Here is a 54171-nt window from a genome sequence, read left to right as displayed (position 1 = left end):
TGATGAACGTGGCGAAATCGCCCGCGCATTCGACGGGCGAGACGTAGCCACCCGCTTCGCGCTTGTCGATCACCATGATGCCCGGTGCTTCGCGCAGGATGTCGCGGGCTTCGTCTTCGTCCAGGAATTCCTCGAACTCGATGTTCACAGCCTCGGAATGGCCGACGAAAACCGGCACGCGGACACAGGTCGCGGTGACCTTGATCGACGGATCGACGATCTTCTTGGTCTCGACAACCATCTTCCATTCTTCCTTGGTCGAGCCGTCTTCCATGAAGACGTCGATCTGCGGGATGACGTTGAAGGCGATCTGCTTCTGGAATTTCTTCGGCGGCACGTCTGTGGTGGGGTTATAAACCGCCTTGGTCTGATCCCAAAGTTCATCCATGCCTTCCTTGCCCGCGCCCGACACCGATTGATAGGTCGACACCACGACGCGCTTGATCCTGGCGCGATCATGCAGCGGCTTGAGTGCCACCACCATCTGCGCGGTCGAACAGTTCGGGTTGGCGATGATGTTCTTGTTCTTGTAGTCGTGGATCGCCTGCGGATTACATTCCGGCACGATCAGAGGGATCTCGGGGTCATAGCGATACAGCGACGAGTTGTCGATCACCACACAGCCAGCCGCAGCCGCCTTGGGGGCATAGGTCTTGGTTGCGTCCGAGCCGATGGCGAACAGGGCCATGTCCCAGCCGGTGAAATCGAAGGTGTCGATGTCCTGGGTGGTCAGTGTCTTGCCGCCAAAGCTTACTTCCGTACCCAGCGAACGACGGCTTGCCAGCACGGCAAGTTCATCGACCGGGAACTGGCGTTCTGCCAGAATGTTCAGCATTTCGCGGCCCACGTTACCCGTGGCGCCGGCGACAACGACGCGATAGCCCATTTCATGTCTCCAAAGTTAAGGACGCGCGTTCATAGCCGCGTTGCAGCAAAGAAAAAAGGGTTTTCGGGTCAGATTTCGTCTGATGACACCGATTTGACGCGGCGCATCGCCTCAGGTGTCGGTCAAAAGCCGTTCGTAGAGGGCGACAAGGGTCTTTGCTTCGCGATGGATGTCGAAATTCTGCTCGACATGGGTGCGGGCGGCGAGGCCGGATTGCGCTAGGGAATCGCGGTTTTCCAGCATCCGGGCGGCGGCATCGGCCAATGCCGGGACATCGCCGGGCTCCACTACATGGCCCAATGACGGGTCGGTGACGATCTCAGAGAACGCACCGACATCGGTGGCCACGACGGGTACGCCGCAGGCCATCGCCTCCAACGGGGTCAGGCCGAAGCCTTCCCACCGCTGGGGTGCGATGAAGAGGTCCAGAACCTGATACCATTCGGCGATCTGGTCGACTGTAACCTCGGGCATGAAGAGGATACGGTCGGACAGGCCCGCCACCGCGACCTTGTCTTTCAATTCGGACAGAAAGGTGGTGTGTTGTTCCGTGGCGCGGCCCATGACGATGCCATGCACATCGTCAAAGCGGCCACATAGGTCGATCATTGCATCCACAAAGGCGTCAGTACCCTTCTGGTGGCGGATGCGGCCATAGCAACCCAGCAGCAGGCCATCAGGCAGGCCCAACCGGGTGCGAACGGCCATTTTATCCTCGGGCGAGGTAAAGTCCTGTAGGTTGATGCCATGCATGATCACCTGTGCATCCCGATCCAGATACCCGGCGGTTTTGCGCGAGGTTGCGACCACGGCATCCATCTTGTCGATCAGCCATTTGGTATAGCCCGTATGCGCCCGTTGCGACGCGCTGGTGAACACCAGTTTCAGCCGCAGCCGCAGGATGTTGCGCAGGAACAGACCCAACAGCATCTCGGTATTGCGGCGGGCGTGCCAGACGCGCAGGGTTTTGCGCGACAGAAAGGGTAGGCGGCCAAGCGGGATATGCGGGATATCGGCAGGCAGGCCCGGACCAGTGGCTGCAATGTCGATCCATTGCACCTGCAACGGCACCAGCCGCGCAATCGTTGCCGTCACGCCCGAAAGCCTGCGTTTGAGATTGGGGGCAATGACGCGCGGGTCAGACATGGGCTCTCCTGACGGGGTTAGCGTCAGTCGACGCTGTCCCGGCTGAATAGATAGATCACGCAACCAATGGCAAGCGAGATGGCAAAAAAGCCGAATATCGCTGTGTAGGGTGCAGAGGGGCTGATGTCTACCGTGGCCGCGTGGACGCGGCCGGTGACGAATTGGGCAAGGCCGACGCCTCCGATCCCGAACAGGTTCAACAGGGTCACGCCTCGGCCCACCAGATGGGGGGGAACGAAGGCCCGACCATGGGCCATGATGACCGGAAAGCTGGCCCCGGTGAACCCAATGATGGCCAACAGCAGAACGGACAGCCATGTGGCATGGTCGATCCAAACGCAAAGCAGGGTCAGTGCCACGACACCCAGCGCGTTGCCCGTGAAGATAACCCATTTCCGAGTGCCGAAGACGCGATCCAGCGGTCCGTAGACAAAGGTACCGACGATCATCGCAGACCCCATGACCAGAGTCGCGGTGCCGATCTGGGTGGTGCTGAGCCCGAAGACATCGTTCAGATACGGCCCGGCCCATAGCCCGCGCAGCGCGGCAGAGGGCGCATAGGCCACCAGCATCAAAGGCATGATCAGCCACAGTGCAGGCTCTTTCAGCAGGTCCAGAAGTGAACCCTTGTGTTCCGTATCAACCTTTGCTGGGTCACGCAGGCTCAGCCAAATACCCAAAGCAATCGCAGCAGATATCACGGCCAGCCCAACCATGGTGGCGCGCCATCCCATCCATTCGACAGCCAGCGCAGTCGGATAAGAGGCCACGAGATTGCCCACCGAGCCAACACCCAGCATGACGGCGGCCAGTGTCGCGAATTTCGCGGGCGGGTATTCGCGGGCAAAGATGAAGTAAGAAGCCATCAGAACCGGAGAGCACCCAACCCCGATCAGGCCCATGGCAACACTGACATGCAACGGTGAGGTCGCGACCGCAAAAATTGCGGATCCTCCTGCACCGCCAACCAGAAGAAGCGCGGCTGCGGTCAGCCTGGGCCCAACCTTGTCCAGCGCCCAGCCGACCGGGATTTGCATTGCAGCGAACACCAGAAACCAAAGGCCGGATGCAAAGGCCAGATCTTCGGGTGTAGCGCCGATATCGCGTTCAAGATCCAGGCTGAGCACAGCCAGAAATGCACGGAAAAACTGGCTGAGCACATAGCCCAGGCACAAAACCACCAAACCCGCCTGCATATCCCGCCTCTTTTTCGCTCATCCGAAAGGAATGCTTGGCACGCAATGATGCAACGCACAAGCATGTGTACTATGTTTCAAAACGAGGACTCGGGCCGCATTCCGGCTATCATTGCCAGAAGTTTGATTTCGAGGGGGAAAATGAAAGACCTCCATTCCGCATTTTACGAAAACCTGCCCCTGCTGAGGGATTTCACCCGTCTGGCGGACCCGGCGCAGTTTTCGCCGGTGCCCGACGACTGGTTTCTGGGGGTTGCTGACATAGTCGATTCAACCGGCGAGATCGCGCGGGGACGATACAAAACCGTCAACACCGTGGGGGCTGCTGTTATCTCGGCGATGATAAACGCGATGGGCGGCAAGTTGTTTCCCTATGTCTTTGGCGGCGACGGGGCGGCGTTTGCGATCCCCCCCAGCGAAATTGAAGCAGCGCGGGATACTCTGTCAGCCATGCGGCGCTGGGCGGAAGAAGAGTTTTCCATGCCGTTGCGTGCGGCGCTGGTGTCGGTGGCGGATATCCGAAAAGCAGGCAGGGACTTGCGCGTCGCTCGTTTTGCGCCCTCTTCCGGGGTGGATTATGCCATGTTCTCTGGCGGAGGCTTGGCCTGGGCCGAAGCAGAGATGAAAGCGGGTCATCATATGATCGCGCCTGCCGAACCGGGTGCGCAGCCGGACCTGACAGGCCTGTCATGCAGATGGTCCAACAGCCCGGCGCGGCACGGTCAGATCGTGTCACTGGTTGTTGAACCCACTGCGTCGGCAACTGAACGCGACTTTGCCGACCTTGCGCAATCGGTTCTGTCCGCGTCAGAAGAGCTGGAGCGCGCAGGTCATCCGGTGCCGACGAATGGTCCGCCCATGACGTGGCCGCCCCCCGGCCTCGACATTGACGCGCATGTTTCGCGCAACGGGCGGAATTTGTTTCTGCACAAGCTCGTTCTTCTGTTTCAGAACCTGCTGATCGCGATATTGTTCAAAACAGGCAAGAAGCTGGGACAGTTTGAACCCGAACATTACAGGATGATGGTCAGCAGCAATGCCGATTTCCGCAAGTTCGATGATGGCCTGAAGATGACGTTGGATTGTGACCCGGCCACTTTGCGACAGATCGAACACTTGCTGAAAGAAGCGCGCGGGCGCGGCAAAATCCGATACGGTCTGCACGTGCAGGACGAGGCGATGATGACCTGTTTCGTCCCGTCGGCCACACGGGACGATCATGTGCATTTCGTCGACGGTGCCTCGGGCGGATACGCCCAAGCCGCAGCGGCCATGGTCCGTTGAGCGGTTAGTCGGCTTTCCATCGTGCGGCGAGATCACGTGCCGTTTGCGTCAGCAGCATCACATCAATGCCAACCGCCAAAAACTGTGCGCCCATATCCAGATATGCCTGACGGGCCTCGTCATTTGTGGCCAGAATGCCCGGCGCTTTGCCTGCGGCCTTGATCCGCGTCAGTGCATCCCGGATAACCGCGCGCACCTCGGGTGCCGCGCTGTTGCCCTGATGGCCCATATCGGTCGACAGATCAGCAGGGCCTATGAATACGCCATCCACGCCTTCAACATCCAGGATGTCGTCCAGAGCAGCAATTCCGGCGCGGGTTTCCACCTGCAACAACAAACAAATCTCCTGATCTGCGGTCTGAATATAATCTCCGACCGATCCGTACATCGTCGCCCGCGATGCCATCGCGCCCACGCCACGGACACCGGCAGGGGGATAACGGCAGGCCCGAACCAGATCTTGCGCCTGCTCGGCACTTTCCACGATCGGAACCAGAATGGTCTGAGCACCCGCATCCAGAACCATCTTGATTAGCCAGGTCTCACCCACGGGAACCCGCACAACCACATGAGAGTCGCTTGCCGCAAGTGCCAGAAGCTGGTCCCGGATCGACCGGATATCGTTAGGGGCATGCTCTCCATCGATTACCAGCCAATCAAAACCCGCGGTTCCCATCATCTCGGCCGCTGCGGGCTCGGCAAAGCTCATCCAGCACCCGATCTGCGTTTTTCCCTTTTTCAGAGCCTGTTTGAACGCGTTTTGCTGCGCAGCCATACTGTTTCCTTTGTTGCAAAATCTTCGGCGCGACGTGGTCGCGAAAGTGGCCGTTTCCACATCTTCTTCCGTGGCGCGAAATTGTCCAGTTTTAATGCAATTTGGCGTCATCGGATTGACGGCGGCAAAGGCGCGCCACGCAAGGGTGGCGGCGACCCTGCGGTTCTTGTGCTTAAAACCGAAAGCCGAGGGTTCCCTTGCGTAAATCACGGATTTCGGCGATAATTTTGGCATGACCGACGACCTCCCACTGACGTCGCGATCTTTGCCCATTGCGCTTTTGCGGGCGCGGGAAAAGGTTATGGGACCCATCCGAGCAATGCTGGCCGACGCCGGTGTCACCGAACAGCAGTGGCGCGTGTTGCGCGTATTGAACGAAGAAGGCCCGCAGGAACCGACGCATATTGCCGAACGCGCCTGTCTGTTGTTGCCAAGCCTGACACGGATATTGCAGAAACTGGAGCATCGCGGCCTGATCTCCCGACGATGCCATCCGGCGGACCGGCGTCGCCAGATTGTCGAGATCGGTGAGCGTGGCGTTCAGATCATTCATGCCAATCAGCCCGCCAGCATGGCACAGGCGAAACGCATTCGTTCCCTTCTGGGGCCGGAAAAACACGAATTGTTGCTGGATCTTCTGAACGAGTTGAACGACCTGGATACCTGATGCCGGTCGCAGAACATGGGTGTCATCTGCAAGGACCCCGCCGGAGATTTTAGGGGCGATCTCCGACGGGGTGGCCAGACTTGGATTTGGGTTAGGCCTGGCCTGAGGCCGGTTGCGTCACGCCTTGCCTGACGGTCCGGCCTGCGCATCGGAGTATTGAAGAGCCGGAAATGTGGCTCTGACTAGGGTCTTTCGGCCCTTGGGGGAAGGGCCATGCACCTATGCTCTCCGAAACAGACTTAGGCAATTGCCGATCGTTACGTGGGTCCGCAAGTGGTTTCCTCGCGTCACTTTGGTCGCTTATGGTGCCAAGGGCGCGGTGTTGCTGTCTTCGCATCTCATAAGATGGATGCGTCAAACCAGTCTTCCTCAGTACCTAGCCCGACTTTCGTCTGAGCCAAGTGTTAACCCGATTTGTTTGTACCTTGATGCGTCCATAAAGACGGATATGCACTTGTTTTGATACGGCGGTTTTCTTTCAGGTCAGAATTGAGCAGGTTCGCGCTGAAACAACTCTTGGATAGCGGCGAAATCCAGCGCGCTTTCCCGGCTTGCTGACTGTTCTGGCAGGCGTAAGATGACGGCAAAGCAATATTCAGGAACCAACATGTCGAACAGTGTGTTTTCCCTTCCCGATCCAATCATCATCCCCATTGTTGGCGAGACCGCAGGGTATCCTGTTGGGCGCATTTTCTGCGTCGGTCGAAACTACGCGGCCCATGCTGCCGAGATGGGGAATGAAGTGGATCGCGAAGCACCTTTCTATTTCACCAAATCTGCGCCAAACGCGATTCTGACTGGTTCGACCGTCCCGTATCCAGCCGGGACCGAGAATTACCATCATGAAATGGAATTGGCATTGGCGATTGGAAAGCCTGTGTTTCGGACCACCCGTGCGCAGGCATGGGATGCTGTCTACGCCTATGGCTGTGCGCTTGATATGACCCGCCGCGACCTGCAAATCCGCGAGCGAAACAAGCAGCGACCCTGGGATCTGGGCAAAGACGTCGAAAACGGAGCGGTATTCGCACCGCTGACGCCCACCGCTGCCTGGTCACCGGACGAAAACAAACACATCCGCCTCAGTGTAAACGGCGAACTGCGCCAGAACGCGACACTGGAAGAGCTGATTTGGAAGATAGACGAAATCGTTGTGCACTTGTCCGGTTTTTACCATCTGCGCCCCGGCGATCTGATCCTGACCGGCACGCCCGCTGGCGTGGGCCCGGTTGTAGCAGGAGATGTTCTGACTGGTGAAATCGATGGGCTGGAGCCGATTCAGCTCACGCTGTCTGACGTCGAATAGACCCTATTTAGGGTCTTTCAGCCAGTCAATTGCGAACTCTACATGCGTGACGCCTGCCAGCCTACGCACCCTGTCCAGCTCAGCGTTCAGGCGGCGGGTGCGGGCGTCAGACCAGCGCACTCCGCGTTCGGGCCAGAGCGCTTTGACATGCAGCAGGTCGCGATCGCGATGCGCCTTCATGTCGATCCGGCCGATCAATCGATCGCCTTCAAGCAAGGGGAAGACGTAATACCCATATGTGCGCCTGTCTTCGGGCACGAAAATTTCGATGCGATAGTGAAAGCCAAACAGCCGCTCGGCCCGGTTTCTGTCCCGAAGCATGGGGTCAAACGGGCTGAGCACTCGGATCCGACCGGGCGGTCGCGGCAAGTCGGTTGCCCGATCCATCAATTCAGAGCGGGCAAAAGTTTTGCGCAGGCGTCCATCGGCGCAAGTGACCTCGATCTCTTCGATATTGCCTTGAGCCAACGCCGTGGCACACCAGTCTTTGGCTTCGGCGGTGGTAACCGTGCCCCAGAACGCGGCCAGCTCGCCGGACGTGGCAAAGCCCAACCGGTCCAGCGCTGCGTTGCACAGCCAATCCACGGTCGCCGTCGCATCACAGGCCATGTTCCCGGGGCACAGGCGGGTTTCGATCACACGTTCAGTCAGATCATACCGTTTCTGAAACCCGTCGCGGCCCACAACGGTCAGGGCCCCGGAACGCCACAGAAACTCCAATGCGGTTTTTGACGGGTGCCAGTCCCACCAACCGCCCGAGCCTTTCTTTTCATCCTTGCCAACGTCTGACGAACACACGGGCCCGTGGTCGCGGATGTGTTGCAAGACAGTCTCGAACTGTTGCTCGAACCCATCCCGCCGCCAGTTCTTCCAGCGGGCCTTCAACAGATCCGCATCACGCTGAAAGCGCAGATGCCAGTGCCGATAGAACGACATCGGGATCACGGCCGCATCATGTGTCCAGTGTTCGAACAGCGCTTTTTCCCTTTCATAGAGCCTTTTCAGGTTGGCGCTGCGATACGCAGGCCGTCGGGAAAACAGGATCATGTCATGAGCGCGGGCAACCGTGTTGATGCTGTCAAGCTGCACGAATCCCAACCGCTGGACAAGGTCCAGAAGCCCGGCGCCCTTGGCCGCGCCCGCGGGCCGTTCGGCCAAAGCATGGCGATCCAGAAAAATGGCGCGGGCCGTCCGGTTGTCGAGCCGCTTCAGGGGCGTATTCATCGTCGTTTCAGGGTATCGCCATAGCTGATCTTGGGGGTCAGCGTGACCCGTGTCTCGATTTCGGAATCCGGGTCCTTCAGGCGTTCAGCGATGATCTGCGCGGCCTGACGTCCTATATCCAGACGACAGGCATCCATCGTCGCCAATTTGCGCGGAAGACCCTGCAAAAGTTCCACGTTGTTGAACCCGGCCAGACCGATCTGCCCCGGAATATCCACGCCTTGCTCCAGCAGGTACAACAGACCACCGGCGCCGATCATGTCGTTGGAATAGTAAAGAAAATCCAGATCGGGCGACCGATCAAGCATGGCCTGTGTCATCTCGCGCCCCTTGGCCAGGGCAGAGCCACCGGAATAGAACTCGCGATCTTCAATCTCGATCCCGTGTTTGCCCAGCACTTCGGTAAACCCTTCAAAGCGTTTTCGGGCACGGTGATCCAATGGCATCTTGGTGCCCATGAAGCCGATATGTTGATACCCGGCCTTCAGAATCGCCTGCGCCATCTCGCGCCCGGCGCGGCGATGCGAGATGCCCACCATCGCGTCGACAGGTTTGCCGTCGGTGTCCATGATCTCGACCACCGGAATGCCCGCCGAATCCAGCATGGCGCGGGCCGCGTCAGTGTGTTCCAGCCCGGCAATGATCACGCCCGAGGGTCGCCACGAGAGCATCTCGTACAGCACTTTTTCTTCTTTTTCGGGCAGATAATCCGTCACTCCAACCACGGGTTGCAACTCGGTATCTTCGAGCACCTGATTGATGCCGGTCATCACCTCGGGAAATACCATGTTCGAAAGCGAGGGGATGATTACCGCGACCAGGTTGACCCGGCTGGATGCCAGCGCGCCCGCGATCTTGTTGGGGACATATCCCAGCTCTTTTGCGGCGGCCAGAACGCGGGTGCGGGTGGCGTCGGAAACATCCCCCCTGTTACGCAGAACCCGGCTCACCGTCATCTCTGAGACACCGGAAGCCTCGGACACATCACGAAGGGTAAGCGGGCGTTTGGTTTCACTGTTCACGGGAGGCACCTGCGTAGTTGTTTTGTCCGATGCTAGCGTGAACAGGTCGGTGTGTACAACAATTGTGCAAAGGCGATGACAACCCGGAAAATCCCGGTTACAGAAGGCAGGGCGCGGCCCCGTGGCTCAACTGGATAGAGCAGCCCCCTCCTAAGGGGCAGGTTGCAGGTTCGAATCCTGCCGGGGTCGCCAGTTTTTGTAAGTCTTTATTTTAGTGATCATTTGGCGTGCGTGGTGTCACGGGGGGTGGTGGACTTACACGACGAATTTTAAACACGAAAAGCAGGCCATGAGTAATGATAGGAACCTTGAGCAACCAAGCGGACCCGGTACGGCTTGGCGGGTTAGGATGTCTACGCCCAAATTTTTAATGGGCACCACTGATCCAGAGATGGGCAAACTTTTTGGTCGAAACATCACCAGAAGCCTTGGAGGTGTTTAGCACAAAGCAACGGCACGTAAGTTGCGCGAGGTGGAACTTAGCAAGGTTCGAGAGTTGGAATTACAAGCGCTGGCCTCAGGGCTCATAAGCAGTATATGACGATAGCCGCGAGTGCGATTGCTTACGGGAAAGCCTTCGGGCAGCGGGCGTATCGTGTTGCAACTCACCGCCAATCTTTCAACCTGCCGAACATGATCTCAATACGGTTGCGACGTTTGTAGCGTCGCTTGTCGTATCGGATGGGCTTCTTTCGCTGTCTTCGACCAGGTGTGCAGGCCTTTATCCCTTTGTCTTGTAACGCTTCTCTGAACCAATCGGCATCATATCCACGATCTCCAGGCAGCCAATCCACGTCCGGCAGACCGTTTAGCAGGGCCTTTGCACCGGTATCATCACTGACCTGACCGGCGGTCATAAAGAAGTTCAACGGGCGCCCCTGGCTGTCACAGATGGCGCTTAGCTTCGTGTTCATGCCGCCTTTGGTGCGTCCCCTCTCGGCAGCATCCTGTAGATGCGCCTGCCAGGCAGTGTATCAGTCGTCCTCGCCCCCTTTTTTGACCCCGAGGCTGGATGCCATGCGGTGCGCCTTCAGATAGGTCGCATCAATCACCACGGTCTTTTCTTCGCCGTGATCGGCGGACAGGCCCATCATCATTTCCGCGAAGATGCCCTTATCACTCCACCGCTTCCAACAGTTGTACAAGGTCTTGTGTGGCTCGTATTCCTTGGGTGCATCACGCCATCTTAACCCGTTACGATTAATGAATATAATCCCACTCAAAACACGCTTGTCATCGACGCGAGGTTTCCCGTGGGACCGCGGGAAGAAAGGCTCAAGACGCGCCATCTGCGTGTCCGTTAGTCAGAAGTGATCAGACATGTTAATCGCTCGTTTTCGAACCGTGAATCACGCCGCATAACTTAATCCAATGGGTCATGAGGCTGGTAAAACTAGTGTTCCGTTTCCAGCAAGCATCCTAATCTGGCTAGTATCCTGACTTTTTTTCTACTTTCCGACAAGAATTGCGTGTTCCCGTTCGATGACCTTTTCCCAATCGCCTTGCGCCTTCAGACCAGTCGAAGAGTCTCCCATTAGCGACGTGACCATGAGTCTTCCACGCGCTTTCGCTTCCTCATTCGAGAAACCGGCCTGTTCAAACATCCAGGCGGCAAATTGGAAGCGTTTGCCGATGGTTCTTTGATACGATTCTTTCACCTTCTCATCGGTATTCGCCCAGACTGAGACAGCGTGATCAGGCAATGCGGCGTCCTCTTCAATGACCTTTTTCATAAGAAGAAGAATTCGGTCTTCCGGGGGGCCGCCAAATGTCTTTGCCTGTGCGATCACTTTGTCAGTCAGTTCCTGCTCCCAATATCTGAGAACCTCATCCAAAAGCTCACGGACGTTTTTGAAATGCCAATAAAAGCTACCGCTTGTCAGGTTCAGTCGCTTTGCCATTGGTACGACTTTTATCGCGGAAACGCCGCCCTCGTTCAGGACTTTGTAAGCCAGCAATATCCAGTCTTCTTTGGTCGCGGCGTTTTTGGGTGAGGCTCGGGTGATAGTTTCTGACATTCAGATTACAGCATTCTTTGTTTGACATAGAGCAGTCTATGGACTTACCGTAGAGAAGTCTATGGTTGACTGGTAGTTCACGACATCGTGCTCTCCTAAGCAACATGCAGAAAAGGGGGGGATCAATGAATAGCATTATGAATTCCACGACTGGCGCACTATTGGCATTGGGTTTGTCGTTGGCTGGCACCGCTTCAGCGCAAAACGCGCTGCCGACTGGTCGAACTGCTTCTGCAATTGAAAATGGTGTTTATCCCGCGTCATACTTTCCCAACACTGAAATCCTTGGCGCGGATGAGATGCGTATCACTGCATTGGGGACGGGGATGCCCAACCAAACCAAAGCTGCCGTTTCGATTTCATTTTATGTTGAACTAGGAAATGGAGACGTTTTCCTGTTTGACGTGGGCACGGGTGCAACTGGAAACTTGTTTTCATTGAGACCGGATTTTGCGAAGGTCGATAAGGTCTTTTTCAGTCATTTGCATGTAGACCACGTTGGAGACTTCATGGGTCTTCATGTTGGGGGTTGGCTTTCGGGCAGATATACTCCGCTCCGCGTCTTCGGCCCGTCCGGATCAGAGGATGAACTGGGCACCAAAGCCTATGTAGAAGGAATGTCAAAAGCCTATGCTTGGGATCTGGCCACACGTACGGGGGCGCTGCCGGATGATGGTGCCAAGCTTGAAGTTACCGAATTCGATTACATGCAGGAAAACGAGATCGTTTATCAGGAGAACGACGTAACTATCCGGTCCTGGCCTGCCATCCACAGCCTAGATGGCTCGGTGAGTTATTCTCTGGAATGGAATGGGCTGAAATACGTCTTTGGCGGAGATACTTACCCAAACAAATGGTATGTAGAATATGCCAAAGGGGCGGATATCGCTTCTCACGAGGCTTTTCTGCCACCTGATGCTTTGGCCCCATATTTTGGCTGGGACATGAAACAGGCAACCTATGTAGCCACGCGCGTTCATACCGAACCTGCGGCGTTTGGCAAAGTGATGTCTGCGGTCGAACCGCGTATGGCGCTGGGGTATCATTCTGTTCTTTCACCCGAGAATTATCAGGCGATTTTGGAAGGTGTCCGTTCGACTTACGATGGACCGCTCACACTCGCGCGAGATCTTCAGGTGATCAACGTGACCAAGGACAAGATCGTTGTTCGGGAAGCGAGTGTTGATGACTATGCGTTGCCACCTGCTGTGAGCGACGAGTACATCACTGCCCAACGTTCAAAAGAAAAAGAGCCGTCCGACAAAGTCAAAGCGGGAAAATGGGAGGGTTACACGCCACCGCCAATGCCGGATAATTAACGTTCAGGGGTGAACAAAATTCCGATTTGGCAGTATCTGTACCGACTATTCCTGATGCTGAGCCTGATGGCCTCAGGTGCACGCGCCGTTTCGGCGGATGTCGTTCTGACTAACGGATCAGAAGTCGCCCCCAACATCGCTGTCCTTCATATCAAAGACGATGGGGTCTACGTCGACCTTGAGATCTATATCGAAGATATTCCGTTGTTTACTGATATGTTGCCAATCGGTTGGTCATCGGATTTCGTCGAGGGTGAGCCGGAGGCTAAACAAGAGACCAATCAAGGTTTTGCCCAAGCCGAAAGCCGGGCGTTATCGATTGTTGGAAGGGACAAACAGCCCCTAATCGCTGAAATCAGAAATTTAGAATACCGAACACGCATCGACCGGGCCTCGCCACTTGCAGGTCAGCGGAATCCATTCTCGGGTCAAATTGTTCCCAGCCCGCCAAAAGATCCGCGTGTTCTGTTCGTCAAAGTGTTCTTTGCGTTTCAAAACACAGTTCCCAACGAGCTGACTATAATGCCTCCATCGCGGGATGGTGAACCACTGGCGACTATCGGGATGCAGGTTTTTGACCGTGAGGTTCCGGTCACCGATTTCAGCTTCTTGTCAAAGCCGGCAGAGTTAAAGATTCACTGGCCTGATCCGTGGGATAGCCGTTTTTCTGCTGAAAGCCTAAATCGACAAGCGCAGGACGGGACATCCACCTTTCTCTACATCGAACCTCGTGAAGTTCGGCATGAGACGCTGATCCGCTTGCGTGAACTGGCGCCTTGGATTGGTGAAACTACCGAAGTCGGTCAAACACTTTCGCCACAGCGTAGCGCCATGATCGTAAACCAAGCGGCGTCCTTCCTGGCTTCTCGTAACCCGGTGACAATTGATGGCAAATTAGTGCAACCGTCGAACGCTACAGCAAAGCTCCTGGAGCTGACATCGCAGGGTTATCAGGTTGTCGAGTCTGGAAAGGAAGTGTCCGTGAACAATGCGTTTATCGGGGCTATCCTGTCTTTCTCATCGGCAGACCTTCCCAATCAGGTGACAGTCACATGGGATATGTTTGACGAGGAGATTTCCCGCGTCGCAACGATTTCAAACGATATCGCAGGGCCGTTCTTTGGGGCTGTTTCATCTGCTGACCCGCAGTTTCACTGGCAGAACCACCTGCTCCAGTACCAAAGAGCATCTGTTACTCAGATTCCAGTTGAGCAGCAGAAACGGCAGGACCCGGCTTTGGCGTTGATCGCCGGGATTATCAGCGCCGTCTCACTCGGTTTTCTCCTGCTAACCAGGGACAAAGTCGCAAAGTGTGCCAGTCGCGTGACTATGATTGCCGCTGCTTCGGCAACGTTTGTATTTTCGGGATATTTGCCGGAATTACCCTGGAATAAGCCCGAGCCCCCTGAGCAGCAGGTTGCGGAAGACATACTGCGCTCGATGGTCAAAAACTTGAACACGGTGACCCTGGAAACTTCGCCGGCAGCAAGAAAGGCGGAGCTGGCCCACATTGTAACGGCGGCATCTCTGGGCGACATCGCAACAGAGGTAGAGCGTGGTCTCGTGATCCGAACGCCAGGAGGCAGTCTTGCTACAGTTACAGATATTAGTGCCCTGAAAGTAGAGCGCGTTGACCCGACCCTTAAACCGGGTGGATTCAGAACTCTGGCAAAATGGACAGTGAAAGCCCAAGGTGGTCATTGGGGGCACGCCCATTTACGCGCGGTTACGTTCCGAGTGCTGGCCGAGGTCATACCTGAGTCAGGGCAATGGAAGCTGGATGGATTAACTGTAATCGAGGCTCGCGATCCAAATGCATAAGTATTTAAGATCAAAGGTTTTTACTTTCGGCACTCTGTTTGTGGGTGTGTTTTTGTCACTGACGCTGTCAGCCTCGGCGCATTTTTTGCTTAACCTCAACGTTCGAATTTCGCATGTCGAGCATTCCGAAGGCGGTCTGCGTGTCTACATGCGTACGCCCATGCCTTATCTTGTTGCAGATAAGGTCGGTGATCAGAATGGTGATGCCTTGCCGGAAGCTGCACCATTCACGACCAATGCCATGAGCGACGGTCAGTTAGTCCACTTTGTCGACTTGCAGGCTTTCATGAGCGATCCCAATGGGCTGGGGCAATTCGCGGAAGGTGCGTTGCATCTGTTGGTCGACAATCAGCGCTTGAGAGGAACAGTTAAGTCCGTTCGCTTGCATCGCGTTGGAAGTGAGCCCGGATTTGCAACTTTGGCCGAAGCTCAACAGGCCGTGGACACCGAAACGGCCTTAACGCCACCGCTTTTTGTTGGTGATACGATTGTCGATCTCGTCCTGTATTATGAGACTGACGGCCCGATCCAATCGTACAGCATTTCTAACGTGCTAGACCCCGGCTTGCCGGATCAGCACCAAACGGCCAACCTCATTCTCGACTACGCGTCTGACACGCCTCAGATATTCCGATCTCGGGGCCTGATGACTGAACCATTGGTGGTTCAGAAGAAGGGGTATGGAGGATTCCTCAGTTTCGTCTGGGAAGGCATACGACATATCCTCGAAGGGTTGGATCATGTTTTGTTTGTTGTGTGTTTGGTCATCGGAGCGCAGACACTCAGGGCACTATTGCTGCGTGCAACCGGTTTTACCGTTGGGCATAGCGTGACGCTGTCTCTGGGGTTCTTCGGGTTTGTGCCATCGGGCGCGTGGTTTGTTCCTGCCGTCGAAACCGGGATCGCGATTTCTATTATTTTTGCAGCCGCAGCAGCGTTTATGAGTTTCAAGGACAACGCGCGTTCTGAGGTCACGATGGTGCTTCTGACGACACTGATTGGCCTCCTGCATGGTCTTGGATTCAGTTTTGTGTTGCACAAGATATTGCAGGTCACATCCCCAAACATCTGGCAGAGCTTGCTTGCTTTCAACCTTGGCGTCGAGCTTGGCCAAGTTGCCATTATTCTTGCACTCTGGCCTGCCTTGATAATGTGTCGGCGCGTGAACTCCAGTTTGTGGATGTCCCTACGAGTGGGCTTAGCCGTTGGGTGTGCGGCTATCGCCTGCTTTTGGACCTTTCAGCGAGTTGCCGAGGTTTATTCCACGTTGGCTTAGGCTCATTGCGAAGGCGCGTGCCGTGATTGTCGCCAAAGACATGCAGACTTCGGCTGTTCAGAAGCATAAGACAGATTGGGCTCAGACCGGTCATCTGACGGTTTCAGTAGGTCATTGAGTCGGTTCAATCGGCATCAAGGTCAGCAAGGCGGACTCTTCGGTCATTCGCGTGCAACACCAGTGTCTATCTTGACCCTTGGCAAATGGCTCAGGCCAGATTGTTCTTGTGAACTTTGCCGTTCTTCATAATCACATCGAAATTGTCCGCAGAGGCCATGACCGTAAGGTCGGCAATCGGGTCTCCGTCCACGAGCAGAATATCGGCGTAGGCTCCGGGTTGGATGACACCGACTGGACCAGCCTGGTAGGGATTACGCGGGCCGGTCAGGTCCCAAAGCTGTCCATTCAGACCTGTCGCCTGCCGCAGAATCTCGGCGTTGCTGAACCATGGCGTCCTGAGCTGCAATTCCTCCAACTGCGTTGCTTTCGTTTCCCTCGATCCGACGAAGTCTGTTCCGAGTGCAATCTTGGCGCCAGATTCTCGCGCTAGTCGAAGCATGGCATCGAGACCATCAAACGCCATCTGTTGGCGCTCTGCTTGGGCGGGCGAGAACCCTGCCGGAATGTCTGCCGCGAAGAAGCCAACCTGGGTTGAAAGCCAGACGCCTTTTTCCACGGCCAACTCCATCGACTCGGGCGTCATGAGGTTGCAGTGTTCGATACATTGGTAACCTGCCTCAATAGCCGCCCGAACCGATGTGTCCATGTATGCGTGCGAGGTCGCGTAAGTGTTCCAACGTTTGGCCTCGTCTACTGCCGCTTCGAGTTCTGCCGGCGAATACTCGTTGATATCCAATGGGTCGTAGAGGCCGGTCACGGCGCCACCTGAAAAGACTTTGATGAAGTGCGCACCCTGCCGAAACTGCTCGCGTGCAGCCGCCAGAACTTCAGGAACTCCGTCTGCAAAAAGTGTGATCCCAAGTCGCTCCGCTTCCGTGAACGGCGGCCCGCCGAAGGCTCTCGGACGCACAGACCGCGGCCGAAGGTCGCCATGACCGGCGGTCATTGAGATCGCAGCGTTTGACGCCTGAATACGCGGGCCGGGGTGGAGGCCTTCGTCTATGGCGCGAGCCAAACCGAGAATGCCGCCACCGGTATCTCGAACACTGGTAAAGCCACGCATCAGGGTGGCTTCACTTTCGCTCAATGCCAATGCAGCAATGTAATCTGGACGTGCCGTCAGGAAGCCAGCTGGGTCCTGGTTCCACTGTAGGTGTACGTGCATGTCGAGGAGCCCCGGCATCAGGGTCCGCCCATCCCCATCGATGCGCGGCACCTCTTGCGCAGCATCGGCAGCGGGCGAGACATCCTTGATCACTTCCCCTTCGACAAGGACGTTCGTGAGCTCGGTCAATTCATCGGACATCCCGTCATAAACACGCACGTTCGTGAAGAGCGTGGCATCCGGGGCTTGAGCACGGACTCGCGCCGGGACCAGCGCCAGCGCAGTGGTCGATGCGAGACTGGACAAAAATGCGCGTTTGGTGATCATAACTTAACCCTCAAGATGACGAAGAAGTTGTTGAAGGCTACCTCAGGCGCGCGTGTAAAACCATCCGGTAAACCCGATGAAAAGGGTGACGTAAGGTATAGAGTTTTTAAGGCGTTGAACTGCAGGTCATCCTGCTTTGCAAGAACGTCCGCTTTGAGTGCGTTGTACAAATACCGACATAAGAACATAGTAAGAACATCTCTTTCTTTGCGGAAGCTTCTCCCTTATGATTTCGATAAAATCTGGAGAAGCAGATGGGCGGTATTGGAAGTGGTCGGCACTGGCATTGGGGAGCAAAGAACACGACTTCCGACTATCGCAGCATCGATGCGCGGCGCTGGGCGCGTGAGGGCTTTCTGACGCCTGGACGACGCTTTTCATGGCAATGGTCTATCGAAGGCAAAAAAGTCGCCAGCATCGATGTACTGGCAGAGCATGGGTGTGTGAGACTCATCTATCGCAGCCGAGACCACGGCGACGAGTGGGAGAGCCTCGACTACCCGGTGCGATTGCTTTCTCAGCCTTGTCATTACGGGGGCCATCGCTACTGGTTCGCTTGCCCAGCGCGCGGTTGCGGTCGACGTGTCGCTAAGCTCTATGGTGGGCGTATTTTCGCGTGTCGTCATTGCCACCAACTCGCATATCCGTCCCAGCGAGAAACTACTTTTCAACGTAACCAAAGGCGTGCTGATAAAATACGCGAACGCCTGGGTTGGTTGAACGATCCGGATCTGATGGAAGGAACGAAGCCGAAGGGGATGCACTGGCGCACGTATTATCGCCTTGTTGCGGAGTTGGAGCATTGGGAGGAAATGTCGAACAAGTCGCTGCTGCGATACTTGGGTAGGCTGGCAGTTAACCTTAAGGCAACGTGAACTCAGAGCACTTCGGGGGGCGGTGAATTCTTCACCGTGCTTCTTTCGCTAGACCCGCCGTTCAGGCTTTCGCGTGCTTCCGCAGTTCAACATTTGTTTACACCAACAGTCACCAACCTTCGGAATCCCTAAATATCCATCGGAAAACGCGGACACGGTGTTACAAAGGGTGGATATCGGGGTGGATAGAAAGGGCAGGAAAACTGATAATACCTTTTAAATCAAATATTTACATCTGAGATTTGGTGCCGCTGAAGGGACTCGAACCCCCGACCCCATCATTACGAATGACGTGCTCTACCAGCTGAGCTACAGCGGCACCGTAGGTCATACCGAACACATTATGACCGGATGCGAAGCTTCGTTTAAACTGTCAGTCTGGCGCCTGCAAGCCCGGTTGTAACCGTTTTGGCGTTGCTCAGTACGGCCGGGCCTTAAGTTGTGAACCGAAAGCCTGTGGCCAATCTTTCAAATTGGCGCTCTGATCCGTGAATTTTTTGTGACGACGCGGAATGAAATTGACTCACTCTCTATATTTCAATAATTCATGAAATATGATAGAACAGATAACCGATCAATTGACCATCCTTGGCCACCCGCAGCGCATCACCGTGTTTCGCATGTTGATGCGACGGTTTCCTGACAGGGTTCCCGCGGGCGAGCTGGCGGCGGAGCTGGATGTCAAACCCAGCACCATGTCGAACTATCTGAATGCTTTGCAGCGGTCGGGGCTGGTGAAACAGGAACGATCCGGGACGTCTCTGCTCTATTCGATTGAAATGAAAACTGTGCAGCAAATGCTCGATTTCCTGATCTTGGATTGCTGCCGTGGCCGCCCGGATATCTGCATGCCCTTTCCCAAAGACACCGCGACGAACCGAAAGTTCAATGTGCTGTTCATTTGTTCTGGCAACTCCGCCCGTTCGATTTTTGCCGAATCCTTGCTGCGACAGATCGGCGGCGACCGGTTCAACGTTTATTCGGCCGGGACGCGGCCCAGTTCAGAACTCAATCCCTTTGCTGTGCAGGTTCTGCGCGACAAGGGGCACGATATCTCGTTCCTGCGGCCGAAGAATCTGTCCGAGTTTTCGGCGCCGGACGCGCCCGTCATGGATTTTGTCTTTACTGTCTGCAATCAGGCCGCCAACGAGGAATGCCCGGCTTGGGAGGGTCAACCGATAAGTGGCCATTGGGGCGTGGAAGATCCGGTCAAGGCCGAAGTTACCGACGCCGAGAAAAGTCTGGCCTTTCAAATCGCCTACGGTGCGCTGAAGCGCCGGATTCAGGCCTTTTCATCATTGCCGGTCGAAAGCCTTGACCGGATCGCATTGCAATCCGCCGTCGATGAAATCGGGCGTACGCCTACCGAGGAAACGAAATGACCACCTACGCACTGAACGGCCTTGGCCGTATGGGAAAACTGGCCCTGAAGCCTTTGCTTGAAAAAGGCGCTAAGATAGCCTGGATCAACGATGCCGTCGGTGATCCCGAGATGCATGCGCATCTGCTGGAGTTTGACACCGTCCATGGGCGCTGGGACGCGGAATTCGACCATGATGCAGACAGCATCACGGTCAACGGTACCCGCCTGCCGTTCGTTGGCACAAAAGACTTGAGCGCGTTGCCGCTGGACGGTGTTGATGTGGTGATCGACTGCACCGGCGTGTTCAAGACCGAAGCGAAGTTGGCACCGTATTTTGACGCTGGGGTGAAGAAGGTTGTTGTCTCTGCTCCTGTCAAGGACGGGCCGACGGCCAATATCGTCATGGGTGTAAATGACGGAACCTACGACCCCGCGGCGCATAAGATCGTGACGGCGGCCTCGTGCACGACAAACTGTCTTGCGCCTGTCGTGAAGGTCATTCACGAAAACCTGGGCATCCGCCATGGATCGATGACGACGATTCACGACGTAACCAATACGCAGACAATCGTGGATCGGCCTGCCAAGGATCTCAGGCGCGCACGCTCGGCCCTGAACTCTTTGATCCCGACCACGACCGGGTCGGCCACGGCCATCACTCTGATCTATCCGGAACTCAAAGGTCGTCTGAACGGCCATGCGGTTCGGGTGCCGTTGCTGAACGCCTCGCTGACCGATTGCGTGTTCGAAGTTGAGCGTGAAACCACGGTTGAAGAGGTCAACGCCTTCTTCAAAGCCGCTGCCGAGGGCGAACTGAAGGGCATTCTGGGCTATGAGAGCCGCCCGCTGGTGTCCACCGATTACACCAATGACGAACGCTCTTCGATCGTCGATGCGCCCTCGACCATGGTTGTGAACGGGACGCAGGTGAAAATCTATGCGTGGTACGACAACGAGATGGGCTATGCGCATCGGCTGGTGGATGTCGCGCTGATGGTCGGGGCATCATTGTGACGCAACGCCCCGAAGGACTGTCGGCCTATATCGCGGTCACGGCTGCCTATTGGGCCTTCATGCTGACCGACGGGGCGCTCAGGATGTTGGTGCTGTTGCACTTTCACACCCTGGGCTTCTCGCCGGTGCAACTTGCCTATCTGTTTGTGCTTTATGAAATCGCCGGGATTGTCACCAACCTGTCCGCCGGTTGGATCGCCGCACGGTTCGGGTTGACCTCGACCCTCTATGCAGGGCTAGGGGTGCAGATTGTCGCGTTGCTCGCCATGACGCAGCTTGATCCGAACTGGACCGTCGCGGCTTCGGTCACTTTTGTCATGATCGTGCAAGGGGCCAGCGGAGTGGCCAAGGATCTGGCCAAAATGTCTTCGAAATCGGCGGTCAAATTGCTGGCTCCCTCCGAAGGAGGCGCGTTGTTTCGATGGGTTGCGGTTCTGACGGGTTCGAAAAACGCGGTCAAAGGGCTGGGATTCCTGTTGGGTGCCGCCATGCTTGCAACACTGGGCTTCCTTCCGGCAGTGCTTGCCATGGCCGCCGCTCTGGCGGTGATCCTGGTCGCGGTGATGTTGTTCATGCCAGCGGGCCTGCCGAAGGGGCGCAAGGGCGCAAAGTTCTCTGAGGTTTTTTCAAAATCAGCAAATGTGAACTGGTTGTCCGCGGCGCGTGTCTTCCTGTTCGGCGCGCGGGACGTCTGGTTCGTGGTCGGCATCCCGATCTATTTCTATGCTGTTCTTTCAGATGGCACCGAAGAGGGCAATCGGGCCGCGTTCTTCATGATCGGAACATTCATGGCGGTGTGGATCATCCTCTATGGCGCCGTGCAAGCCAACGCGCCAAGGATTCTTCGTGCGTCAGATCGAACCGAAGGTGATCTGATCCGTGCCGCACGCAGCTGGGCGGCGATCCTGTTCTGTGTTCCTGCGGCTCTGACACTGGCTGTTTTGCTGTCAAATGGGCCCGAGACCTGGCTGACCCTGACGCTGGTCGCAGGGCTTTTGGTCTTTGGTGCGATCTTCGCGGTCAACTCATCGCTGCATTCCTATCTGATTCTTGCCTTCACCCGGTCCGAGCGTGTGACGATGGATGTCGGCTTTTATTACATGGCAAACGCGACGGGGCGGTTGGCCGGCACCGTCTTGTCTGGCCTGACCTATCAGGTCGGGGGGCTGCCCATGGTGCTGGGCACAGCGGCCGTGATGGTCGGGCTTGCCGCGCTGACCTCTGGCAAACTTACGGGTCAAACGGCTGAGGCGCTGTCATGAGCATTTTTGAACGGTATCTCACGATCTGGGTTGCGCTTGCGATGATCGGTGGCGTCCTGATCGGACTGGCCGCGCCGGGGCTGGTGCAGCTGGTGGCAAGCGCCGAAATTGCCAGCGTCAACCTGGTGGTGGCAGTGCTGATCTGGGCAATGGTTTACCCGATGATGGTAAACGTCGATTTCGGCGCAGTCGCCGGAGTCGCCCGCCAGCCACGTGGTCTGATTGTGACGCTGGTGGTGAACTGGCTGATAAAGCCTTTCACCATGGCACTGCTGGCCGTCCTGTTTTTCGACTATGTCTTCGCGCCCTGGATCGCGCCCGAAGATGCGGCGCAATACACTGCCGGTCTGATCCTGCTGGGGGCCGCCCCTTGCACCGCCATGGTGTTTGTATGGTCGCAGCTAACCAGAGGCGACGCGACATACACGCTGGTTCAGGTCTCGGTCAATGATCTGATCATGGTCGTGGCATTTGCGCCGATCGTGGCCTTTTTGCTGGGTGTCACCGACATCGAAGTGCCGTGGCAGACTTTGGTTTTGGCCACGGTCCTTTATGTGGTGCTGCCGCTTGTCGCCGGGTTGATCACCCGCCGCAGATTAGGCTCTAAACAAGCGATAGAAGCCTTTTCTTCGCGGGTGAAACCGTGGTCCGTTATGGGATTGATTGCAACCGTGGTCATCCTGTTCGGCCTGCAAGGTCAGACCATTCTGGCGAAACCTACGGTCATCGTTCTGATCGCCGTTCCCATTCTGATCCAAAGCTATGGGATTTTTGCCATTGCCTATGGCACCGCTTATGCGCTGAAGGTTCCCCACCGGATCGCAGCGCCCTGTGCCATGATCGGGACATCGAACTTTTTTGAATTGGCCGTTGCCGTCGCAATCAGCTTGTTCGGTCTTCATTCCGGCGCGGCACTGGCGACGGTCGTGGGGGTCCTGGTCGAAGTGCCGGTGATGCTGTCGCTTGTGGCTTTCGCCAACCGAACACGCCAGCGTTTCCCGGAACCTGCAACATGACAGAACCGGTCAACGCGGTAGGGCGATGACCGGAACTGGCGGCTATGCACCGCCAGCCTTGCAGCAACGTTGCTTCAGAAATCCACGCCGCGCTGTGCTTTGATGCCCGCTTGGAACGGGTGTTTCTCCTCGGTCATTTCCGTGACCAGATCAGCATAGTCACGCAGCGCGTTCGGCGCGTCGCGGCCAGTCAGGAAAACGCTGGTCTTTTCCGAGCGCGCGTTCAAACCTTCGATGACCTGTTCGACCGACAGGTATTCGTAACGCAGGGCGATGTTGATCTCGTCCAGCACAACCAGATCGTATTCGCCGTTGGACATCAGGGCGCAGGCCTTGTCGAAGGCGGCATTGGCAGCTGCAATATCGCGTTCTCGGTCCTGTGTGTCCCAGGTAAAACCTTCGCCCATCGTATGCCATGTCACCAGATCACGCTCTTCGAAGAAACGGCGCTCGCCGGTTTTCCATTTGCCCTTGATGAACTGCACCACAGCAACCTTCTGGCCCCAGCCCAAGGCACGAATGACCACGCCGAACGCGGCCGAGGACTTGCCTTTGCCCTTGCCGGTATTGATCAGGACCAGACCGCGGCCTGGATCCACGGCCTCGGACACTTTCTTGCGGTGCTGGGCCTGCACCTTCTGCATCTTTTCCTTGTGATCCTGCGCGTCGCTCATTTGGGAACCTCTTTGACTGTTCGGCCCAACCTAGGGAAAGATTGCAAAAGGTAAAGTCATGCTTTGGGGTCTGTAACCGACCGGACCTTGCCGCGCTCCAGCCCCAACTGGTGTTCGCGCCAGATGACGACAACATTGCCTGCAATCACCAACGCGGCCCCGATCAGGATTGCAAGCGTTGGCAGTTCGTCGAACCAGACATAGCCGATCACGATCGCAAAAAGCATCGTTGCATAGTCATAAGGTGCCAGCATCGAGGCCTGGCCAAACCGGTAGGAAGATGTGACCAAAATCTGCGCGACGCCGCCGATCAGGCCCATCATGACCATGATCAGAGCCTGATTCCAGGTGGGCATCGTCCATCCCCAGAATGCCGTCAGAGCGGACAGAAGCGTCGCGGTCATCGAGAAATAGAACACGATGGCCGCAGGGTGATCGACCTTGACCAATTGCCGGATATGGATCTGAACGAAGGCACGGGCAAGGGTTGCGCCCAACACGCACAACGCGCCGATGGTGGCGGCGACCTCCATCTCGGTGGTGCCAAGACGTGGCCAGATCATGATCAGGACGCCCAGCAGACCCAAAGCCACAGCGCCGATACGGATAAGCCGAATCCGTTCGCCCAGCATGACGGCGGCCAGAATCAGGGTGAAGATCGGTGTCGCATACCCGATGGCAGTGACTTCCGGCAGGGGCAACAGGCTGAGGCCGGTAAAGGTAAGCCCCATGGCGCTTGTTCCCAGAACACCGCGCCAGAAATGGCCCATGGGTTTCTTGACCACAAAGCCTTTCGACAACTCCCCCCGCGCGATGAGCCAAAGAATGATCACGGGGATTGCGAACAGGGACCGAAAAAACACCAATTGGCCCGGCGGGAATTCATCTGAAAGTGCTTTGACCAGCGCGGACATCGACGTGAACAGGAACAAGGCGCACAGCTTCAGCGTTACGGCAAGCAGAGGTCGATGCGAAGTTAAGGGTTTTGTCATCGGCGCGAACCTGCGTCTTTGACGGGCAAAGATCAACGGGTGGATTCAGCAATTCACCCAGGATTGCGGCAAGGAACAGCCGATCTCTTCGGCGAATTCTTCAAGAAAGCGGATCATGCGCGCGGTGCGTTGTTCTGCAATCCGCCTCCCGGTCTCGGTCAACATGTCACCTGGCAGGCGCAGCAGTTTCACCTTCCAGTGGTCGAGCGAGAAATGAAGGTCATCCAGTGGCCGGGCTTGGGCAAAAGGGTCCGCAGGATGGTAAAGAGTGCGCCCCAAGGCTCCGGAAACGGAAAAGTTGCGGGCGATACCGATGGCGCCCAGGGCGTCAAGGCGGTCCGCATCGCGCAGAATGCGTGCCTCGATCGTCTCAGGGGGGATATCGGCCGAAAAACTATGGGCTTCGATCGCGTGCTGGATCGCGCGGACCTGATCGGCCTCAAACCCGATTTCCTTAAGAATAGGCTCTGATTCTGCTGCGGATCTGCGCGAGGCAAGATGTCGGTCAGGATCGTCCTTGGGCAGATTCACAAGATCGTGCAGGTAACTTGCGGCCAGCAGCACGGACATATCGGTTTGATCATCTGCGATGGCCCGGGCGTTGGTCCAAACACGATCCAGATGGGCCAGATCATGGGCCGGATCCGTTTCCATGCGATGTGCGACCACGGCCCGCAGGCGGGTGCGCAGATCAGCCGATCCGTCCACGGTTTTCTCCGATCTGGCCGCGATGCAACAGCAGGTGGTCGAGGATCACGCAGGCCATCATCGCCTCTCCTACCGGGACCGCGCGAATGCCTACACAAGGGTCGTGACGGCCCTTGGTGATGATCTCGGTCTCTTCGCCTGATTTGGTGATGGTTTTGCGTGTGGTCAGAATCGACGAGGTCGGCTTGACGGCAAAGCGCACGACGATGTCCTGCCCGGTTGAGATGCCGCCCAGAATCCCGCCCGCATGGTTCGAGCTGTATTGAGGTCCGTTCTGCCCCATGAATATTTCGTCGGCATTGGCCTCGCCCGTCAGTTCAGCCGCGGCCATGCCTTCGCCGATTTCGACGCCTTTGACCGCGTTGATCGACATCATCGCAGCAGCTAGATCAGTGTCTAACTTGGCGTAAACCGGCGCGCCAAGCCCTGCGGGCACGCCGCGCGCCACAACTTCGACAATTGCGCCAACCGAGTTGCCGGACTTGCGCAGATCGTCCAGATAGGTGGCCCACTTCTCGGCGGCTTGCGCATCCGGTGTCCAGAACGGGTTCTGTTCGATCTGGGACCAGTCGAAATTGTCGCGCTCGATCTTATGCGGCCCGATCTGGGTCATGTACCCGGTGATCTGCACGTTGCGTGCGATCTGTTTGATCGCCTCACGCGCCAATCCACCTGCTGCAACACGTGATGCTGTTTCGCGTGCAGAACTGCGCCCGCCGCCGCGATAATCCCGGATCCCGTATTTCTGCCAATAGGTGATATCGGCATGGCCCGGGCGGAACTTGTCCATGATATCGCCATAGTCTTTCGAGCGCTGATCGGTGTTTTCGATCATCAGCTGCACAGGCGTTCCGGTGGTTTGCCCTTCGAACACACCGGACAGGATTTTCACCTGATCGGGTTCGCGCCGCTGGGTGGTGAACTTGTTCTGCCCCGGTTTGCGCTTGTCCAGCCAGTGCTGGATCATGGTCTCGTCGATGGTGACACCCGGCGGACAGCCGTCAACGGTGGCACCCAAGGCGGGTCCATGGCTTTCACCCCAGGTGGTGACGCGGAATAGATGGCCAAAACTGTTCATCGACATGGGGCGGGCTCCTTTGGGATCGTGATTAGCGGGGAGCGCCTTGAGCCTCAAGGGGATTTGCGAATTGGTGGGCGCCACCTTCCGGTGGCGCGAATGAGTATTTTTGAAAAGATGAAGATCAGGCGGCCTGCATCAGCGCCGTTCGGGTCGCTGTGATTTTCAGCGCAGCTTGTGCGGCTTCGCGGCCTTTCTCAACAAAATGCGCGCGGTAGATGGCGTTGTGATGATCGGTTTCCTGATACTGGTGCGGCGTCAGGGAAACGGACAGGACCGGTACGCCGGTATCCATGCCGGCGCGCATCAACCCATCGACAACGGCCTGCGCCACGAAGTCGTGCCGGTAAATGCCGCCATCCACGACAAATGCGGCGCAGGCGACAGCGGCGTAGCGGCAGGTTTGGGCCAGATCGCGGGCCAGCAGCGGCATCTCGAACGCGCCGGGAACGTCGAAAACATCGACCTGATCGGCCGGGATCAGTTCAAGAAATCCGTCCAGCGCGCGGTCGACGATGTCGGAATGCCAGTTGGCTTTGACAAAAGCATAGCGGGTGTGTGTCATCGTGATCTCCTTTCAGTTCGGTGGCCTGCTGGCGGTCGCGAAAACCTTCGCTGCCAGCCCGGCATGACACGTCACCCAAGGCGATCACGAGCAGGCGCGCCGGTTCACCGGCACGGCTTGCACGTTCTCTTCCATCCGGACTTTGACCGTCGGCTCTGGCCTCTCACCAGATCTGCTGACACTCTTTCGTGGTTCCACACTTTGTCCGAATACCGGCCTCTGCCGTTCGGATCGTGGACACGGCAGAGCCGCTCGCGGGCTTGCGGGTCATGGCCCGCATACCGCCGGTGGGGAATTCCACCCCGCCCTGAGAACGAGGCAGACCTTGCCAAGAACCAACCCCATCTGCAAGAGATTTGGCAGGAGGTCGCCCATGCACCCAAATCCAGCCTTCCGCGTCGAGGATCGAGCGCGTCATATTGAATTCGCCCGTGACCGGGCTTTTGGCGTTCTGGCGATTTCCGGCGACGGCGCGCCATTGATCAGTCACGTGCCCTTTCTGCTGTCTGAGGACGGTGCGGTGGTCGATCTTCATCTGGTGCGATCAAACCCGATTGTCCGTATGCTGCAAGGGCCGAAAGAGGTCAGGATCGCGGTGCAGGGGCCTGATGGCTATCTCTCGCCCGACTGGTACGGTGTCGCCGATCAGGTTCCGACTTGGAACTATGTCGCCGTGCACCTGACCGGACAGCTTGAACTGCGCCCGCAGGACGAGCTGCGTGACTTGCTGGATCGACAAACCGCATTCTTTGAAGATCGACTGCTGCCCAAAGCGCCATGGGTCACCGGGAAAATGTCTGATGACGCGTTGGCCAGAATGATGCGGATGATCGTACCATGCCGGATGCAGGTAGAGGATATCCAGGGCACCTGGAAACTGGGCCAGAACAAGCCGGAGGATGCAAGAATCGCTGCCGCCGACAAAGTGACCGGCGGATTTGGCAGTGAAACCGGTCAGCTGGCCGCCTTGATGCACAAGGCGTAACCAGCACCGGGAAACAGGATTACTCGGAACTGAACGTTGCCAGATAGGCGGCGATATCTTCCGCGCCTTTCCTAAGCTTGACGCTCATGTTCGGGCGGGCGGTTTCGTCATCCAGATACTCTTTGATGAAACCGATGGGGTCTTTGGAATAGGCGGCGATGTTTTCTTCGGTCCAGATCAGACCTTCTTCGCCGGCGCGGATCATGTCATCGGTGAACATACCGACCGGCAGGCGCTCGCTGCCATAGCGATAGTCTTTTTCGGACCCGGCGACACGTCCGACGACGCCATAGAGATTCGGGCCGGTGATTCCGCCTTTGACCAGTACTTCGCCGTCCTTGATGATCGCATGACACGATGAACAGCGGTTGTACATCGCCTCGCCTTTCGCAGGATCACCTGCTGCAAGTGTTTGCGAGGACAGGGCCAATGTGAATATTGCAGTGGCCAGAGTGACTTTTGACATAGGGGTCTCCTTGCAGGAGTTCGCGCGATTTTCGCGCTGTCCGGTATTCACGGAAAAAGTGCAACTGTGTAATTGCGCTCAATTTTCGATTTAAATCATCTATTTGGCGAATATGATTTACCCAGCAGACAATCGTTGCTTCGTGATGCTGATTGTCAAGAATACGCGCTCAAATGACTGGCCGACTGGTGGTCAGAATCGGGCTGGATTTCGCCTGCAAAACGGAGTTCGAGGTTCGAATCAACCCCCGTTGATTCGAAGCCGCAGGCAAAGTTGCGGACGAGAATCACCAAAAAAAGCCCCTCGTCACGTGCATGAAGGGACACATGCGGCGTATTGCGCGTTTATGAACGCTGGACGAACACTATTCTCCCCGATAGTAAGCGCGGTTAAGACACCGCATTCGTGCGGTGCGCGAGCTATTTGCCCGTCCGCGGGCGCCAGATAATCGGAGATAACCTCGTGTCCCACGCAGAAGACCACGAAGGCACCCGCAGAGATTTCCTGTACTACGTCGCTGGCGGCGCAGGTGTCGTTGCAACGGGTGCAGCCGTATGGCCACTGATCAACCAAATGAACCCGTCGGCAGACGTTCAGGCGCTGTCCTCGATCCGTGTGGATGTGAGCGGCGTCGAGCCGGGCACGCAACTGACGGTAAAATGGCTGGGAAAACCCGTTTTTGTCCGTCACCGCACCGGTGCCGAGATTCAGGAAGCCCAGGAACAGGACGCCGAAGGTGTTGATGCGCTGCCAGATCCGCTTGCACGCAACTTCAACCTGAGCGCAGATGCGCCTGCGACTGACGCAAACCGCGTCATGCCGTCACCGGAAGGCGAAGCGCCGGGTGCCTGGATCGTTCAGATGGGCGTTTGTACGCACCTCGGCTGTGTGCCTTTGGGGGATGCCGGCGACTTCGGTGGCTGGTTCTGCCCGTGCCACGGCTCGCACTACGACCTCGCCGGTCGTATCCGTAAAGGCCCCGCGCCTGAGAACCTGCCTGTCCCGCCCGCAGAATGGGTGGACAACAGCACAATCAAACTCGGCTAAGGGAGACCCAAACTTATGTCCGGAATTCCCCACGATCATTACGAGCCGAAGACAAACGGCGAGAAGTGGCTGAACAGCCGCCTGCCGATTGTTGGCCTGCTGTACGATACCCTTATGATCCCGACCCCCAAGAACCTGAACTGGTGGTGGATCTGGGGCATCGTTCTGGCGTTCTGCCTGGCGCTGCAAATCATCACCGGTATCGTTTTGGTGATGCACTATACCCCGCATGTTGATCTGGCCTTTGCCAGCATCGAGCACATCATGCGCAACGTGAATGGCGGTCACTTTATCCGCTATCTGCACATGAATGGCGCATCGCTGTTCTTTGTGGCGGTTTACATCCATATGTTCCGCGGCCTGTATTATGGCTCGTACAAAGCCCCGCGTGAGATCACGTGGATCATTGGTATGCTGATCTACCTGATGATGATGGGCACCGCCTTCATGGGCTATGTTCTGCCCTGGGGTCAGATGTCCTTCTGGGGTGCGACCGTGATCACCGGCCTGTTTGGTGCGATCCCGTTTGTTGGTGACGCGCTTCAGACCTGGTTGCTGGGCGGGCCTGCCGTGGACAACGCCACGCTGAACCGCTTCTTCTCGTTGCACTATCTGCTGCCGTTTATCATTGCGGCATTGGTTGTGGTGCATATCTGGGCCTTCCACACCACCGGCAACAACAACCCGACAGGTGTTGAAGTGCGCCGGGGCTCGAAAGCTGAGGCCGAGAAAGACACGCTGCCGTTCTGGCCGTACTTCGTGATCAAGGACCTGTTCGCGCTGGCCGTGATCCTGGTCGTGTTCTGGGCCGTCGTGGGCTTTATGCCGAACTACCTGGGCCACCCCGACAACTACATCGAAGCCAACCCTCTGGTGACACCTGCACACATCGTTCCCGAATGGTACTTCCTGCCGTTCTACGCGATCTTGCGCGCGTTTACCGGTGAGGTCTGGGTCGTTCAATTCGCCAGCTTCATCACCGGCGGTATCATCGATGCCAAGTTCTTCGGTGTTCTTGCGATGTTCGGCGCGATCTTGGCCATGGCGCTGGCGCCCTGGCTGGACACGTCTAACGTGCGTTCGGGTAAGTACCGTCCGATGTTCAAATGGTGGTTCTACCTGCTGGTCATCGACTTCTTTGCCCTGATGTGGCTGGGTGCGATGCCCGCGGAAGAGCCCTATGCGACCTTCTCGCTGATCGCGTCCGCCTACTGGTTCGCCTATTTCTTCGTGATCCTGCCGATCCTCGGAGTGATCGAGAAGCCTCTGGCACAGCCCGAGACCATCGAAGAAGACTTCAACGCGCATTATGGCAAGGCTGATGCCGACGCCACGCCGGCCGAGTAAGAAGAGGGACCGGAAACATGTTCAAGAAACTTGCAATCGGCGCCGCGTTTGCCTTGGCCCTGACCCCTGTTGCATCCATTGCAGCAGGTGGGGGTGAGCAGCATATCGAAGACTTCGACTTCTCGTTCGAAGGACCCTTCGGCACCTGGGACCAGCATCAGCTGCAGCGCGGCCTTCAGATCTATACCGAGGTCTGCGCAGCCTGCCACGGTCTGCAATACGTGCCTCTGCGCGATCTGGAAGCGCTGGGCTATTCGGAAGAAGAAGTCATCGCCTATGCGGCTGACAACTTCGAAGTGTTCGATCCCGAGCTGGACGATTTCCGCCCGGCGATTCCGACTGACCACTTCCCGGCGAACAACGGTGTCGGCGCACCGGACCTGAGCCTTATGGCCAAGGCCCGCGCGGGCTTCCACGGACCTTACGGTTTGGGCATCAATCAGCTGGTCAAAGGCATGGGCGGAGCCGAGTACATCGCCTCACTGCTGGACGGCTATACTGGTGAAGAGAAGGAAGAGGCAGGAACTGTCCTCTACGAAAACAAGGCCTTCCCCGGCGGCTGGATTTCGATGGCACCGCCGCTGGCGGATGAACAGGTCGAGTTCGCTGACGGGCACTCGAACTCGGTCGAACACATGTCAGAAGACGTCTCGGCGTTCCTGATGTGGGCGGCCGAGCCGAAGATGATGGAGCGCAAGAACGCTGGCTTTGTTGGCGTGATTTTCCTGACCGTTCTGTCGGTGCTTCTCTATCTGGTCAACAAGCGCCTGTGGGCTCCGCATAAGGGCAAACTTCGTAAAGAAGACTGAGACCCTTTTCAGTAAGCATAAATTGAAACCCCCGCGCCATCCGGTTGCGGGGGTTTTTGTTTCCAGCAGGGGTCACAGGGCCTTGCCCCCCTTCTTGGCCATTGGCCAGTTTCTTCCCGGGGTCTTTCTTTACTGATGAAGGGAATCAGGCCGTGAGTTGGGTCATGGTCTGCCCGGTGATTGCAGCGCGCACGATCTGGCCTTCGGGTTGAGGTGCTTTGAACGAAACCTCGGTGAACTGTTCGGTCCGGCCCATATGGGCGTTTTCCATCAGGATGTGATGGGTCTTGCCGATTTGCTGCGACAAGTGCTTTGTGACCTGAGCGTCGCCTGCCGCGCGCAGGCGGGCGGCGCGTTCCTTGACGACCGTTCCATTCAGCTGTTGCGGTATGCGGGCTGCCGGTGTTCCTTCACGCTTGGAATAGGGGAAGACATGCAGCCAGGTCAGGTCGCAGTCGGTGATCAGCTTCAGCGAGTTTTCGAAATGCGCTTCGGACTCGGTCGGGAAGCCTGCGATGATATCCGCACCAAAGGTCATGTCGGGGCGCAGCTTGCGTGCCTCTTCGGTAAAGCGGATGGCGTCGTCGCGCAGATGGCGGCGTTTCATGCGCTTTAGAATCAGATCGTCGCCGTGCTGAAGCGACAGGTGCAGATGCGGCATCAGGCGCGGCTCGGTTGCGATGGCCTGCATCAGATTCTCGTCCACCTCGATCGAATCGATCGAGCTGATGCGCAGGCGCGCCAGGTCGGGCACCAGCTTGAGGATGCGCATGACAAGATCGCCCAGTTTGGGGCTTGCGGGCAGGTCGGCGCCCCAGGATGTCAGATCGACCCCGGTCAGCACGACCTCGTTATAGCCCTTGTCGACAAGCCGCTTGATCTGATCCACCACCACACCGGCCGGCACGCTGCGCGAGTTGCCCCGGCCATAGGGAATGATGCAGAAGGTACAGCGGTGGTCACAACCGTTCTGGACCTGCACATAGGCGCGCGAGCGGGTGCCGAATCCGTCGATCAGATGGCCGGCCGTTTCGGTGACCGACATGATGTCATCCACCTGCACCGCCTCGGTCTGACCGATGAAATCAGTCGCCATGCCTTGCCAGGTCTCGGGCTGCATCTTTTCGGTGTTGCCGATGACCGCATCGACCTCGTCCATCCGGGCAAAGGTTTCGGGCTCGGTCTGGGCGGCACAGCCTGTGACGATCAGACGGGCATTCGGATTCTCGCGCCGTAGCTTGCGGATCTCCTGCCGGGCCTTGCGCACGGCCTCAGCCGTCACTGCGCATGTGTTCACCACCACAGCGTCTGTCAGACCGGCCTGTTGCGACAGCTCTTTCATCGCCTCGGTTTCATATGCGTTCAGGCGACAGCCCAACGTGGTGAACTTGGGCGGGTTCATCCCAGCGACCTCAGAAATTCAGGCGTCAGAGTGCCAGAGAAAACGTGACATGTCGGGCCGGTCATCCAGACACCATCGTCGCGCCAGTCGACCCAAAGCGTGCCACCATCCAAATCAATCCGCACCTTGCGCCCGGTCCGCCCCCGTCGCGCGGCAGCCACGGCCGTTGCACAGGACGAAGAGCCAGATGCCAAGGTGATGCCTACTCCGCGCTCCCAGACGCGCATACGGATGTGATCCGGGCCAATGACCTGGGCCACCTGGACATTAGTGCGTTCGGGATAAAGCGGGTGGTATTCGTAACGCGCGCCGAATTCTGCCAACGGGATCGCTTCGGCGTTGTCAACGAAGAACGTGCAATGCGGGTTGCCCATTCCCGTTGCCGTCGGGGTGCCTTCGATTGGCAATTCCAGCGTGTCCATCTCTTCTGCCAGAGGAACTTCGCGCCAGTTCAGCTGCGGGTGCCCCATGTTGACCGAAGTGAGCCCATCGCCGGCATCCCGCGCATGAAGGGTTCCCCGTTCCGTGGTGAGCTTCAGGGCAGAGCGCCCCGTCTCATCCATAAGCAACCGTGCAATACAGCGGGTGGCGTTGCCGCAGGCGGCCGAGGTTGATCCATCGGAATTGTAGAACACCAGATGCGCGTCGGCTTCACCTTTTTCGATAACGGCCAACTGATCGAATCCCACACCAAATTGCCGATGCCCGATTCCCCGGGCCAGTTCCGGCGTGATCGGGGCATCCTGTGCGCGTGCGTCAACAATGACAAAGTCATTGCCCAGCCCGTGCATCTTTATGAAGGGCAGTCCGGTGTCGAGTCTCTGTTGCATGGCGGGCATATAACGTCGGTCCGAACATGAATCCACCCTGTCGCGAAGATTCCTCAAAAAAGGGGTTGACCCTCCAGCGCCACCTGCCTAATTAGGCCGCCTATCGGGTTGCCGGAAACACGCGTTGTTACGGCGAAACGAGGCGCGAAATAAGGGCTTGAACCCGGTCGGGGAATTGCCGTAAAGAGCGCCACGGATCGACAGATCCAACAAAAGAGTGGGCCGTTAGCTCAGTTGGTAGAGCAACTGACTTTTAATCAGTGGGTCGCAGGTTCGAATCCTGCACGGCTCACCACTTTTTTCTAAGTTAAAATAATGTGTTATGCGCTGAAGCGATTGTGTTGCTACTTGCTCAGCAACAACAGTTGCTTTGAATGGGGGACAAAAGCCGCTGATTTCTAACCCTAGTTCAAACCCGTAGCCAGCCTAGCTGATGTCAGGTATTTTAAGCATTCCTTCAAAGGAAGTGCGCCTGCATCATCTTTCGTCAAAAACGCTGACCAGCTTTCATCGGCGAGTGTTTATTGATTTGCGCGGGCGAATTATGTGCAATGATGGCCTCGTTCCAGGCCTCGACACACAAGTCAACATGCGTCATGTCGTTGGAACGACAGCTCAGAGCCTTATACGACGCCTAGTCCGCGATCGCCACGAGATTCAGGAGTCCGTTCTTGACTGGCACGAAGGCGATGTCCGCGCAAGCCCGCTTAGACAAGCCACAACACAAGGCAACATGCGATTGATCCGAGGGACAGGCTTCCAACAACCAATTGCAAGTGGAAGCGAGATGCCGGTTGGGCGCTGTGCGCTTCCAATCGGGAATACACGCGGCGGGCGTTCATCCACGCTCCCCAGTAGATTAGCAGCGAGATCAACACAAAAAGGGTGGCTGCAGCCTTCGCCAGCCACTCGGGTTCGACGGCGGAAAATACGGCCTTAAGGCCAAGGGCGATGGCCACGCATGCCATTCCGGTTCTCATCCATCCCGCAAATGTGCGCTCATTTGCCAAAATGGTGCGGTCTTCGGCCCAGTCGGTCCGCTCCTCGGCCAAGTTTTGGCTTTTCGTGTTTTTTTCAGACATTGCCGCCCTTTGGACTGGTCACCAAATTGGAACGCGCAGGCTTGCCGGTTTTTCGGCAAGCCTGCCCAAGACCTTACACGCGCGCAGTTGGGTCGCAAATCGACACATGCGCCGGTCACCGCGTCAGCTTGATTTTGAGATCGCCCGCAGCATCCATGCTGCCTGCTCATGAAATGCCGAACGTTCGGTCGCCAGATCTTCGGTCACGACGTCTTTGCGGCTTCCTGCAAGCTCGGTCAGGGCGCGCAGGCGGTGCGCCACCCGCTCGTGATCGGCGGCCAGATCTTCGATCATGTCGGCGGCGGACAGGTCCCCTTCGCGATCCTTGATGGCCGAGAAATCGAGTATGTCGGACATGCGCGAGGGCGCCAGATGTCCCAGCGCGCGGATGCGTTCCGCGATCTCATCAGCGGCGGCGAACATGTTTTCGTACTGTTCTTCGGTCAGCTTGTGGATCGAATAGAACAGCGGGCCTTCCACGTTCCAGTGATACGCATGTGTTTTGAAGGTCAGCCGGTAGGTGTCGGCCAGAACATCAGCCAGACCCTTGGCCAAGGGTGCGGTGTCGCGCACGCCAGTGGAAACGGGGTTTTCGTTCGGGACAACGTTCAATGCGTCGGTCATGACAACTCCTTTTTCTACTAGGAAATAAACGCCCAAAGGCGGATTTGGTTCCACTTTCGGCGGAAAAATCAGGTGACGGTGGGCATCCCGCCATCAGCCGAATAGTCGACCGACACCCGCAGCAGGGTTGGAACGGCGACGTCAGCCGCCGCCTGCAGCGCAGGAGCAAGTTTGCGGTGGCTTTCAATATCGTGGTAGACCCAGCCAAAGGATCGGGCCAGTGACTCCCAATCGGGGTTACCGAAGGAAAACTCGCGCGCACCTGGCTGTTTTTCGTCGATCAGACCATAGCCGTTGTCTTCCCAGAGCAGAACGGTAACGGGCACGCACAACCGGGCCGCCGTCTCCATCTCCTGAACGTTCATCAAGAAGTCCCCATCACCGCAAACGGCAATCACCCGACCCTCGTCCAACAGACGGGCCGCCTCGATCGCTCCGGGCAGCGCAAGGCCCATACCGGCCAGACCGTTCGGAATGATGATTTGCCCCGCTCGGCGTGCTTGAACCTTGCTGGCGACCCAAAGTTTGTGCAGGCCCACGCCAGACAACAGAACGTCGCTTTCGCGAAGCGTTTCGGAAATCGCCTGACAAATGTCCGACGGCGCGACGCAGGCGGCATCGGTAGCTGTTGATCCACCTTCCAGCGAGGCGTCAATCCTCCGCTGGAGACCTTTGAACCAGCTTTGCGCGGGACTTTCGGCCGTGGCCTTCGCCAGAACGTCGATGCAGTGCGGAAGATCCCCAGTCAGAGCGGCCTTTACCGGCCAGTCCACATCAACAGTCGAGGCCACGTCCGAGATCTCGAGAACCGGCTTCTTACCGCCCGTCGAAATGTTCGAGGGTGGATATTCAACCGGGTCAAACCCGATGGCAATGATCAGGTCGCACAGGTCGAAGGCTTCTGATGCCAATTCTTTGCCCGGCTGACCGATCGAATGCAGCGAGAGCGGGTGTCCCGGAGGCAGAACGCCTTTGGCCATGAACGTCGTGACGACCGGGGCCGAAAGGCTTTCCGCAAGTTCCCGAACGTCGCTTGCGGTGCCGGATCGGATGACCCCGTGCCCTGCAAGAATCAAGGGCTTTTTCGCCTCGGCCAGCAGGCGCGCGGAACGGATGACCGCATCGGCCACCGGTCGCACCTCGGCTGGCGGCGGCGCCACGAAAGGTTCGGCCAGACTCGGGACCTCTGCCAGATCCTCGGGCAGAGAAAGATGGACGGCTCCGGGTTTGTCGAGCTTGCTCAACCGCACGGCCTCGGCAACGACTTGGGGGATTTCATCCGCGACCATCAGCGTTCGGCTCAACTTGGTGACTGGCTTGAAGAGCGCTTCGAGATCGATGATCTGATGACTTTCGCGGCCCAGCCTGGACCGCGCACCCTGCCCCGTGAGGGCGATCAGCGGCACATGGTCAAGCGTAGCGTCAGCCACACCGGTGACAAGGTTGGTCGCCCCAGGCCCAAGTGTCGAGAGGCATACTGCCGGGTTCCCCGTCAATCGACCGTGAACCGATGCCATGAACGCCGCCGACTGCTCGTGCCGGCACAGGACGAAGTTGATGCTCGACTTGTCGATTGCGGAGATCAGATCGGTTGTTTCCTCACCCGGAACACCGAATGCACAGGTCACGCCGTTGGCTTCCAAGCAGGCAACCAGCAATTCGGCGGCGGTTTGGGTATGGATGGCATCTTTCATAGGGCTTTGAACCTCGGGGTACTGTTTCAGGGATTGCGGATGCGCGGGGGCTTACCCACGGATCAGTCGCAAGATCAGCGAACCGATGAACAGGACCAGAAAGATCACGAAAAGGATCTGCGCGATACCGGCCGAGGCCGACGCGATGCCGCCAAACCCGAAGATGCCAGCAACGATAGCAAGTGCGAAAAAGATCAGCGCCCAGGACAACATGGGATTTCCTTTCATTTCTGTGGCTACTGACGGGTCAACGCTTGGAACCCCAGATTGGTTCCGGGTCATTTTGGTGGAACCTTTGGCGAGCGCCTGCGTTGGGTTGATGAAAGGAGATCTGACATGACACAGAAAACGGCGAAAAAGGCCCCTCAGGACACTCCGCATGTGGAGATGGCGGCGCGGATCGACGAAGTGGCCAAGGAGGCCAAATCAGCCTTGGAAGATGGCGTAACCGCAACGCGCGACACGTTGAAAACGGCGCGCGACGAGGCGCAAAAGCAGCTGACACAGACATCCGAGAAAAGTGCCGCATTTGTGCGCGAGAACCCGGGTATGGCTATGGTCGGAGCGTTGGGCGCGGGTGTCCTGCTGGGCCTCGCGTTGCGCAAGGCGGAACGTGGTTAGAACACGCGGTACACCGCGACCGATATGGGTATCGAGTACCTTTTGCCGGCCATGCTCGGCTTGGGTTTGGCCGGACTACTGATCTGGTTCTTCATCAGGAATCGTTGACACCGCTACTCGTCACTGCCACGCCAACCAATCCGCCATCCCAAAGACCCAAAGCGCCTCAACCGCGCTTTGGGTCTTCTTCTATTTCGGGTTTGATCTGGGCGTAGGCCAGCATCGTGAAGACAGCGGTTCCGCCGATGATGTTGCCGGCGAGAACGGGCAGGAAAAAGCTGAAAACGGCTGTGCCTACTGGCAACTGCCCCTGAAGCATCAGAACCGCCATTTCCACCGAACCGGCAACGACGTGGGTAAAGTCGCCGGCCGCAATCATCCAAGTGAAGATTACGATGACCAGCACCTCGTTGTTCTGTGCCGAAGGCAGCATCCAAACGATCGCCGCAATCAGGATCCCCGCCGGTATTCCGCGCAGAAAGCCAACCCAGGCGCCCATGCCGGTGGCGTGGTGGCTCAGGTCGTTGATGACCGCGACGAGTTGGGGCGACAACACCGGCGTATGGATCAGGAAGGCAGATATCGCAAACGCCCCCAGCACATTGGCACCCAGAACGATTGCCCACAGCCTCGCGGTTTTGGTGAAGCACGCGACGGACGGATTTATCATGGCTGGAACGACGGTCGTAATCGTGTTCTCGGTGAATAGCTGCATCCGCCCCAGGATGACCAAGACAAAGCCGAGGGAATAACCCAGGTTCTCGATCAGAAAGCGCCCGCTGGTTTCGGGCAGATGTGCCCGCAATATCGCTTCGCCCAGCACCGAAAAGCTGATCAGCACTCCAGCGGCAATCCCGGACCAGAACAACGCTTTGGTCGGGCGGTCCAGCTCCTCCTCACCGTTTTGGCGGATGGTCTCGAATATCTGGCGCGGAGACAGCCCGGACGCTTCTTCGACCGCTTCGCGCTCACTCTCTTTCTCGACAAGATCGTCTCGCGGCGCGTTGTGTGTATTGGACATTTTGACCCCTTGTATCGACCTTCAAACCCAACGTTCTGCCGGTCGTTTTGGTTCCATCAGGCGCAAAAAATCCTCAAGCCTCGTGCGAGAACTGGGATCACACCCAGATCTTTGTCGGGAACTTTTAGCCACCTATCGCGTTGTGTCCGTGTAGGAACAACGACACGTAATTCGAAAGGAACTTCGGTATGGTGGAAGTATATGGCATTGGCGGTCTGATCGTCCTGGTTTTGTCGATCTGGGCCATTATCTCGATCATCGGTTCGTCTGCGACAACCGGTGCGAAAATTCTGTGGGTCCTTTTCGTTTTGTTGCTTCCGGTCATCGGGTTCATCTGCTGGCTGATCTTTGGCCCGAAGGCAGCGCGCAGCGCGATTTGATCAGCGCGGAAATTGTCGGTACAAAAAAGCGCGGCATCGGCCGCGCTTTTTTTGAGTCAATTGTATAGATGGTGAAATGGGCCTTGTGTCAGTTCACCCAGGATCAACGCCGATTTTCAAGCCGTTCCCACTGAAATCAATGGCTGCGATCTTGCGGGCAAGATCTGCGGCAGTAAAAGGCCGTATCAGTGCCACACATTCAAATTGCGCTTGCACCTCGGGGGACGGGTCCAACAGCAACAGTGCACTGCCGCGCTCGGCCAACAGCCGCGCGACGGCGTCAAATGACGTCTCACTTCTGCGATAGCTCAGAACGCTCAAGGCCGGGGCGAATTTGGGATCCTGCCAGAAATGCCCGCCCGCGTGCAGCTCGCGGATATGGACAATGCGATCGGTTGGAACTGCGGGGATGGCGTCACTGATGTCCGCTGCTTCGATAAAGTTTTCCGTAACAATCAAAACATCTGCTACGCTGCGGGAAGAGGCTTCCATAAATACCATCCTGAAATCTGTTCGATGCCACCCTAGGGCAATCCCGCAGCGCCGCAATAAACTATGACACAGCAACGAAAAAATTCTCTGATCGCATGTGCGGACTGTCCGCTGAGGCAGATGGACGTCTTCCTGCCGTTTTCGGAAGACGACCTGCGATTCATGCAGGGTTTCAAAACCGGCGAGATGCAGGCCGAACCCGGAACACAACTGTTCATCGAGGGCGCGAAATCCGCGCATCTGTTCACGGTCCTGAGCGGGATGGGCGTTCGCTACAAAACGCTGGAAAACGGTCGTAGGCAGGTCATAGGCTTTGTGCTTCCAGGCGATCTCGTCGGGCTGCAGGCTGGCGTCATGGGCGAGATGCGGCACTCGGTCGAAGCGACAACCGCGATGCGGCTGTGCGTTTTCAATCGCTCGCGGCTGTTCGAGTTATATCAGAACCAGCCTGATCGCGCCTTTGACCTGACATTCCTGGCCGCCGTCGAAGAGCATTTTCTGGGCGACGCTCTGACAACCGTCGGCCAGCGCGGCGCGATCGAGAAGATCGCGTGGAGCCTGCACCGCTTCTACACAAGGTCGCAGGCTGTCGGATTGGCCAAAGGCTTGCAGTGTCCGCTGCCCTACCGGCAGCAGGATCTTGCGGATGCGTTGGGCTTGTCGCTGGTTCACACGAACAAGACCCTGCGCCGGCTGAAGGATCTCGGTCTGGCCGAGTGGTCCAACAATGTGCTGCAGATTAACGATCTTGAGGGTCTGGCCGAGCTTGGCTTGGTCGAAATCACCGAAGCCGTTCCGCGCCCGCTGATCTAAACGTGGCGGATGGACAGGAACTAAAGAACCGCCGACCGAAAAATCGGCCGGCGGCTTGATCACATGCTTTGCGACTGAGGAGCCGTTTTACGACCCTTCGTAGGCCGGCATACCCTTCAGCATCTCTTTGTCAGCGTGAACGAAGGCATAGGTGTTGTCACCATTGACTTCACGCATCAGCGACACGCGCGAGAAATCGATCAGAACATCCTTTTCCCCCAGGCCGAGGAACCCGCCGACGCCGATCACGGCCCCTTCGACCGATCCGTCCATGTCGACGACGACCTCTTCGATCTCGCCGATCCACTCTTGCGAGACGTCATAGACGCGCATGCCGGTCAGATCTTCGGCCGGGATGGTGCCTTGGGCAACGGGGACATAACCTTCGATGTCGATGGTGGTGGGATCGACCGCATCAGCCATCTGTCCGGCTTTTTCGCTGATGTACTGACCGGTTGCTTCGGCTGCCTGGTCGACGTCTTCCGCCGTGTTCTGCGCAGCGTTCTTGATGTCCTGCGCGGTATTCGACAGCGCATCACCGGCTGCCTCGGCTGCCTCTTCCAGGTTCTTGCCGACTTCTTCGACATTCGAGCTTTCTGCATAGGCCGATGCCGACATCACCAGAACGATCGAAGTTGTGGTCAGAAAACGTTTCATAGCTCACTCCTTTGGTCTGTTCTGACCGCGTTTCCCGCGGTCTTGTTGAACAAACGAATGACGCCGAGACTTGTTCCCAGAAAAATGCAAAAATATTTGTTTTAAAAAGAAAAAAACGCGCATCTGCGCGGTATGACAAGCCGTGGCCAGACCCTCAGACCGGGTGCAGCGGATCGGAAGGTCTGGACAGAACCATGTAGTGTTCATCGTCGGGAATATTGCGTAATTCAGCGAACGGAAAACTCAGGATATCTGGTCGCCCGTCGATCAAGAGAAACCGCAGAGCCTTGGTGTTTGGGTCGAGCTCAATATCCATAAACCTTCCCAACTCACCAGTCGCGTCAAACACGGGGTTGCCCTGCAACTTCGCAAACCATCGGAAGTTGCTTCCGGGTGGCCTGGGCTGGGGGCGTTGGCGGAGAGCGTCATTCAGGATCGCCCCCATCACAACCGGCGCAATCGCGTTGCCGAACGGCCCTACGACCAGGGGCGGCAGGCCTTTGATGTCTACTGCGAGGGGGTCTTCGCCCCCTTCGCGCTGTCGAAGGTGATTCACTTGGTGATGGGATAACGCGCACACTACCTCGCTTGCACCAAGTTTGAGCGTATCGGCGGTGAAAGCCACCGGGTCATTCCCTCCGGCCACGCTCAGATTGACTAAGACGTACTCCAACTCGGTCTGCCCAGCGCGAATGGCGATATCGGAAATGCGACCAATTGCGTGGTCGGTTCCAGCTGGGACAACGGGCGTGTTGATGAGGGTAGACAGTTTCATGGCGCTCGTGATTACCTGTTGGGGTCGATCTTGAGAGTCTGTGGGGCGCCATTGACTTTATGCCGCCCAGCGCGATGTGCGCATCCACCTTCGGGCTACATGTCCTTGATCAGGCGATCCACGATTTCCCGAACGTCTTCTTTCGAATCTCCGTATTTCTTTTGGATGATGCCTTCCAGTTGCTCGCGATCGCCGCGGGCTTGCTCGATCTCATCATCGGTCAAATCGCCGAAACGCTCGATCAGCTTGCCTTTGAATTCGGTCCAGCGTCCAAGAATTTGGTCCCAGTTCATCGTAAATTCCTTTCGATTGCTTCGTCGCTGTCAGTGAAACGCGCCAAACGCGAGCTGGTTCCGGGCGGCGGCGTTTTTTCTGCAACTGACACCGTGCAAGGGTGATCTGACGGTATCCGAACTGGGTCCACCGTGGCGTTCGAACTGGTCTTGGGAACAATTTCGCCTTCTATGCGTTGGAGGACCGAGACCTCAACACAGGAGATCGAACCATGCCACGTCGAACCGAGACCACGGAGAAGGCAAAAGCCCATGCCCAGGATCTGGCCGACAAGGTCAAGGACACCGTGACCGCCGAGGCCTCGGCCCGGGCCGAATCACTGAAGCACAGCGCAGCGCAGGAGGTTGAGAGCGCCGCTCATGCAGCCGACGCAGCTGCCGATGCATTTCCCGACCGATCGGTGCAGCATCAGGTCTTGTCGAGGATTGCGGACAACATGGAGGCTGTGGCTGGGCAGGTCCGCTCTGCCGATTTGGCCAGTATGAGCCGAAAGGTGTCTGATTTCGCCCGCGAAAACCCTCTATTGTTCGTCGGATCGGCTGCCCTGGCCGGGTTTGCCGCGGCCCGTTTCCTTAGCGCGCGCAATACGGGCGCGGCCCAATCCGCATCTTTTGGTGCAGATCCTTGGGATATTGATCCGTCGCTGCTGCATGGGACCTCGGTCGATACCTCGGGCCACACCAGCGCGTTGGCGCGAATGAATGGTGGCCGCGATGCATAACCCCAACGATCTGCGATCTGCACCGGGGCTTTTGGCAAACGCGCTCAAACATCTGTCGGGTTTGCTTCAGGCTGAGGTAAAGCTTGCCAAGGAGGAGTTGTCCCGAAACCTGACGCGAGCGGGCTTAGGGCTGGCCTGCCTTGGCGTTGCTCTGATCCTTTTGATGATCGCACTGAACCTCATGGCGACATCCCTGGTCGCGTATATCGCCGCCAATGGTTTTTCGGTGGGTATGGCCTCGTTGCTCGTTGGCGCGGGCTTAGCACTGGTTGCTGGGTGCCTGGCGCTTTTTGGCCGGTCCCGCTTGTCCGCCACCGCGCTGGTCCCCGAGCAAGCCATGAAAAACCTGCAGCGCGACATCGAAGCGATGAAGGAGTCGACCCATGTCTGACCTGACACCTCTTGAAACGCAGATCGCATACGAACGCAGCGCTCTTGCACGCTCGCTGAATGCTCTGTCGGATACGCTGGCACCGCCGCGCCTGGCAGACGAGGCGAAATCGACGCTCGAAGCCTATGGCGGGCAGATCGGTGCGCAACTCTGGTCCGCGGCTCAAAAAAACCCGGCCGCCTTTGCTCTGCTCGGTGCAGGAGCAGCCCTTTTGGTTGCGGGTCCAGGGTCTGGCTCAAAAAGCACCCAATCCCCGCGCCAGGCCGTACCTCCGCAGCAGGCCTTCGACGGCTTTGATCGGCGTGTCGCCGACGCCGACAGCCGCATGAAACAGGAGATGACCGGAATGACTGAACACAGCCAATCTGCCAGCGTGCTGTCCGCCGCCTTGGATCGTGGTCTGGACAAGCTCTCACCCCAGGCCCGTGCCCGTGTGATCGAAGCGCGCAAGGCCGCAATCGGTGCGCAGCAAGCGGTCGAGAAGCGTGCGCGGAAGGCGACGAAGGCCTCGCAGACCTTCGTCCATGATCAGCCGCTGGCGGCCGGCGCATTGGCGCTGGGCGTAGGTATTCTGGCTGGTGCTCTGCTGCCCAACACTCGCAAGGAGGACGAGCTGCTGGGCCATCGGCGCGATCAGCTGATGCGTCACGCCCAAAAGGTTTTGAACGAAGAACTGGACAGGCTGCGTGCCGCGGCCGATGCACGGCTGGATGACGCGGCAGATCGGGCCTCTGGCGCTTTGCGCAGTCAGTGAAGCGCGCCCATGCCAACTGCTTTCAGCTCTCCATCGGCCTTGCGTGCAATGCTGGCGATCCTGACTGGGATCGCCAGCATCACCGCTTTGTACCTGGCCCGGTCCATCGTCGCGCCGATCACCTTTGCGTTGGTTCTGGGAGTCGTGGTCGCCCCGCTTGCCGACAAGCTTGCGAAGGTCGGTTGCCCGCGTGTGATATCCGCCTCGGCACTGCTGTTCGTGACCAGCACCGTCATCGTCGCGGCGTTCCTTCTGCTCGAACCAATGCTGTCCACGCTGGTCGAACAGTTGCCTGCCATCAAACGTGAGTTGCGCTCTTGGGTCGCCGCGATGTCTGAGTTCATTCGCGGTATCGAAACGCTTGGACGCGAGATCGAGGAAACCGTCGGGGCCGATGGGGCAGCGGAAACGGAGTCCGCCCTTCCGTCGGTGATGGATGCCTTGTGGCTGGCGCCCAACTTCGGATCAAAGATCCTGATTTTCATCGGCACGCTGTTCTTTTTCGTTTTGACCCGGCCCGAGCTCTATGCCGCAGCCGGTCCCCTGCAAGAGCGGCTGTATCTGGCTGACCGCGCGGTCTATCGCTATTTCGCTGCCGTGACGTTAGTCAATATCGGCCTTGGGACTGTTACGGCTGTGGCCTTGGGGCTGATCGGCATCAATGACGCCGTAATCTGGGGGGTGGCCGCCGGCCTTCTGAATTTTGTGCTGTATCTCGGTCCGCTGATGATCCTGACCGGCCTTCTGATCGCCGGTTTAACCCAGTTCGGTGGAGCCGCGGCCCTGTTGCCCCCCCTGGTTTTCCTGGCGATCAATCTTTCTGAAGCACAATTCGTAACACCCGCCTTCGTCGGCCAACGTCTGCAGGTGAACCCGTTGGTCGTGTTCATTGCCATCATCTTTGGGCTTTGGCTGTGGGGGCCGGTCGGCGCCATCGTCGCACTCCCGATCCTGCTGTGGTTCGGCGTATTGTTGCACCCCAAGGTCATGAGCCCGGTCGCGCCCACCTAAACGATGTTTTCAGTTACCCCCGGAAGCGGTTGCCGCATGTCGCGCGCAACGTCGGCGTCATGCGGAACCAGGAAGCCGCTGCGCGCTTCGGGGCGCCGCACGCCGTTGGCCTGTACCTCTCGCCCCCACCACGCGAACATGGCATCGGGCTCGATCGGTTTGCTCAGATCATCCGAGAACCACCAATGGTCCACCAGGGCCTGCCGCAGAACCGCGACCCGCTGCCGGTCGGTGACCCGAAGGGCGACTTCTGTGTCCCACCGCAAAGACCGTCCGTTCAGGTTGGCGGACCCGACCAAAGCATGATGGTCATCCACCACCAGAACTTTGTTGTGAACGTGAATGATCGGAGACCCGCTCAGAACTTCAGCGCTGGCATCGGCCCCACTGGCCGAAATCGGTTGGACCGGGGTCGACACCGAAACCCGGTCTTGGAACCCCTGCTGGATAATCTCCAGGCATTTGGCCTGCAGGTCCAAACCGAATTGCGCGTCCAGTCCGTCATGCCCGCCAAAGGCCACTTCCTCTGGTAAGGCTGGTAGAACAAGCACCAGTTTCAGGTCCTGCTTGTTAAGGCCCGCCTCAGCCAAAGCCTCGGCCAATCGAGTCGATCTGAAATACTGGGTCTCGATGTGCAGAAGTTGCCGCGCGGCTTGAAAGGCGGCTATGTGCTCATCCTCGATCTCATGCGCGATAGTCTTTGGCGACAGCCGCCAGAACGCAAACCGGCGCGGGCTGGACAGGGTGCGGCGCAGATGGCTCGCCTGGGGGTCCGGTTGTCCGGTCGCGATTTCATGTTCGAACCGGTCGATATGGCGCGCGGCCTCGGCGGCCTCGGGTCCGCGGACCAGCAATTGAATGTCTGACCATGTGTTTTTGGCCAGACGATCGTGATCCGGTGTGTCAAAGCGCCTTTCGTTCAAGTCCAATCCGCCGAGGTAGCAGACCTCATTGTCGATCACGGCGACTTTCTGATGGTGCGACACGGTGTGAAGCCGGGGCAGCGTGTCCGACCCCAGCCGTACCGCCTGCCGTTTGCGTCGTTCGCGGGACAGCTCCTGCATTCGCTGCGCCTTTTTACGCAGAACCGCGGGCAACAGCGTGGCCCAAGGCAATGCGCCGGCCTGCGCGGGGTGCATGGACACGCGAACGCTCAACTGCGAGGCCAGTTCGGGACCAAGGACTTCCGCAAGCGCTACCGCCTGCCGTTTGGTGCGCCAGCTCAGTTCGTGCAACTCGGTCGCGAAGATCGGATCGAAATCGCTGATGACCAAATGAAACGTTACACCCTTGCGAATGACATGCTCGATCAGGTCAAACCAGGTATCGCCGATCTGGCGCGCCTGATCGCTGCGCAGCCGTGTCATGAAATCGAATATCCGAAAACTTGCCTTGATCTGGTGCCGGGCCTCCAGAACCGCTTTTTCCAAGGCGGGCCAGGCTTGCTCGGCCGTGATCAGGACCTCAAAGTCATTCTGCTGCGGCACGGGCATCACCGCCTCTCTCATCCGCAATGGTCTGTGGTTCGCTATCCCCTTCTAATTCAGCGATTTCGAACGTCACCTCATACACATAGTGCGATGATGTCTCGGTTATGGTTTCGGAACCGTCCAATTGGCGGAGGAAGGCCTGCATCAGCCGCTGACCGATCCCGCCGCTGTGAAACAGATCCGCACCGTCGTCCGTCTGCCCGCGCGTGTTGGAGATTTTCAGATGCAGGTTGCTCTCCTCGGGTCGGGTCAATTCCACCGAAATTGTCGGCGGTCCGTCCTGCGGAACGCCTACGTATTTGACCGCGTTCGTCAGCGCCTCGGCCACCAGCATCGACAGCGTGACTGCCTGATCCTGCCCCAGTTCGACAGGCGCGATCCGGCAGTCAACCTCGACCACCTGACCCAGAATTGGCGGTCGATGCGCCAGTTCGGCGACCAAATGTCCGATCAGTGCCTCGGTGTTGATCGTCGTCATCTGCGAGTTCTGGTTCAAGCTCTGGTGCACCATGGCCAGGCCGCGAACCCGACGCTGCAACTGTTCCAGCAAGCGCCGGGCCTCGGTGGTTTCGGCCTTGCGCAAATGCATGTTCATGATCGAAGCGATCAGTTGAAGATTGTTTTTGACGCGATGGTGTACCTCGCGCAACAACAGCGTTTTTTCGACAAGGTCGCGTTCGTGCTGCGCCTCAGCCTCGCGGATCAACAAGACCATGCGGTTGAATGCAGTCTGTATTTGCTGAAACTCCTGCGGGGCGCCTGCGAGGCTTTCAATTGGGTCGCGCTCGCCCAACGCGAAACGACGCACGGCCGAACGCAAGCTGTCGAGATGCCGGATCACCAATCGATGCAGGCCCCACAAGGCAACTCCCAGACCGGTCACCCACATCAGGATCGGAAAAGCAATGGTCAAAGCAGTGCTGCCTGCACCGACAGAGGCCAGCGCCGCCTCGCGTGGCCAACTGCCAATCACGGCGACTTCGCCCGGAATGATGCTGGCAACTGCAAAAACCCGATCCTCTCCGTCGGCCGTTTTAGCCGAAAATGTTTTACCGGAACTGGACAGAACCAACAGGTTTTCTTTCGCGGGCGGTAGGAATGGTTTGACCTCATCCAAGCCCACATTTGATGACAGCACTTCTCCAGTCGCGTCGAACAGGGCGATGACCACGTCACTACCAATGTTGCCAACATCCAAGGGCGTGCGCGCCAGCGCATGAGGTATCGAGATGGAGACAAACCCCATAAGCTCGGTCCTGTTCATGACCGGCTGGGTTACGATGATCACCGATTGCCCGGTCGCCGCGCCGGCTCGATTGACAGAAAACGTAAGCTGCGGATTTTCCGAGATCTGCCCGAAACCGGGCGCGTCCGACAAATCGATGGTCTTTTCGACGGTCGAGCAGGCCATGACCCCATTTGGCTGACTAAACCCGGCAAATACAAACTCGGGCTGGCGTTCAACGAACCGGCGCATGAGGTCCGAACAAGCGGCATTGTCCAGACCTCCCTCCGCAAGCGCGGCTGTAAGTCCCGAACTTGCACCAACAGCTTTTTGCAGTAGCTCCCGCTCCCGACTGGCAGCTTCGATGGTGCGCGCCAAAACCGAGGCCCGAGATCTTTCGTCGGCCTCGGCAATCACAGCGCGTGTCTGCAATACCGCAATCAACCCCAAAGGCAAAAGCGCCAAGGTGACCAGCGCGGCAAGATAGACGGTTAGGCTGCGCGGTTTCGCATCCATCGATCGTCAGGCCGCCGGTTGCGTCTGAACGATCGCCGCCGTCACCGCATCGGTCAATTCGATGGGTTCGTCATCTTCCAAATCCATCAGCTCGGCCAGTTGCGCGCGGGCACGGTTCACTCGGCTTTTGATCGTTCCAAGAGCGACGCCGCACATCTCGGCTGCTTCCTCATAGGAAAACCCTTGTGCACCGACCAGCACCAAGGCTTCGCGCTGTTCATCCGTCAGTTGGCCAAATGCAACAGCAAAATCCTTTAACGCCAACCGTCCGTCATGGTCGGGCTTTTGCGACAGGCTTTCGGCCATCGCGCCATCCACATCCTCGACCTCACGTTTGCGCTTGCGGTGCAGCGAAAAATAGGTGTTCCGAACGATGGTGAACAACCACGCCCGCATGTTGGTGCCTTCCTGAAACGAGTCGATATTGCTCCATGCCTTGATCAATGCGTCCTGCACGATGTCATCGGCCGTGGCCCCGTTTCGGCACAAGCTGATCGCAAAGGCACGCATCGCGCCAATATGTTCGACAAGCTCTTCTCGCGGATCAACCATCCGAGCCTCCCGTGTCACCGCTTTTGGGAACACTGGTCTGATTGCGCAGTTTCTCAAGAAGATCGACGAACCGATCCGGAACCGGTTCGTTGGCTACCTCATCGAAAGCCCGCTTGAGGTTCTCGTCGATCCTTTGCTCTATTTCTTGCCGATGGCTTCGGCTGGGCTGTGGTTTTGTCATGGCATCATCAAAAATTTTTACTTTTGCTGGAACCATAACGCCCCAGTATGCGTTTGGTTCCCGAGTTTAGAGAAAAAAATGAGGAAAACATAGATGACCGAGCTGACCGGAGTTTCCGTCGCAGATCAAATTGGCCCGCTCTTGCCGTTTCTGCGCCGTTATGCCCGTGCCCTCACCGGCTCACAGGACAGTGGCGACGCCTACGCCGCAGCATCGCTTGAGGCGATCCTTGCAGATCCCGCCCAGTTCGATGCCGATCTCGCGCCGCGGGTCGCGCTGTTTCGTGTGTTTCACAGCATCTGGTCAACATCGGGAATGCCCGTTGACGCAGATGGCCACAGCTCTGACATCCAAACGCGCGCCCACGCCCAGTTGGCACGCCTGACGCCCAATACGCGCGAGGCCTTGCTGCTGCGCACGGTCGAAGAGTTCTCGGTCAGCGATATCGCCGCAATCATGCAGATAGAACCCGCCGAGGCTCAGAAGCTGATCGATATCGCCTACGAGGAAATGGCCCGCCACACTTCTGGGCGCATTTTGATCATCGAAGACGAGGCAATCATCGCGATGGATCTTGAAACTATGGTGACGGACCTGGGCCACCGGGTCACAGGGGTCGCACGCACCGAGACGGCCGCCATCGAACTGGCCGAGCGCGAGCCGTTCGACCTGATCCTGTCGGACATCCAACTGGCGGACAAATCCAGTGGAATCGATGCAGTGAACCGCATCATTGCCCAGCACGGCGATTGTCCCGTCATTTTCATTACCGCATTCCCCGAGCGCCTTCTGACGGGCAAAGGGCCCGAACCGGCCTTTTTGATTTCCAAACCCTACACCGAAGAACAGGTCAAATCGGCCGTCAGCCAGGCCATGTTCTTTGCCTCTAGCGCCGTGATCGAGGTCTGACGCGGCAGGGCCGCGCTGCAAGACACGAAAACTCAGGCGATGAGACACGACGAGGAACACCATGGAAAACGAGATTGCACAGACCGCAGAGACCGTGACGAACACCGTTTGGGCCGAACTGTCGCAAGTTCTGAATACCGAGCTGTATGACGGGAAATCGCTGAGCGACCTGTTGACGCTCGAGGCCCTTCTTGGCCTCGTCGCGAACACGATAGCCGCGCTGATCCTACTGGTTCTCGGGCTTGTGATTTCAAGATATGTCAGCCGGAAGATCCGGGGCGTCGGTGAAAAATCGGAACGCCTGGACGATACGTTGTTCAACTTTCTTGGCAATCTGGCGCGCTATACGATCCTGGCGTTTACCGGGCTGTTCATTCTGAACACGTTCGGGGTGCAGACGACGTCGATCATTGCGCTGATCGGTGCCGCCGGTTTGGCCATTGGTCTTGCGTTGCAAGGCACATTGTCCAACGTTGCAGCCGGCGTGATGATCATCCTGTTCAGGCCGCTCAAGATCGGCGATTTCGTCGACGTGAATGGCGTGCTCGGAACCGTTAAAGACATCACTCTGAACTACACCGAAATTGCCGATATGGGAAACGTCAAGGTTATCGTTCCCAACGCCGAGGTGTGGGGAAACACCATCAAGAACTATTCCGTCTACGAGACCCGTCGTGCCGAGTGGACGTTCGGCGTTGGATACGGCGTCAACTTGGCGGAGGCCGAGCGCGTCATTCGCGAGACGATCATGTCGGACGCCCGTTCGTTGGCTGACCCCGAACCGTTCATCCAGGTGAACAATCTTGGCAGCAGCAGCGTCGATTTTCTTGTCCGCGTGTGGTGCAAGTCTTCGGACTACTTCCAATACCAGGCGGACATGAAGCGCAAAGTCAAAGAGGCGTTGGACGAAGCGGATATCAATATTCCGTTTCCGACCCGCACTCTGTTGATTGAAGGCGAAAAGACTCAGCGAGAAAAAGCGATCGCGGCAGAGTAACCTTGACTGTTGACCCCAGGTGCCTGAAGCCAGCACTCTTAAGGCAAAATTAGGGGTTTGAGCAATGGAGGTGCGGTCATCGGGCTGAGTCGCCAAAATGATTGCCGCGACTGAAACGCCAAAATGAGTTGGCCTGATCCTCCCCCAATGAAGTGGTCCGCCATTATGCTTGGGAAAACCGAAGATCAGCATGGCAACGAAGAGACACAAGCCAGAGGAGATTGTCACGAATAGTAATCCTTGGGCTAGAACCTGAGCGGCAGTACCTGTCTTGGTAGGCCCAGTGCTGATCAATATGATCCTAATCAGTCTTTTCACGCTCAGACTCCGGCTGGCTCGAAGCTCAAACATGCAATTAAGTCCACTTGGCATCCCAGGGCAGGCAAACGGTCGTGCCAACCTTCTTACCTATCTCGATGCCTGTCTGGTCGAAGCGACGCATGAACTCAGCGCCCGACTCGTCTTGTCTCCGTTGCAAAGTGACAGTTTCCTCTGAATCCGAAACGCTCACTATGGCACGATGAACGTCCTCTTTTAGATTGGGGGGCCAGCCGTTTTCGGTCGAAATTGGGTTCCCGTGCTTGTCAAAGAACTCGCCCTGAGTGACGACGACTTTGAACTGGTTTCCTGCGTCCTTTTCCAGTTTTTCCACCCTGCTACGAACACTCATTTTGAAGCCTCCAAAGCTGCTATTCGTTTCTCTAGTTCCGTCGTTTCCAGAACCCGCCTGTATTGCTCAATAAGCCCCATGACCGTCGCTCCCTCCAAAGGTGTCACGTCACCCTGAGAAACGGCTTGTAGCACCGCTTGTGCGGCTTCTGAGGCGTCGGATGCGGATTTGATGGGGGGAAGGTCGAAATTGACCGGTGCGTCCTTTCTGGTGGGTGCTATCCGCTCTAGACAAAGCCGCAGGGCCGTGCTGTCACCCTCAAGCGCCAACTCAACCGCTTTTTGCGTGATTGCCTCCGATTGCCCCTCAAGCAGTTCCTCTACTGCCCGAGTGACCCGGTTTCGGGTTCCTCTGGGCTTGCCGGGATTGCCAGTCGCAAAAGTGCCATCCGGGTTTCGTTCGTCCGTATTGGTTCCGTTTTTTCGGTCGGGTTCATCCGTCATTACTTATGCCTCGTTTGTTGGACTGTTGGTCCAGAAGGTGTCTGTTTCCCCCAGACCCCCTGGTAGATTAAGGATGTCTTAAAAACTGCGACGGGGGACTTGCCGAAATCGGGCGTTTTCGTCGCAAATATTGATACGGCCCGTCGCATTTATTGCGTCGCCTCCGTCATTCTCGTCGCAAAATCTACGACGGTCTCGTCGCAGTTTTTAAGACAGGGTTTTGTTTTTCCGCCCTTGCCAGTTGGATTGTGAACTGGAGCTTTTACGACCGGGAAATCTGCCCCTTCAGACCACTGCTTGTATAATCTGCGACCTGCCTCCCCGTGTGCGGTCGGCAGCGAAATTTCGGTCAGTTCAAACAGCGGAGATGATGCGACGCCACTGGTGCCGAGTTTGGGCGGACGCGTCACGGCGATGAAGCCCTTCGCCTGTAATTCACGAAACCCTTTGGCGGCTGTGTTGTACGACACGCCTAACCGGTCAGCGGCTTGTCTGACGCTCAAGCAAATTCTGCCGTTGTTATTGTTGGCCGCTCCGTGCCATTCCAGCCTAAGCCATGGATACAAGGCCTGCGCGGTGGAAGAGAGGGCCCGCCAAGCGGGCTCCTCCATCATGTTGCGAACAAGCTTGGTCCAATGCTCGACGCGCTTTTCGTTTCTCTTGTCGCGCCCCATCTAAGCAACCTCCGCCTTGCTAAGCGCGTCTATGAATTCCGGTAGCAACTCCGCCTTGAAGGCGACGCCTTGCTTGCCCGGTAGCATCTCTCCGTCTTTTGAGGTGAAGAACACGCGGATATTGATGAGGTCATGCCCCTGAAAGTCATTCCGGCTGACACGGTATTCCTCGTGGCTGTTCTTGGGGATCTGGGTGATGAGGGCCATTAGCGGCCCTCCCCGTAGTACAGCGTTGCGACGATGCGTGCAGCAGAGTCCGAGAGGCCATGCTTGCGACGAAATGTGTGGATCTGAAGGTCGCGGGTTTTCATGCCGCTAACTCCTGACCGCCAATACGTGTCACGCTGTCCAAAAGGTTGTAAACGCCAAACCGGCTGCGTCCGGCCTTTGGGTCATTGTCGAACCATATCGTCTTAATGTTTGGGCCCTGCTCATCTCGTAGACCCATGACGAAGTGGCTCAAACTGCAGGGCGATGCGCAGTGAACCGGGCCGTCAATCAACGAATCCAGCATGCGGCGCTTTTTCTTACTTACCCAGATGTTGCGGGTTTCACTTGACTCACCGGTTACCCGGTACTCAGCCGGTTCGGTGTCTGGCGAAAGGTCACGCCATGCGGTAACCCACAATGCGTTTCTTACGAGTAGTTCGGGTGTTTTGGTATTCATGCTCAATTCCTCAAGCTTGCGCTTTAGGTCAGAACACGTTACATTTCTTGCAGTCATAGCCACCGACTTACAAACGAAATGCCGCGTGCCCATGTTTGACCCATGGTGCGCGGGTTTCGTTTTAAGCAGCGACCTCTTTTGATTTCTCGTCAAACCAGCGGTCTAACTCGTTGTATTCCAAACGAGTTGCGCCACCGATTTTGACAAACTTAAGAGCCCCCTTCTTCATCTCTGCATACAGTGTTGCGCGGGACATGCCGGTGTAGGCAACTGCGCCAATGATATCCGTGGCGCGCGGCCTAACGGTGATTTGAGTAGTGCTATCCATCCTGCTCACCTCTGTGTTGCTTCGATGCACACAGGGTGTCAGGCTCTATTCGCGCCGAAAATACCGCCGAATTCGCGCCAATCGCGCCGTTTACTAATATGGATAAATTTTCGCGCGATTTACCCGCGTTTGGACTTTACTCCCGGCCTTGAGCCATCATCGGGCTTGTAGGCATCCCACAATTGGCTGAGCAGCCTCATCTGACTGGTCCAAATTGATTGTTGGTGCATTGTCGGCCTGCGATCCATTGGTATGATGGTTTCG

59 protein-coding genes, 3 tRNA genes, 1 pseudogene and 1 riboswitch (1 of these 64 only partly in view) are annotated in these 54171 nt (G+C 57.3%); of the genes and pseudogenes, 26 read left to right on the top strand and 37 right to left on the bottom strand.

The features are described from left to right. The 3 genes from GOW56_RS15675 to GOW56_RS15665 form a co-directional block, all read right to left on the bottom strand. On the bottom strand, positions 1 to 886 hold the 5' portion of the coding sequence (locus GOW56_RS15675) for an aspartate-semialdehyde dehydrogenase (RefSeq protein WP_171206461.1). 137 nt of this gene lie to the left of the window's left edge; the window shows 886 of its 1023 coding nt (coding positions 1–886); it begins with the start codon at positions 884 to 886; the stop codon falls past the left edge of the window. A gap of 111 nt (positions 887 to 997) precedes the next feature. Continuing rightward, positions 998 to 2032: a glycosyltransferase family 4 protein gene (locus GOW56_RS15670; RefSeq protein WP_171206460.1), complete on the bottom strand. Its 1035-nt coding sequence runs from the start codon at positions 2030 to 2032 to the stop codon at positions 998 to 1000. A gap of 23 nt (positions 2033 to 2055) precedes the next feature. After that, positions 2056 to 3228, bottom strand: a complete 1173-nt coding sequence (locus tag GOW56_RS15665) for an MFS transporter (protein ID WP_171206459.1) — start codon at positions 3226 to 3228, stop codon at positions 2056 to 2058. Positions 3229 to 3369: 141 nt separating this feature from the next. On the opposite strand from GOW56_RS15665, the gene GOW56_RS15660 reads away from it, so the two are divergent. After that, on the top strand, positions 3370 to 4512 hold the full coding sequence (locus GOW56_RS15660) for a DUF3095 domain-containing protein (RefSeq protein WP_171171417.1): 1143 nt from the start codon (positions 3370 to 3372) through the stop codon (positions 4510 to 4512). A gap of 4 nt (positions 4513 to 4516) precedes the next feature. Here GOW56_RS15660 and GOW56_RS15655 read toward each other — a convergent pair whose 3' ends face one another. After that, the gene (locus tag GOW56_RS15655; RefSeq protein ID WP_171206458.1) at positions 4517 to 5287 is read right to left on the bottom strand and encodes an aldolase/citrate lyase family protein; all 771 of its coding nucleotides are present in this window, start codon (positions 5285 to 5287) and stop codon (positions 4517 to 4519) included. Positions 5288 to 5519: 232 nt separating this feature from the next. Here GOW56_RS15655 and hpaR point away from each other — a divergent pair, with 232 nt between their 5' ends. Both hpaR and GOW56_RS15645 read left to right on the top strand, forming a co-directional pair. Continuing rightward, positions 5520 to 5954, top strand: coding sequence for a homoprotocatechuate degradation operon regulator HpaR (gene hpaR, locus GOW56_RS15650; protein ID WP_171206457.1), 435 nt, complete (start codon positions 5520 to 5522; stop codon positions 5952 to 5954). 607 nt (positions 5955 to 6561) lie between these two features. Continuing rightward, positions 6562 to 7260, top strand: a complete 699-nt coding sequence (locus GOW56_RS15645; protein WP_171206536.1) for a fumarylacetoacetate hydrolase family protein — start codon at positions 6562 to 6564, stop codon at positions 7258 to 7260. A gap of 3 nt (positions 7261 to 7263) precedes the next feature. On the opposite strand, the gene GOW56_RS15640 is transcribed toward GOW56_RS15645, so the two are convergent. Further along, a complete protein-coding gene (locus tag GOW56_RS15640) occupies positions 7264 to 8484 on the bottom strand; it encodes a winged helix-turn-helix domain-containing protein (RefSeq protein ID WP_171206456.1) in 1221 nt (406 codons plus the stop codon). After that, positions 8481 to 9506, bottom strand: a complete 1026-nt coding sequence (locus tag GOW56_RS15635; protein WP_152459531.1) for a LacI family DNA-binding transcriptional regulator — start codon at positions 9504 to 9506, stop codon at positions 8481 to 8483. Before GOW56_RS15635 ends, GOW56_RS15640 begins: the two co-directional genes overlap by 4 nt. Positions 9507 to 9621: 115 nt before the next feature. Here GOW56_RS15635 and GOW56_RS15630 point away from each other — a divergent pair. Then, positions 9622 to 9698 (top strand) — tRNA-Arg (locus GOW56_RS15630). 371 nt (positions 9699 to 10069) lie between these two features. On the opposite strand, the pseudogene GOW56_RS15625 reads toward GOW56_RS15630, so the two are convergent. Beyond that, a pseudogene (locus GOW56_RS15625) lies at positions 10070 to 10828 on the bottom strand (IS5 family transposase). A 126-nt stretch (positions 10829 to 10954) separates the two neighbouring features. Beyond that, entirely contained in the window at positions 10955 to 11524 is a 570-nt protein-coding gene (locus GOW56_RS15620; protein WP_171206455.1) for a TetR/AcrR family transcriptional regulator, read from the bottom strand. 125 nt (positions 11525 to 11649) lie between these two features. Here GOW56_RS15620 and gntH point away from each other — a divergent pair, with 125 nt between their 5' ends. From gntH to GOW56_RS15605, 3 genes are read left to right on the top strand one after another with little or no spacing between them, the layout of a single operon-like run. Further along, complete coding sequence (gene gntH / locus GOW56_RS15615) at positions 11650 to 12843, top strand: guanitoxin biosynthesis MBL fold metallo-hydrolase GntH (protein ID WP_171206454.1); 1194 nt, start codon at positions 11650 to 11652, stop codon at positions 12841 to 12843. A gap of 54 nt (positions 12844 to 12897) precedes the next feature. Continuing rightward, positions 12898 to 14664, top strand: a complete 1767-nt coding sequence (locus GOW56_RS15610; protein ID WP_171206453.1) for a hypothetical protein — start codon at positions 12898 to 12900, stop codon at positions 14662 to 14664. A gap of 52 nt (positions 14665 to 14716) precedes the next feature. Next, entirely contained in the window at positions 14717 to 15940 is a 1224-nt protein-coding gene (locus tag GOW56_RS15605; RefSeq protein ID WP_171206452.1) for a HupE/UreJ family protein, read from the top strand. Between the two features lie 208 nt (positions 15941 to 16148). Here GOW56_RS15605 and GOW56_RS15600 read toward each other — a convergent pair whose 3' ends face one another. Beyond that, positions 16149 to 17492, bottom strand: a complete 1344-nt coding sequence (locus tag GOW56_RS15600; RefSeq protein WP_171172662.1) for an amidohydrolase family protein — start codon at positions 17490 to 17492, stop codon at positions 16149 to 16151. Positions 17493 to 17746: 254 nt separating this feature from the next. On the opposite strand from GOW56_RS15600, the gene GOW56_RS15595 reads away from it, so the two are divergent. Further along, on the top strand, positions 17747 to 18367 hold the full coding sequence (locus tag GOW56_RS15595) for a hypothetical protein (protein WP_171116949.1): 621 nt from the start codon (positions 17747 to 17749) through the stop codon (positions 18365 to 18367). Positions 18368 to 18610: 243 nt separating this feature from the next. On the opposite strand, the gene GOW56_RS15590 is transcribed toward GOW56_RS15595, so the two are convergent. Next, positions 18611 to 18686, bottom strand: a tRNA-Thr gene (locus tag GOW56_RS15590). 235 nt (positions 18687 to 18921) lie between these two features. Here GOW56_RS15590 and GOW56_RS15585 point away from each other — a divergent pair. Genes GOW56_RS15585 through arsB form a run of 4 tightly spaced genes read left to right on the top strand, consistent with a single transcriptional unit; the run spans position 18922 to position 23022 of the window. Then, on the top strand, positions 18922 to 19749 hold the full coding sequence (locus tag GOW56_RS15585; RefSeq protein ID WP_171206451.1) for a helix-turn-helix domain-containing protein: 828 nt from the start codon (positions 18922 to 18924) through the stop codon (positions 19747 to 19749). Then, complete coding sequence (locus tag GOW56_RS15580) at positions 19746 to 20744, top strand: ArsJ-associated glyceraldehyde-3-phosphate dehydrogenase (protein WP_171206450.1); 999 nt, start codon at positions 19746 to 19748, stop codon at positions 20742 to 20744. The genes GOW56_RS15585 and GOW56_RS15580 overlap by 4 nt, the downstream gene beginning before the upstream one ends. After that, positions 20741 to 22006, top strand: coding sequence for an organoarsenical effux MFS transporter ArsJ (gene arsJ / locus GOW56_RS15575; protein WP_171116943.1), 1266 nt, complete (start codon positions 20741 to 20743; stop codon positions 22004 to 22006). The genes GOW56_RS15580 and arsJ overlap by 4 nt, the downstream gene beginning before the upstream one ends. Next, positions 22003 to 23022: an ACR3 family arsenite efflux transporter gene (gene arsB, locus GOW56_RS15570; protein WP_171172666.1), complete on the top strand. Its 1020-nt coding sequence runs from the start codon at positions 22003 to 22005 to the stop codon at positions 23020 to 23022. Before arsJ ends, arsB begins: the two co-directional genes overlap by 4 nt. Positions 23023 to 23096: 74 nt before the next feature. Here the strand turns inward: arsB and cobO are convergent, their stop codons facing one another. The 5 genes from cobO to GOW56_RS15545 all read right to left on the bottom strand — a co-directional run bounded on the left by cobO (position 23097) and on the right by GOW56_RS15545 (position 27039). Next, positions 23097 to 23696 carry a cob(I)yrinic acid a,c-diamide adenosyltransferase gene (gene cobO / locus GOW56_RS15565; protein ID WP_171206449.1) on the bottom strand — a complete coding sequence of 200 codons (600 nt, stop codon included), beginning with the start codon at positions 23694 to 23696 and terminating at the stop codon, positions 23097 to 23099. A gap of 56 nt (positions 23697 to 23752) precedes the next feature. After that, a complete protein-coding gene (locus GOW56_RS15560; RefSeq protein WP_171206448.1) occupies positions 23753 to 24688 on the bottom strand; it encodes a DMT family transporter in 936 nt (311 codons plus the stop codon). Between the two features lie 45 nt (positions 24689 to 24733). Further along, positions 24734 to 25396: an HD domain-containing protein gene (locus GOW56_RS15555; RefSeq protein ID WP_224858077.1), complete on the bottom strand. Its 663-nt coding sequence runs from the start codon at positions 25394 to 25396 to the stop codon at positions 24734 to 24736. Then, entirely contained in the window at positions 25380 to 26480 is a 1101-nt protein-coding gene (gene aroC, locus GOW56_RS15550) for a chorismate synthase (RefSeq protein WP_171206447.1), read from the bottom strand. The genes GOW56_RS15555 and aroC overlap by 17 nt, the downstream gene beginning before the upstream one ends. Positions 26481 to 26598: 118 nt before the next feature. After that, a complete protein-coding gene (locus GOW56_RS15545) occupies positions 26599 to 27039 on the bottom strand; it encodes a 6,7-dimethyl-8-ribityllumazine synthase (RefSeq protein ID WP_171206446.1) in 441 nt (146 codons plus the stop codon). A 119-nt stretch (positions 27040 to 27158) separates the two neighbouring features. Further along, positions 27159 to 27358, bottom strand: a riboswitch (FMN riboswitch). 54 nt (positions 27359 to 27412) lie between these two features. Here GOW56_RS15545 and GOW56_RS15540 point away from each other — a divergent pair. Further along, positions 27413 to 28024 (top strand): FMN-binding negative transcriptional regulator, encoded by a 612-nt coding sequence (locus GOW56_RS15540; RefSeq protein WP_171206445.1) that lies wholly within the window; start codon positions 27413 to 27415, stop codon positions 28022 to 28024. 19 nt (positions 28025 to 28043) lie between these two features. Here the strand turns inward: GOW56_RS15540 and GOW56_RS15535 are convergent, their stop codons facing one another. After that, on the bottom strand, positions 28044 to 28490 hold the full coding sequence (locus tag GOW56_RS15535; RefSeq protein WP_171116931.1) for a cytochrome c family protein: 447 nt from the start codon (positions 28488 to 28490) through the stop codon (positions 28044 to 28046). Positions 28491 to 28952: 462 nt separating this feature from the next. Between GOW56_RS15535 and petA the strand changes: the two genes are divergently transcribed. The 3 genes from petA to GOW56_RS15520 are packed head-to-tail and all read left to right on the top strand — an operon-like array spanning position 28953 to position 31693. Further along, positions 28953 to 29537 carry a ubiquinol-cytochrome c reductase iron-sulfur subunit gene (gene petA, locus GOW56_RS15530; RefSeq protein WP_152459513.1) on the top strand — a complete coding sequence of 195 codons (585 nt, stop codon included), beginning with the start codon at positions 28953 to 28955 and terminating at the stop codon, positions 29535 to 29537. A gap of 15 nt (positions 29538 to 29552) precedes the next feature. Further along, the gene (gene petB / locus GOW56_RS15525) at positions 29553 to 30884 is read left to right on the top strand and encodes a cytochrome b (RefSeq protein WP_171116929.1); all 1332 of its coding nucleotides are present in this window, start codon (positions 29553 to 29555) and stop codon (positions 30882 to 30884) included. Positions 30885 to 30901: 17 nt separating this feature from the next. Next, positions 30902 to 31693: a cytochrome c1 gene (locus tag GOW56_RS15520; protein WP_152459511.1), complete on the top strand. Its 792-nt coding sequence runs from the start codon at positions 30902 to 30904 to the stop codon at positions 31691 to 31693. Between the two features lie 145 nt (positions 31694 to 31838). On the opposite strand, the gene mtaB is transcribed toward GOW56_RS15520, so the two are convergent. After that, positions 31839 to 33095, bottom strand: a complete 1257-nt coding sequence (mtaB, locus tag GOW56_RS15515) for a tRNA (N(6)-L-threonylcarbamoyladenosine(37)-C(2))-methylthiotransferase MtaB (RefSeq protein WP_171206444.1) — start codon at positions 33093 to 33095, stop codon at positions 31839 to 31841. Beyond that, positions 33092 to 33934: a diaminopimelate epimerase gene (gene dapF / locus GOW56_RS15510; protein WP_171172671.1), complete on the bottom strand. Its 843-nt coding sequence runs from the start codon at positions 33932 to 33934 to the stop codon at positions 33092 to 33094. The genes mtaB and dapF overlap by 4 nt, the downstream gene beginning before the upstream one ends. Positions 33935 to 34144: 210 nt before the next feature. On the opposite strand from dapF, the gene GOW56_RS15505 reads away from it, so the two are divergent. Next, positions 34145 to 34220 (top strand) — tRNA-Lys (locus GOW56_RS15505). A gap of 412 nt (positions 34221 to 34632) precedes the next feature. Here the strand turns inward: GOW56_RS15505 and GOW56_RS15500 are convergent. The 4 genes from GOW56_RS15500 to GOW56_RS15485 form a co-directional block, all read right to left on the bottom strand. Beyond that, a complete protein-coding gene (locus GOW56_RS15500; RefSeq protein ID WP_171116923.1) occupies positions 34633 to 35007 on the bottom strand; it encodes a YidH family protein in 375 nt (124 codons plus the stop codon). Positions 35008 to 35130: 123 nt separating this feature from the next. Further along, positions 35131 to 35631 (bottom strand): Dps family protein, encoded by a 501-nt coding sequence (locus tag GOW56_RS15495; protein ID WP_171206443.1) that lies wholly within the window; start codon positions 35629 to 35631, stop codon positions 35131 to 35133. Positions 35632 to 35699: 68 nt separating this feature from the next. After that, entirely contained in the window at positions 35700 to 37325 is a 1626-nt protein-coding gene (locus GOW56_RS15490) for an acetolactate synthase large subunit (protein WP_171206442.1), read from the bottom strand. A gap of 51 nt (positions 37326 to 37376) precedes the next feature. Beyond that, complete coding sequence (locus tag GOW56_RS15485; RefSeq protein WP_093961673.1) at positions 37377 to 37538, bottom strand: DUF1328 domain-containing protein; 162 nt, start codon at positions 37536 to 37538, stop codon at positions 37377 to 37379. 123 nt (positions 37539 to 37661) lie between these two features. Between GOW56_RS15485 and GOW56_RS15480 the strand changes: the two genes are divergently transcribed. Then, the gene (locus GOW56_RS15480) at positions 37662 to 37946 is read left to right on the top strand and encodes a hypothetical protein (protein ID WP_171116916.1); all 285 of its coding nucleotides are present in this window, start codon (positions 37662 to 37664) and stop codon (positions 37944 to 37946) included. Positions 37947 to 38112: 166 nt separating this feature from the next. Here GOW56_RS15480 and GOW56_RS15475 read toward each other — a convergent pair whose 3' ends face one another. After that, positions 38113 to 38967, bottom strand: a complete 855-nt coding sequence (locus tag GOW56_RS15475) for a formate/nitrite transporter family protein (RefSeq protein ID WP_171116914.1) — start codon at positions 38965 to 38967, stop codon at positions 38113 to 38115. 188 nt (positions 38968 to 39155) lie between these two features. Between GOW56_RS15475 and GOW56_RS15470 the strand changes: the two genes are divergently transcribed. Then, positions 39156 to 39347 (top strand): PLD nuclease N-terminal domain-containing protein, encoded by a 192-nt coding sequence (locus GOW56_RS15470; RefSeq protein WP_093961670.1) that lies wholly within the window; start codon positions 39156 to 39158, stop codon positions 39345 to 39347. A gap of 93 nt (positions 39348 to 39440) precedes the next feature. On the opposite strand, the gene GOW56_RS15465 is transcribed toward GOW56_RS15470, so the two are convergent. After that, positions 39441 to 39839, bottom strand: a complete 399-nt coding sequence (locus GOW56_RS15465) for a hypothetical protein (RefSeq protein WP_171116912.1) — start codon at positions 39837 to 39839, stop codon at positions 39441 to 39443. Between the two features lie 63 nt (positions 39840 to 39902). On the opposite strand from GOW56_RS15465, the gene GOW56_RS15460 reads away from it, so the two are divergent. Beyond that, complete coding sequence (locus GOW56_RS15460) at positions 39903 to 40652, top strand: Crp/Fnr family transcriptional regulator (RefSeq protein ID WP_171206441.1); 750 nt, start codon at positions 39903 to 39905, stop codon at positions 40650 to 40652. Positions 40653 to 40739: 87 nt separating this feature from the next. Here the strand turns inward: GOW56_RS15460 and GOW56_RS15455 are convergent, their stop codons facing one another. The 3 genes from GOW56_RS15455 to GOW56_RS15445 all read right to left on the bottom strand — a co-directional run bounded on the left by GOW56_RS15455 (position 40740) and on the right by GOW56_RS15445 (position 42377). Next, positions 40740 to 41309 (bottom strand): PRC-barrel domain-containing protein, encoded by a 570-nt coding sequence (locus GOW56_RS15455; protein WP_171116908.1) that lies wholly within the window; start codon positions 41307 to 41309, stop codon positions 40740 to 40742. A gap of 154 nt (positions 41310 to 41463) precedes the next feature. Continuing rightward, positions 41464 to 42084, bottom strand: a complete 621-nt coding sequence (locus GOW56_RS15450) for a PRC-barrel domain-containing protein (protein WP_171116906.1) — start codon at positions 42082 to 42084, stop codon at positions 41464 to 41466. Positions 42085 to 42179: 95 nt separating this feature from the next. Next, entirely contained in the window at positions 42180 to 42377 is a 198-nt protein-coding gene (locus GOW56_RS15445) for a CsbD family protein (protein ID WP_171116905.1), read from the bottom strand. Positions 42378 to 42589: 212 nt separating this feature from the next. Here GOW56_RS15445 and GOW56_RS15440 point away from each other — a divergent pair, with 212 nt between their 5' ends. From GOW56_RS15440 to GOW56_RS15425, 4 genes are read left to right on the top strand one after another with little or no spacing between them, the layout of a single operon-like run. Continuing rightward, positions 42590 to 43099, top strand: a complete 510-nt coding sequence (locus GOW56_RS15440; protein ID WP_171206440.1) for a hypothetical protein — start codon at positions 42590 to 42592, stop codon at positions 43097 to 43099. Further along, positions 43092 to 43490 carry a phage holin family protein gene (locus GOW56_RS15435; protein ID WP_171116901.1) on the top strand — a complete coding sequence of 133 codons (399 nt, stop codon included), beginning with the start codon at positions 43092 to 43094 and terminating at the stop codon, positions 43488 to 43490. Before GOW56_RS15440 ends, GOW56_RS15435 begins: the two co-directional genes overlap by 8 nt. Then, positions 43483 to 44244, top strand: a complete 762-nt coding sequence (locus tag GOW56_RS15430; protein WP_171206439.1) for a DUF883 family protein — start codon at positions 43483 to 43485, stop codon at positions 44242 to 44244. Before GOW56_RS15435 ends, GOW56_RS15430 begins: the two co-directional genes overlap by 8 nt. Before the next feature lie 9 nt (positions 44245 to 44253). Then, a complete protein-coding gene (locus GOW56_RS15425) occupies positions 44254 to 45255 on the top strand; it encodes an AI-2E family transporter (protein ID WP_171206438.1) in 1002 nt (333 codons plus the stop codon). Here GOW56_RS15425 and GOW56_RS15420 read toward each other — a convergent pair. The 4 genes from GOW56_RS15420 to GOW56_RS15405 are packed head-to-tail and all read right to left on the bottom strand — an operon-like array spanning position 45252 to position 49219. Further along, on the bottom strand, positions 45252 to 46748 hold the full coding sequence (locus GOW56_RS15420; protein WP_171206437.1) for a phospholipase D family protein: 1497 nt from the start codon (positions 46746 to 46748) through the stop codon (positions 45252 to 45254). The two genes, GOW56_RS15425 and GOW56_RS15420, sit on opposite strands and share 4 nt — an antisense overlap. Continuing rightward, positions 46726 to 48486, bottom strand: a complete 1761-nt coding sequence (locus GOW56_RS15415; RefSeq protein ID WP_171206436.1) for a sensor histidine kinase — start codon at positions 48484 to 48486, stop codon at positions 46726 to 46728. Before GOW56_RS15415 ends, GOW56_RS15420 begins: the two co-directional genes overlap by 23 nt. A 6-nt stretch (positions 48487 to 48492) precedes the next feature. Further along, positions 48493 to 49038, bottom strand: coding sequence for an RNA polymerase sigma factor (locus tag GOW56_RS15410; RefSeq protein WP_171206435.1), 546 nt, complete (start codon positions 49036 to 49038; stop codon positions 48493 to 48495). Continuing rightward, positions 49031 to 49219, bottom strand: a complete 189-nt coding sequence (locus GOW56_RS15405; protein ID WP_170452416.1) for a NepR family anti-sigma factor — start codon at positions 49217 to 49219, stop codon at positions 49031 to 49033. Before GOW56_RS15405 ends, GOW56_RS15410 begins: the two co-directional genes overlap by 8 nt. A 93-nt stretch (positions 49220 to 49312) precedes the next feature. Between GOW56_RS15405 and GOW56_RS15400 the strand changes: the two genes are divergently transcribed. Then, positions 49313 to 50128 (top strand): response regulator, encoded by an 816-nt coding sequence (locus GOW56_RS15400; protein WP_171116889.1) that lies wholly within the window; start codon positions 49313 to 49315, stop codon positions 50126 to 50128. A 61-nt stretch (positions 50129 to 50189) separates the two neighbouring features. Continuing rightward, entirely contained in the window at positions 50190 to 51125 is a 936-nt protein-coding gene (locus GOW56_RS15395; RefSeq protein ID WP_171116887.1) for a mechanosensitive ion channel family protein, read from the top strand. 355 nt (positions 51126 to 51480) lie between these two features. Here GOW56_RS15395 and GOW56_RS15390 read toward each other — a convergent pair whose 3' ends face one another. The 6 genes from GOW56_RS15390 to GOW56_RS15365 all read right to left on the bottom strand — a co-directional run bounded on the left by GOW56_RS15390 (position 51481) and on the right by GOW56_RS15365 (position 53907). Next, the gene (locus GOW56_RS15390; protein WP_171116885.1) at positions 51481 to 51795 is read right to left on the bottom strand and encodes a hypothetical protein; all 315 of its coding nucleotides are present in this window, start codon (positions 51793 to 51795) and stop codon (positions 51481 to 51483) included. Next, a complete protein-coding gene (locus GOW56_RS15385; protein ID WP_171116883.1) occupies positions 51792 to 52238 on the bottom strand; it encodes a DUF5681 domain-containing protein in 447 nt (148 codons plus the stop codon). Before GOW56_RS15385 ends, GOW56_RS15390 begins: the two co-directional genes overlap by 4 nt. 149 nt (positions 52239 to 52387) lie before the next feature. Continuing rightward, positions 52388 to 52912, bottom strand: coding sequence for a hypothetical protein (locus GOW56_RS15380; protein WP_171116881.1), 525 nt, complete (start codon positions 52910 to 52912; stop codon positions 52388 to 52390). Further along, positions 52913 to 53119: a transcriptional coactivator p15/PC4 family protein gene (locus tag GOW56_RS15375; protein ID WP_171116879.1), complete on the bottom strand. Its 207-nt coding sequence runs from the start codon at positions 53117 to 53119 to the stop codon at positions 52913 to 52915. It lies immediately after the preceding gene. Between the two features lie 100 nt (positions 53120 to 53219). Beyond that, complete coding sequence (locus GOW56_RS15370; protein ID WP_171116877.1) at positions 53220 to 53579, bottom strand: hypothetical protein; 360 nt, start codon at positions 53577 to 53579, stop codon at positions 53220 to 53222. A 121-nt stretch (positions 53580 to 53700) separates the two neighbouring features. Continuing rightward, positions 53701 to 53907: a helix-turn-helix domain-containing protein gene (locus GOW56_RS15365; protein WP_171116875.1), complete on the bottom strand. Its 207-nt coding sequence runs from the start codon at positions 53905 to 53907 to the stop codon at positions 53701 to 53703. Positions 53908 to 54171: the final 264 nt, after the last annotated feature.

The sequence above is a fragment of the Ruegeria sp. HKCCA0235A genome, from assembly GCF_013033235.1.
Taxonomy (GTDB): domain Bacteria; phylum Pseudomonadota; class Alphaproteobacteria; order Rhodobacterales; family Rhodobacteraceae; genus Ruegeria.
Note: the sequence above shows the minus strand (reverse complement) of the source record. Positions and strands in the feature narration are given on the sequence as shown.

Excerpts from the sequence above, each read along its gene's own strand:
- GOW56_RS15445 (WP_171116905.1), bottom strand. The coding sequence starts at position 42,377 with ATGAACTGGGACCAAATTCTTGGACGCTGGACCGAATTCAAAGGCAAG.
- GOW56_RS15540 (WP_171206445.1), top strand. The coding sequence starts at position 27,413 with ATGCACCCAAATCCAGCCTTCCGCGTCGAGGATCGAGCGCGTCATATT.
- GOW56_RS15425 (WP_171206438.1), top strand. The coding sequence starts at position 44,254 with ATGCCAACTGCTTTCAGCTCTCCATCGGCCTTGCGTGCAATGCTGGCG.
- GOW56_RS15480 (WP_171116916.1), top strand. The coding sequence starts at position 37,662 with ATGACACAGAAAACGGCGAAAAAGGCCCCTCAGGACACTCCGCATGTG.
- GOW56_RS15370 (WP_171116877.1), bottom strand. The coding sequence starts at position 53,579 with ATGAATACCAAAACACCCGAACTACTCGTAAGAAACGCATTGTGGGTT.
- petB (WP_171116929.1), top strand. The coding sequence starts at position 29,553 with ATGTCCGGAATTCCCCACGATCATTACGAGCCGAAGACAAACGGCGAG.
- GOW56_RS15560 (WP_171206448.1), bottom strand. The coding sequence starts at position 24,688 with ATGACAAAACCCTTAACTTCGCATCGACCTCTGCTTGCCGTAACGCTG.
- cobO (WP_171206449.1), bottom strand. The coding sequence starts at position 23,696 with ATGAGCGACGCGCAGGATCACAAGGAAAAGATGCAGAAGGTGCAGGCC.
- GOW56_RS15475 (WP_171116914.1), bottom strand. The coding sequence starts at position 38,967 with ATGTCCAATACACACAACGCGCCGCGAGACGATCTTGTCGAGAAAGAG.
- GOW56_RS15435 (WP_171116901.1), top strand. The coding sequence starts at position 43,092 with ATGCATAACCCCAACGATCTGCGATCTGCACCGGGGCTTTTGGCAAAC.
- GOW56_RS15405 (WP_170452416.1), bottom strand. The coding sequence starts at position 49,219 with ATGACAAAACCACAGCCCAGCCGAAGCCATCGGCAAGAAATAGAGCAA.
- GOW56_RS15420 (WP_171206437.1), bottom strand. The coding sequence starts at position 46,748 with ATGCCCGTGCCGCAGCAGAATGACTTTGAGGTCCTGATCACGGCCGAG.
- GOW56_RS15585 (WP_171206451.1), top strand. The coding sequence starts at position 18,922 with ATGATAGAACAGATAACCGATCAATTGACCATCCTTGGCCACCCGCAG.
- GOW56_RS15485 (WP_093961673.1), bottom strand. The coding sequence starts at position 37,538 with ATGTTGTCCTGGGCGCTGATCTTTTTCGCACTTGCTATCGTTGCTGGC.
- aroC (WP_171206447.1), bottom strand. The coding sequence starts at position 26,480 with ATGTCGATGAACAGTTTTGGCCATCTATTCCGCGTCACCACCTGGGGT.
- GOW56_RS15595 (WP_171116949.1), top strand. The coding sequence starts at position 17,747 with ATGGGCGGTATTGGAAGTGGTCGGCACTGGCATTGGGGAGCAAAGAAC.
- GOW56_RS15455 (WP_171116908.1), bottom strand. The coding sequence starts at position 41,309 with ATGAAACGTTTTCTGACCACAACTTCGATCGTTCTGGTGATGTCGGCA.
- GOW56_RS15535 (WP_171116931.1), bottom strand. The coding sequence starts at position 28,490 with ATGTCAAAAGTCACTCTGGCCACTGCAATATTCACATTGGCCCTGTCC.
- GOW56_RS15415 (WP_171206436.1), bottom strand. The coding sequence starts at position 48,486 with ATGGATGCGAAACCGCGCAGCCTAACCGTCTATCTTGCCGCGCTGGTC.
- GOW56_RS15465 (WP_171116912.1), bottom strand. The coding sequence starts at position 39,839 with ATGGAAGCCTCTTCCCGCAGCGTAGCAGATGTTTTGATTGTTACGGAA.
- GOW56_RS15375 (WP_171116879.1), bottom strand. The coding sequence starts at position 53,119 with ATGGCCCTCATCACCCAGATCCCCAAGAACAGCCACGAGGAATACCGT.
- GOW56_RS15545 (WP_171206446.1), bottom strand. The coding sequence starts at position 27,039 with ATGACACACACCCGCTATGCTTTTGTCAAAGCCAACTGGCATTCCGAC.
- GOW56_RS15365 (WP_171116875.1), bottom strand. The coding sequence starts at position 53,907 with ATGGATAGCACTACTCAAATCACCGTTAGGCCGCGCGCCACGGATATC.
- GOW56_RS15440 (WP_171206440.1), top strand. The coding sequence starts at position 42,590 with ATGCCACGTCGAACCGAGACCACGGAGAAGGCAAAAGCCCATGCCCAG.
- GOW56_RS15395 (WP_171116887.1), top strand. The coding sequence starts at position 50,190 with ATGGAAAACGAGATTGCACAGACCGCAGAGACCGTGACGAACACCGTT.
- GOW56_RS15490 (WP_171206442.1), bottom strand. The coding sequence starts at position 37,325 with ATGAAAGATGCCATCCATACCCAAACCGCCGCCGAATTGCTGGTTGCC.
- mtaB (WP_171206444.1), bottom strand. The coding sequence starts at position 33,095 with ATGAACCCGCCCAAGTTCACCACGTTGGGCTGTCGCCTGAACGCATAT.
- GOW56_RS15580 (WP_171206450.1), top strand. The coding sequence starts at position 19,746 with ATGACCACCTACGCACTGAACGGCCTTGGCCGTATGGGAAAACTGGCC.
- arsB (WP_171172666.1), top strand. The coding sequence starts at position 22,003 with ATGAGCATTTTTGAACGGTATCTCACGATCTGGGTTGCGCTTGCGATG.
- GOW56_RS15430 (WP_171206439.1), top strand. The coding sequence starts at position 43,483 with ATGTCTGACCTGACACCTCTTGAAACGCAGATCGCATACGAACGCAGC.
- GOW56_RS15450 (WP_171116906.1), bottom strand. The coding sequence starts at position 42,084 with ATGAAACTGTCTACCCTCATCAACACGCCCGTTGTCCCAGCTGGAACC.
- dapF (WP_171172671.1), bottom strand. The coding sequence starts at position 33,934 with ATGCCCGCCATGCAACAGAGACTCGACACCGGACTGCCCTTCATAAAG.
- GOW56_RS15380 (WP_171116881.1), bottom strand. The coding sequence starts at position 52,912 with ATGGGGCGCGACAAGAGAAACGAAAAGCGCGTCGAGCATTGGACCAAG.
- GOW56_RS15460 (WP_171206441.1), top strand. The coding sequence starts at position 39,903 with ATGACACAGCAACGAAAAAATTCTCTGATCGCATGTGCGGACTGTCCG.
- GOW56_RS15390 (WP_171116885.1), bottom strand. The coding sequence starts at position 51,795 with ATGAGTGTTCGTAGCAGGGTGGAAAAACTGGAAAAGGACGCAGGAAAC.
- GOW56_RS15665 (WP_171206459.1), bottom strand. The coding sequence starts at position 3,228 with ATGCAGGCGGGTTTGGTGGTTTTGTGCCTGGGCTATGTGCTCAGCCAG.
- GOW56_RS15410 (WP_171206435.1), bottom strand. The coding sequence starts at position 49,038 with ATGGTTGATCCGCGAGAAGAGCTTGTCGAACATATTGGCGCGATGCGT.
- GOW56_RS15610 (WP_171206453.1), top strand. The coding sequence starts at position 12,898 with ATGCTGAGCCTGATGGCCTCAGGTGCACGCGCCGTTTCGGCGGATGTC.
- GOW56_RS15640 (WP_171206456.1), bottom strand. The coding sequence starts at position 8,484 with ATGAATACGCCCCTGAAGCGGCTCGACAACCGGACGGCCCGCGCCATT.
- GOW56_RS15620 (WP_171206455.1), bottom strand. The coding sequence starts at position 11,524 with ATGTCAGAAACTATCACCCGAGCCTCACCCAAAAACGCCGCGACCAAA.
- GOW56_RS15400 (WP_171116889.1), top strand. The coding sequence starts at position 49,313 with ATGACCGAGCTGACCGGAGTTTCCGTCGCAGATCAAATTGGCCCGCTC.
- GOW56_RS15520 (WP_152459511.1), top strand. The coding sequence starts at position 30,902 with ATGTTCAAGAAACTTGCAATCGGCGCCGCGTTTGCCTTGGCCCTGACC.
- GOW56_RS15385 (WP_171116883.1), bottom strand. The coding sequence starts at position 52,238 with ATGACGGATGAACCCGACCGAAAAAACGGAACCAATACGGACGAACGA.
- gntH (WP_171206454.1), top strand. The coding sequence starts at position 11,650 with ATGAATAGCATTATGAATTCCACGACTGGCGCACTATTGGCATTGGGT.
- GOW56_RS15655 (WP_171206458.1), bottom strand. The coding sequence starts at position 5,287 with ATGGCTGCGCAGCAAAACGCGTTCAAACAGGCTCTGAAAAAGGGAAAA.
- GOW56_RS15470 (WP_093961670.1), top strand. The coding sequence starts at position 39,156 with ATGGTGGAAGTATATGGCATTGGCGGTCTGATCGTCCTGGTTTTGTCG.
- GOW56_RS15660 (WP_171171417.1), top strand. The coding sequence starts at position 3,370 with ATGAAAGACCTCCATTCCGCATTTTACGAAAACCTGCCCCTGCTGAGG.
- GOW56_RS15600 (WP_171172662.1), bottom strand. The coding sequence starts at position 17,492 with ATGATCACCAAACGCGCATTTTTGTCCAGTCTCGCATCGACCACTGCG.
- GOW56_RS15495 (WP_171206443.1), bottom strand. The coding sequence starts at position 35,631 with ATGACCGACGCATTGAACGTTGTCCCGAACGAAAACCCCGTTTCCACT.
- GOW56_RS15645 (WP_171206536.1), top strand. The coding sequence starts at position 6,562 with ATGTCGAACAGTGTGTTTTCCCTTCCCGATCCAATCATCATCCCCATT.
- GOW56_RS15500 (WP_171116923.1), bottom strand. The coding sequence starts at position 35,007 with ATGTCTGAAAAAAACACGAAAAGCCAAAACTTGGCCGAGGAGCGGACC.
- GOW56_RS15670 (WP_171206460.1), bottom strand. The coding sequence starts at position 2,032 with ATGTCTGACCCGCGCGTCATTGCCCCCAATCTCAAACGCAGGCTTTCG.
- hpaR (WP_171206457.1), top strand. The coding sequence starts at position 5,520 with ATGACCGACGACCTCCCACTGACGTCGCGATCTTTGCCCATTGCGCTT.